The sequence below is a fragment of the uncultured Sphingomonas sp. genome, assembly GCF_964244265.1.
Lineage (GTDB): Bacteria > Pseudomonadota > Alphaproteobacteria > Sphingomonadales > Sphingomonadaceae > Sphingomonas.
The window spans coordinates 1-54,006 of the sequence record NZ_CAXTHV010000025.1 but is presented as its reverse complement, the minus strand read 5'-3'; the positions used below and the strand labels follow the sequence as shown (position 1 = coordinate 54,006).

General features: G+C 66.4%; 50 protein-coding genes and 1 pseudogene. 24 read left to right on the top strand and 27 right to left on the bottom strand.

All coding sequences use genetic code 11. The features are described from left to right. On the bottom strand, positions 1–1,850 hold a 1,850-nt coding region (carB, locus tag ACFE7K_RS11410; RefSeq protein WP_375398314.1), incomplete at its 3' end, for a carbamoyl-phosphate synthase large subunit. 57 nt (positions 1,851–1,907) lie between these two features. On the opposite strand from carB, the gene ACFE7K_RS11405 reads away from it, so the two are divergent. Next, complete coding sequence (locus ACFE7K_RS11405) at positions 1,908–2,171, top strand: plasmid stabilization protein (RefSeq protein ID WP_375398313.1); 264 nt, start codon at positions 1,908–1,910, stop codon at positions 2,169–2,171. Continuing rightward, a complete protein-coding gene (locus tag ACFE7K_RS11400) occupies positions 2,168–2,581 on the top strand; it encodes a PIN domain-containing protein (RefSeq protein WP_375398312.1) in 414 nt (137 codons plus the stop codon). Before ACFE7K_RS11405 ends, ACFE7K_RS11400 begins: the two co-directional genes overlap by 4 nt. Before the next feature lie 532 nt (positions 2,582–3,113). On the opposite strand, the gene carA is transcribed toward ACFE7K_RS11400, so the two are convergent. Further along, positions 3,114–4,289, bottom strand: a complete 1,176-nt coding sequence (gene carA / locus ACFE7K_RS11395; RefSeq protein WP_375398316.1) for a glutamine-hydrolyzing carbamoyl-phosphate synthase small subunit — start codon at positions 4,287–4,289, stop codon at positions 3,114–3,116. Between the two features lie 96 nt (positions 4,290–4,385). On the opposite strand from carA, the gene ACFE7K_RS11390 reads away from it, so the two are divergent. The 6 genes from ACFE7K_RS11390 to ACFE7K_RS11365 all read left to right on the top strand — a co-directional run bounded on the left by ACFE7K_RS11390 (position 4,386) and on the right by ACFE7K_RS11365 (position 11,892). Beyond that, positions 4,386–4,853: a GatB/YqeY domain-containing protein gene (locus ACFE7K_RS11390; protein ID WP_375398311.1), complete on the top strand. Its 468-nt coding sequence runs from the start codon at positions 4,386–4,388 to the stop codon at positions 4,851–4,853. 110 nt (positions 4,854–4,963) lie between these two features. Further along, positions 4,964–6,805, top strand: a complete 1,842-nt coding sequence (gene dnaG, locus ACFE7K_RS11385; RefSeq protein ID WP_375398310.1) for a DNA primase — start codon at positions 4,964–4,966, stop codon at positions 6,803–6,805. A 16-nt stretch (positions 6,806–6,821) separates the two neighbouring features. Continuing rightward, positions 6,822–8,864, top strand: a complete 2,043-nt coding sequence (gene rpoD, locus ACFE7K_RS11380) for an RNA polymerase sigma factor RpoD (protein WP_375398309.1) — start codon at positions 6,822–6,824, stop codon at positions 8,862–8,864. Positions 8,865–9,032: 168 nt separating this feature from the next. Beyond that, positions 9,033–9,695, top strand: coding sequence for a DUF6975 family protein (locus ACFE7K_RS11375; protein ID WP_375398308.1), 663 nt, complete (start codon positions 9,033–9,035; stop codon positions 9,693–9,695). Between the two features lie 82 nt (positions 9,696–9,777). After that, on the top strand, positions 9,778–10,632 hold the full coding sequence (locus ACFE7K_RS11370; RefSeq protein ID WP_375398315.1) for an AAA family ATPase: 855 nt from the start codon (positions 9,778–9,780) through the stop codon (positions 10,630–10,632). A gap of 81 nt (positions 10,633–10,713) precedes the next feature. After that, positions 10,714–11,892, top strand: coding sequence for a VWA domain-containing protein (locus ACFE7K_RS11365; protein WP_375398307.1), 1,179 nt, complete (start codon positions 10,714–10,716; stop codon positions 11,890–11,892). 11 nt (positions 11,893–11,903) lie between these two features. Here ACFE7K_RS11365 and ACFE7K_RS11360 read toward each other — a convergent pair whose 3' ends face one another. The 3 genes from ACFE7K_RS11360 to ACFE7K_RS11350 all read right to left on the bottom strand — a co-directional run bounded on the left by ACFE7K_RS11360 (position 11,904) and on the right by ACFE7K_RS11350 (position 14,060). Then, positions 11,904–12,035, bottom strand: a complete 132-nt coding sequence (locus ACFE7K_RS11360; RefSeq protein ID WP_375398306.1) for a hypothetical protein — start codon at positions 12,033–12,035, stop codon at positions 11,904–11,906. Between the two features lie 121 nt (positions 12,036–12,156). Then, on the bottom strand, positions 12,157–13,353 hold the full coding sequence (locus tag ACFE7K_RS11355; RefSeq protein WP_375398305.1) for an exo-beta-N-acetylmuramidase NamZ domain-containing protein: 1,197 nt from the start codon (positions 13,351–13,353) through the stop codon (positions 12,157–12,159). Then, a complete protein-coding gene (locus ACFE7K_RS11350) occupies positions 13,350–14,060 on the bottom strand; it encodes a DOMON-like domain-containing protein (protein WP_375398304.1) in 711 nt (236 codons plus the stop codon). The genes ACFE7K_RS11355 and ACFE7K_RS11350 overlap by 4 nt, the downstream gene beginning before the upstream one ends. Here ACFE7K_RS11350 and rimO point away from each other — a divergent pair. The 4 genes from rimO to ACFE7K_RS11330 all read left to right on the top strand — a co-directional run bounded on the left by rimO (position 14,053) and on the right by ACFE7K_RS11330 (position 18,596). Then, a complete protein-coding gene (gene rimO, locus ACFE7K_RS11345; protein ID WP_375398303.1) occupies positions 14,053–15,390 on the top strand; it encodes a 30S ribosomal protein S12 methylthiotransferase RimO in 1,338 nt (445 codons plus the stop codon). The two genes, ACFE7K_RS11350 and rimO, sit on opposite strands and share 8 nt — an antisense overlap. Further along, entirely contained in the window at positions 15,387–16,022 is a 636-nt protein-coding gene (locus tag ACFE7K_RS11340) for a YiiX/YebB-like N1pC/P60 family cysteine hydrolase (RefSeq protein ID WP_375398302.1), read from the top strand. The genes rimO and ACFE7K_RS11340 overlap by 4 nt, the downstream gene beginning before the upstream one ends. Before the next feature lie 224 nt (positions 16,023–16,246). Next, complete coding sequence (locus tag ACFE7K_RS11335) at positions 16,247–17,155, top strand: hypothetical protein (protein ID WP_375398301.1); 909 nt, start codon at positions 16,247–16,249, stop codon at positions 17,153–17,155. A 46-nt stretch (positions 17,156–17,201) separates the two neighbouring features. After that, positions 17,202–18,596: a M17 family metallopeptidase gene (locus ACFE7K_RS11330; protein WP_375398300.1), complete on the top strand. Its 1,395-nt coding sequence runs from the start codon at positions 17,202–17,204 to the stop codon at positions 18,594–18,596. A gap of 40 nt (positions 18,597–18,636) precedes the next feature. On the opposite strand, the gene tpiA is transcribed toward ACFE7K_RS11330, so the two are convergent. Next, positions 18,637–19,380 (bottom strand): triose-phosphate isomerase, encoded by a 744-nt coding sequence (gene tpiA, locus ACFE7K_RS11325; RefSeq protein ID WP_375398299.1) that lies wholly within the window; start codon positions 19,378–19,380, stop codon positions 18,637–18,639. A gap of 126 nt (positions 19,381–19,506) precedes the next feature. On the opposite strand from tpiA, the gene ACFE7K_RS11320 reads away from it, so the two are divergent. Together ACFE7K_RS11320 and ACFE7K_RS11315 are read left to right on the top strand one after the other, a co-directional pair. After that, a complete protein-coding gene (locus ACFE7K_RS11320) occupies positions 19,507–21,462 on the top strand; it encodes a peptidylprolyl isomerase (RefSeq protein ID WP_375398298.1) in 1,956 nt (651 codons plus the stop codon). Positions 21,463–21,470: 8 nt separating this feature from the next. Further along, positions 21,471–22,982 carry an anthranilate synthase component I family protein gene (locus ACFE7K_RS11315; RefSeq protein WP_375398297.1) on the top strand — a complete coding sequence of 504 codons (1,512 nt, stop codon included), beginning with the start codon at positions 21,471–21,473 and terminating at the stop codon, positions 22,980–22,982. A gap of 65 nt (positions 22,983–23,047) precedes the next feature. On the opposite strand, the gene ACFE7K_RS11310 is transcribed toward ACFE7K_RS11315, so the two are convergent. Then, positions 23,048–23,458 carry a hypothetical protein gene (locus ACFE7K_RS11310; protein WP_375398296.1) on the bottom strand — a complete coding sequence of 137 codons (411 nt, stop codon included), beginning with the start codon at positions 23,456–23,458 and terminating at the stop codon, positions 23,048–23,050. 150 nt (positions 23,459–23,608) lie between these two features. Between ACFE7K_RS11310 and ACFE7K_RS11305 the strand changes: the two genes are divergently transcribed. Genes ACFE7K_RS11305 through lexA form a run of 6 tightly spaced genes read left to right on the top strand, consistent with a single transcriptional unit; the run spans position 23,609 to position 28,371 of the window. After that, complete coding sequence (locus tag ACFE7K_RS11305) at positions 23,609–24,184, top strand: anthranilate synthase component II (RefSeq protein WP_375398295.1); 576 nt, start codon at positions 23,609–23,611, stop codon at positions 24,182–24,184. After that, positions 24,181–25,176 carry an anthranilate phosphoribosyltransferase gene (gene trpD, locus ACFE7K_RS11300; RefSeq protein WP_375398294.1) on the top strand — a complete coding sequence of 332 codons (996 nt, stop codon included), beginning with the start codon at positions 24,181–24,183 and terminating at the stop codon, positions 25,174–25,176. The genes ACFE7K_RS11305 and trpD overlap by 4 nt, the downstream gene beginning before the upstream one ends. Further along, the gene (gene trpC, locus ACFE7K_RS11295; RefSeq protein ID WP_375398293.1) at positions 25,173–25,952 is read left to right on the top strand and encodes an indole-3-glycerol phosphate synthase TrpC; all 780 of its coding nucleotides are present in this window, start codon (positions 25,173–25,175) and stop codon (positions 25,950–25,952) included. Before trpD ends, trpC begins: the two co-directional genes overlap by 4 nt. Further along, complete coding sequence (gene moaC, locus ACFE7K_RS11290) at positions 25,945–26,415, top strand: cyclic pyranopterin monophosphate synthase MoaC (protein ID WP_375398292.1); 471 nt, start codon at positions 25,945–25,947, stop codon at positions 26,413–26,415. Before trpC ends, moaC begins: the two co-directional genes overlap by 8 nt. A 51-nt stretch (positions 26,416–26,466) precedes the next feature. Continuing rightward, a complete protein-coding gene (locus ACFE7K_RS11285; RefSeq protein WP_375398291.1) occupies positions 26,467–27,651 on the top strand; it encodes a molybdopterin molybdotransferase MoeA in 1,185 nt (394 codons plus the stop codon). A 54-nt stretch (positions 27,652–27,705) separates the two neighbouring features. Beyond that, positions 27,706–28,371 carry a transcriptional repressor LexA gene (gene lexA / locus ACFE7K_RS11280; protein ID WP_375398290.1) on the top strand — a complete coding sequence of 222 codons (666 nt, stop codon included), beginning with the start codon at positions 27,706–27,708 and terminating at the stop codon, positions 28,369–28,371. Between the two features lie 13 nt (positions 28,372–28,384). On the opposite strand, the pseudogene ACFE7K_RS11275 reads toward lexA, so the two are convergent. Next, positions 28,385–30,535 (bottom strand): annotated as a pseudogene (locus ACFE7K_RS11275) (ComEC/Rec2 family competence protein); the annotation flags it as partial. Between the two features lie 28 nt (positions 30,536–30,563). Here ACFE7K_RS11275 and gltX point away from each other — a divergent pair. From gltX to ACFE7K_RS11260, 3 genes are read left to right on the top strand one after another with little or no spacing between them, the layout of a single operon-like run. Continuing rightward, positions 30,564–32,024: a glutamate--tRNA ligase gene (gene gltX, locus ACFE7K_RS11270; protein WP_375398289.1), complete on the top strand. Its 1,461-nt coding sequence runs from the start codon at positions 30,564–30,566 to the stop codon at positions 32,022–32,024. Continuing rightward, positions 32,024–33,301, top strand: coding sequence for a citrate synthase (gltA, locus tag ACFE7K_RS11265; protein ID WP_375398288.1), 1,278 nt, complete (start codon positions 32,024–32,026; stop codon positions 33,299–33,301). The genes gltX and gltA overlap by 1 nt, the downstream gene beginning before the upstream one ends. Next, positions 33,301–33,492, top strand: coding sequence for a hypothetical protein (locus tag ACFE7K_RS11260; protein WP_375398287.1), 192 nt, complete (start codon positions 33,301–33,303; stop codon positions 33,490–33,492). The genes gltA and ACFE7K_RS11260 overlap by 1 nt, the downstream gene beginning before the upstream one ends. 11 nt (positions 33,493–33,503) lie before the next feature. On the opposite strand, the gene ACFE7K_RS11255 is transcribed toward ACFE7K_RS11260, so the two are convergent. The 4 genes from ACFE7K_RS11255 to ACFE7K_RS11240 form a co-directional block, all read right to left on the bottom strand. Next, complete coding sequence (locus ACFE7K_RS11255; protein WP_375398286.1) at positions 33,504–34,868, bottom strand: sensor histidine kinase; 1,365 nt, start codon at positions 34,866–34,868, stop codon at positions 33,504–33,506. After that, the gene (locus ACFE7K_RS11250) at positions 34,865–35,968 is read right to left on the bottom strand and encodes a DUF2336 domain-containing protein (protein ID WP_375398285.1); all 1,104 of its coding nucleotides are present in this window, start codon (positions 35,966–35,968) and stop codon (positions 34,865–34,867) included. The genes ACFE7K_RS11255 and ACFE7K_RS11250 overlap by 4 nt, the downstream gene beginning before the upstream one ends. Before the next feature lie 58 nt (positions 35,969–36,026). Continuing rightward, the gene (locus ACFE7K_RS11245; RefSeq protein ID WP_375398284.1) at positions 36,027–37,208 is read right to left on the bottom strand and encodes a hypothetical protein; all 1,182 of its coding nucleotides are present in this window, start codon (positions 37,206–37,208) and stop codon (positions 36,027–36,029) included. Positions 37,209–37,275: 67 nt separating this feature from the next. Further along, positions 37,276–37,566, bottom strand: coding sequence for an Hpt domain-containing protein (locus tag ACFE7K_RS11240; RefSeq protein ID WP_375398283.1), 291 nt, complete (start codon positions 37,564–37,566; stop codon positions 37,276–37,278). Positions 37,567–37,647: 81 nt separating this feature from the next. Here ACFE7K_RS11240 and ACFE7K_RS11235 point away from each other — a divergent pair, with 81 nt between their 5' ends. Continuing rightward, positions 37,648–39,822: a hypothetical protein gene (locus ACFE7K_RS11235; RefSeq protein ID WP_375398282.1), complete on the top strand. Its 2,175-nt coding sequence runs from the start codon at positions 37,648–37,650 to the stop codon at positions 39,820–39,822. A gap of 9 nt (positions 39,823–39,831) precedes the next feature. On the opposite strand, the gene ACFE7K_RS11230 is transcribed toward ACFE7K_RS11235, so the two are convergent. From ACFE7K_RS11230 to ACFE7K_RS11160, 15 genes are all read right to left on the bottom strand, one after another. Next, positions 39,832–40,113 carry a DUF1467 family protein gene (locus ACFE7K_RS11230; RefSeq protein WP_375398281.1) on the bottom strand — a complete coding sequence of 94 codons (282 nt, stop codon included), beginning with the start codon at positions 40,111–40,113 and terminating at the stop codon, positions 39,832–39,834. 6 nt (positions 40,114–40,119) lie between these two features. Further along, positions 40,120–41,757 (bottom strand): ribonuclease J, encoded by a 1,638-nt coding sequence (locus ACFE7K_RS11225; protein ID WP_375398280.1) that lies wholly within the window; start codon positions 41,755–41,757, stop codon positions 40,120–40,122. Positions 41,758–41,839: 82 nt separating this feature from the next. Further along, complete coding sequence (locus tag ACFE7K_RS11220; protein WP_375398279.1) at positions 41,840–42,619, bottom strand: type III pantothenate kinase; 780 nt, start codon at positions 42,617–42,619, stop codon at positions 41,840–41,842. A gap of 39 nt (positions 42,620–42,658) precedes the next feature. Then, complete coding sequence (locus ACFE7K_RS11215) at positions 42,659–43,414, bottom strand: biotin--[acetyl-CoA-carboxylase] ligase (RefSeq protein ID WP_375398278.1); 756 nt, start codon at positions 43,412–43,414, stop codon at positions 42,659–42,661. Continuing rightward, a complete protein-coding gene (gene nuoN / locus ACFE7K_RS11210; protein WP_375398277.1) occupies positions 43,381–44,826 on the bottom strand; it encodes an NADH-quinone oxidoreductase subunit NuoN in 1,446 nt (481 codons plus the stop codon). The genes ACFE7K_RS11215 and nuoN overlap by 34 nt, the downstream gene beginning before the upstream one ends. Beyond that, positions 44,826–46,346, bottom strand: coding sequence for an NADH-quinone oxidoreductase subunit M (locus tag ACFE7K_RS11205; protein ID WP_375398276.1), 1,521 nt, complete (start codon positions 46,344–46,346; stop codon positions 44,826–44,828). Before ACFE7K_RS11205 ends, nuoN begins: the two co-directional genes overlap by 1 nt. 145 nt (positions 46,347–46,491) lie before the next feature. Then, positions 46,492–48,561, bottom strand: a complete 2,070-nt coding sequence (nuoL, locus tag ACFE7K_RS11200; RefSeq protein ID WP_375398275.1) for an NADH-quinone oxidoreductase subunit L — start codon at positions 48,559–48,561, stop codon at positions 46,492–46,494. Positions 48,562–48,661: 100 nt separating this feature from the next. Beyond that, the gene (gene nuoK / locus ACFE7K_RS11195) at positions 48,662–48,967 is read right to left on the bottom strand and encodes an NADH-quinone oxidoreductase subunit NuoK (protein ID WP_375398274.1); all 306 of its coding nucleotides are present in this window, start codon (positions 48,965–48,967) and stop codon (positions 48,662–48,664) included. Then, complete coding sequence (locus ACFE7K_RS11190) at positions 48,964–49,575, bottom strand: NADH-quinone oxidoreductase subunit J (protein ID WP_375398273.1); 612 nt, start codon at positions 49,573–49,575, stop codon at positions 48,964–48,966. Before ACFE7K_RS11190 ends, nuoK begins: the two co-directional genes overlap by 4 nt. Positions 49,576–49,734: 159 nt before the next feature. Continuing rightward, positions 49,735–50,220, bottom strand: coding sequence for an NADH-quinone oxidoreductase subunit NuoI (nuoI, locus tag ACFE7K_RS11185; RefSeq protein ID WP_375398272.1), 486 nt, complete (start codon positions 50,218–50,220; stop codon positions 49,735–49,737). Next, positions 50,217–51,269, bottom strand: coding sequence for an NADH-quinone oxidoreductase subunit NuoH (gene nuoH / locus ACFE7K_RS11180; protein ID WP_375398271.1), 1,053 nt, complete (start codon positions 51,267–51,269; stop codon positions 50,217–50,219). Before nuoH ends, nuoI begins: the two co-directional genes overlap by 4 nt. Next, complete coding sequence (locus ACFE7K_RS11175) at positions 51,266–51,502, bottom strand: hypothetical protein (protein ID WP_375398270.1); 237 nt, start codon at positions 51,500–51,502, stop codon at positions 51,266–51,268. The genes nuoH and ACFE7K_RS11175 overlap by 4 nt, the downstream gene beginning before the upstream one ends. Positions 51,503–51,504: 2 nt before the next feature. Then, on the bottom strand, positions 51,505–53,508 hold the full coding sequence (gene nuoG, locus ACFE7K_RS11170) for an NADH-quinone oxidoreductase subunit NuoG (protein WP_375398269.1): 2,004 nt from the start codon (positions 53,506–53,508) through the stop codon (positions 51,505–51,507). Between the two features lies 1 nt (position 53,509). Then, positions 53,510–53,740, bottom strand: a complete 231-nt coding sequence (locus ACFE7K_RS11165; protein ID WP_375398268.1) for a hypothetical protein — start codon at positions 53,738–53,740, stop codon at positions 53,510–53,512. Further along, positions 53,737–54,006, bottom strand: a 270-nt coding sequence (locus ACFE7K_RS11160; RefSeq protein ID WP_375398267.1) for an NADH-ubiquinone oxidoreductase-F iron-sulfur binding region domain-containing protein, incomplete at its 5' end; no start/stop codon positions are given. The genes ACFE7K_RS11160 and ACFE7K_RS11165, both read right to left, overlap by 4 nt.

Genomic DNA, 54,006 nt, shown 5'->3' with positions numbered 1-54,006 from the left:
AGCGCGAAACAGGCGTGGCAGCAGCAATAGTCGAACTCGATCCCCTGCCCGATCCGGTTTGGCCCCCCGCCCAGGATGACGATCTTGCGCCGGTCGCTCGGCATCGCCTCGTTTTCGGGTTCGCCGAACATCGGCGCCTCATAGGTCGAGTACATGTACGGCGTGCGCGCCTCGAACTCGGCGGCGCAGGTGTCGATGCGCTTGAACACCGGACGCACGCCGAGCCGGTGGCGCAACGCGCGGACCTCGTCCTCGTTGGTGCCGCCGACCATCGCCTTCGCCGCCTCGTGGATCAGCCCGGAACGCGCCAGATAACGATCGCGCAAGCCCGCCGAGGTCAGCGCCAGATAGGCCAGCCGCTTGTCCGAAAAGCCCATCGCCTTCAGCCGCCGCATCCCCGCGGCGTCCTGCGGCAGGCCGCCGGTCAGCACGTCCTGCTCGGCGGCGACGATCTCGGCGATGCGATCGAGGAACCAGGGGTCGTACCGGGTGATGGCATGGACCTCACCGACGCTCAAGCCTTCGCGCAGCGCCTGCGCCGCCACCAGCAGCCGGTCTGGGGTCGCCACCGCCAGCGCCGCGACGATGTCGTCGCGCGGGGCGTCGACCAAGCGGTCGACGACGTTGAAGCCCGACAGCCCGGTCTCCAGGCCCCGCAGCGCCTTTTGCAGGCTCTCGTGGATGTTGCGGCCGATCGCCATCACCTCGCCGACCGACTTCATCGCGGTCGACAGAATCGGCTCGGCCCCCTTGAACTTCTCGAACGCGAAACGCGGGATCTTGGTCACGACGTAATCGATCGTCGGCTCGAACGATGCCGGCGTCGCGCCGGTGATGTCGTTGACGATCTCGTCGAGCGTATAGCCCACCGCCAGCTTCGCCGCGACCTTGGCGATCGGGAAGCCGGTCGCCTTGGAGGCGAGTGCGGAGGATCGCGAAACGCGCGGGTTCATCTCGATGACGATCAGCCGCCCGTCCTTCGGGTTGACCGCGAACTGCACGTTCGACCCGCCGGTCTCCACGCCGATCTCGCGCAGCACCGCGATGCTCGCATTGCGCATGATCTGATATTCCTTGTCGGTCAGCGTCAGCGCCGGCGCGACGGTGATCGAATCGCCGGTATGCACTCCCATGGGGTCGATATTCTCGATCGAGCAGACGATGATGCAATTGTCCGCGCGGTCGCGGACCACTTCCATCTCATATTCCTTCCAGCCGATCAGCGACTCCTCGATCAGCACCTCGTTGGTCGGCGAGGCGTCCAGGCCCTTGCGGACGATCTCCAGAAATTCATCGCGGTTGTACGCGACGCCACCGCCTGAGCCGCCCATCGTGAAGCTCGGCCGGATGATCGCGGGCAGCCCCGTCACCTCGAGCCCCGCCAGCGCCTCCCCGACCGAATGCGCGATCGCCGAGCGCGCGCTTTCCAGTCCGATCCGGGTCATCGCGTCCTTGAACTTCAGCCGGTCCTCGGCCTTGTCGATCGCCGCGGCGTCCGCGCCGATCATCTGCACGCCGTATTTCGCCAGCGTGCCGTCGTTGAACAGAGCGAGCGCGGTGTTGAGCGCGGTCTGCCCGCCCATCGTGGGCAGGATCGCATCCGGCCGCTCCTGCGCGATGATCTTGCGCACGATCTCGGGCGTGATCGGCTCGACATAGGTTGCGTCGGCCAGCTCGGGATCGGTCATGATCGTCGCCGGATTGGAGTTGACCAGGACGATGCGATACCCCTCCTCGCGCAGCGCCTTGATCGCCTGCGTGCCCGAATAATCGAACTCGCACGCCTGGCCGATGACGATCGGCCCCGCGCCGATGACGAGGATTGAGGAGATGTCGGTACGTTTGGGCATTGTTTATCGCATACTCATTGCATACATTGATTGCATTGCAATCATAGGAGCGTCGTGATGGGCAGCGTTACGATCCGAAATATTGAAGATGCCGTCAAAAAGGGGGCCAAGCTGGTAGCGGCGGCGAATGGCCGGTCGCTGGAGGCCGAGTTGCGCGATCTTCTTCGTCGTACCTATGCCGGTGCGGGCAACGAGCGTGTCGCCCGATTGCGCGCAATGACAGGCAAGGAAGCGGTGGCGCATCTGATTGACCTGGCTGGGGGAGTCGGTCTCGACATTCCCGGGCGCAGGCATGAGGACATCGAGTTTCAGGAACTGTGATCCTGCTCGATACGAATGTCTGGAGCGTCTTGCGAAAGCCGCACGGTCAACAGCGTGTCGCGGATTGGATTGCCGACCGTATGGACGAAATCTGGCTGTCGGTAATCGCGATAGCCGAGATTCGGATGGGCGTTGAAAATCCCAACGCCGTCGCGAAGCGCAATGAGCTGGAGCAATGGCTCGACGACCTTGAAACGTTGTGCGCCGATCGCACGCTTGATTTCGATAGCCGGTCGGCGCACGTTTTTGGTGCGTTGGTCGCCGGTCGCAAATTGCAGAAGCAGGAAACGAAACTGCTCGACCTTCAAATCGCGGCGCAGGCGCTTGCCCACGACTGTCCAGTCGCCACCGGCAATGTTCGGGATTTCGAGTGGACTGGTGCCAAGGTGATCGACCCTTGGGCCGCATGATCGCCTGCGTCCCCGAGTAATCGAACTCGCACGCCTGGCCGATGACGATGGGGCCAGCGCCGATGACGAGGATCGAGGACATGTCGGTGTGTTTGGGCATTATGGAGCACTCTTGGAAAGATTTTTTATCAAACAAGACGGAGATGTAAATTCCATAGCAGCTCCCAGCTACATAGCGAATTTCTGGCTTTGGATAACCGTGTCTAACTTCGAGATTACTTTTATCTTTCCACAACAGAACTATTTTGTCTTCCCCATATGCTCTGAAAGCTTCGTAACTCGTGATCCGGTTGTCAGCTGGTAGCCAAGCAGGACGGACTAAAACAAACCTCATGAGGCTCCCGATCTCTCCGGTTTCTTTATAGGCGACACGCGCGACGAATACCCCATCTGGGGATCTCGCGACTCCGTAAACGTCGTCATTGGAACTGGACAAAATTGAACACGACCAAGGCCAAAAAGATCACTGCGGTCGAAACGATCCGTCTTGACCGAATGTGCCGCCCATGGTCGTCGAACTCATTTGCACTGCTCACTGCAACGATCCCACGAACCGCTCGAACAGATAGAAGCTATCCTGCGGACCCGGGCTCGCTTCGGGGTGGTATTGCACGCTGAAGGCGGGCTTGTCGGTCAGTTCCAGCCCGGCGTTCGAGCCGTCGAACAGCGATACGTGCGTCTCGCGGGCGTTGACGGGGAGGCTGTCGCGTTCCACCGCGAAGCCGTGGTTCATGCTGGTGATCTCGACCGCACCGTCCGCCAGCCGCTTGACCGGATGATTGGCGCCGCGATGGCCCTGAAACATCTTGGTCGTCTGCGCGCCCACGGCCAGGGCGAGCAATTGGTGCCCCAGGCAGATGCCGAACAACGGGATATTGGTCTCCAGCAACTGGCGGATCACCGGCACCGCATATGCGCCGGTCGCGGCGGGATCACCCGGGCCGTTCGACAGAAAGATACCGTCGGGCTGCAGCGCCATTACCTGATCGAAAGTAGCGGTCGCGGACACCACCGATACCTCAGCACCAGCCTTAACTAAATTACGAAAGATGTTGACTTTGCTTCCATAATCTATTGCCACCACATGGGGGCGCCGGCGTTGGCCCCCGTGAACTTCCGTGTCCTTTGGGTGTCCGGACCCGAGCCGCCACACGCCGCCTTCCCAGCGGTAACCGGCCTTGGTCGATACGGCGATGGCCAGGTCCATTCCCTCCAGACCCGGCCATGCCCGCGCCATCTCCAGCAGCAACGGCACGTCGAACCGTCCGTCCGCCGCGTGCGCGATCACGCCGTTTGGCGCCCCGCCGGTCCTGATCCGCCGGGTCAGCGCGCGTGTATCGATCCCCGCCAGGCCGATCCGCGCATGGCGCTTCATCCACTCGTCGAGCCGTTCGGTGCTGCGAAAGCTCGATGGCGCGGTCACGTCCTCGCGCACGATCATGCCCAGCGCATGCGGCCCGTCGGCTTCGACGTCGTCGGGGTTCGCGCCGACATTGCCGATATGGGGAAAGGTGAAGGTGATGATCTGGCCAGCGAACGACGGGTCGGTCATGATCTCCTGGTATCCGGTCATCGCGGTGTGGAAGCAGACTTCTCCCACCGCCTGCCCTTCCGCCCCGAAGCCGCGGCCCCATACGACCTCGCCGCTCGCCAGGACGAGGACGCCGGTCGCTCCATCAGGCGCAGGAAAAGGCTTGGCGTCGGCCATTGCGGGCGGGCACTCCATGAACAGTCTGCGATGTCGCTAAGGGGCGGCGGCTAGACCCCCTCCCCTCCCGCGTCAACACCGGCTAGACTTCCGCTTATGATTCGAGATGACATCAAAGCTGCCCAGATCGCCGCCATGAAGGCCGGCGACAAGGAATCCCGCAACGCGATCAGCCTGATCCAGTCGGCGATCAAGAACCGCGACATCGAGGCACGCGCGCCTCAGTCGAGGGAGGGCAAGGCGCCCGACGACGACGACGTGCTGGTCGTCGAGGTGCTCCAGAAGCTGGTGAAGCAGCGCCGCGAATCGATCGACATGTACGTGCGTGGCGGCCGCCAAGAGCTCGCCGATGCGGAAAGTCGCGAGGTCTCGGTGATCGAACGCTTTCTGCCGCAGCAGATGAGCGAAGTGGAGACGAAAACCGCGATCGAGGCGATCAAGGCCGAACTCGGCGCCACCGGCATGAAGGACATGGGGCGCGTAATGGCGGAGCTGAAGGCGCGGCATGCGAGCACGCTCGACATGAGCAAGGCGAGCGCGGCGGTGAAGGCGGCATTGGCTTAGGTGAGTGATGAGCCTCCCAACGGTCCGGGCGCCCACCCCCCGTCCCCCTCCCGCGAACGTGAGGGGGACAATAGTCAGCATATCGCAAGCGAGAGGGGGAGCAAAAGGCCATGACGCTCACCCCCGCCTTCCTCGACGAACTGCGCGCGCGTACGCTGCTGTCGGCGCTGGTCGGCAAGACCACCAAGCTCACCAAGGCGGGGCGCGAGTTCAAGGGGTGCTGCCCGTTCCACAACGAGAAGACGCCCAGCTTCTACGTCAATGACGACAAGGGCTTCTACCATTGCTTCGGCTGTTCGGCGCATGGCGATGCGATCCGCTGGATGACCGAGCAGCGCGGCTTGCCGTTCATCGACGCAGTCAGGGAATTGGCGCAGGCGGCGGGGCTGGAAATGCCGGCGCAGGACCGCCAGTCGGCCGAGCGCGCCGAACGGACCAGGGGCCTGCACGAGGCGATGGCCGATGCCGCGTCGTTCTTTACCGAGCAGCTGAACGGTATCGCCGGCGCCGAGGCGCGCGCGCTGCTCGATCGGCGCGGTGTGTCGGCGGCGACCGCGCGCGCCTTCGGGCTGGGATATGCCCCCGACACCCGCGGACGACTGCGCACGGCGCTGAAGGGGTATGGCGACCCGCTGCTGGTGGAGGCCGGGCTGCTGATCCAGGTCGAGGAAAAGGAACCGTACGACCGGTTCCGTGGCCGGCTGATGATCCCGATCCGCGATCCGCGCGGCCGCGTGATCGCCTTTGGCGGGCGGGTGATCGGAAACGCGGAACCAAAGTACCTCAACTCGCCCGACACCCCGCTGTTCGACAAGGGCCGCACGCTCTACAACCTCGATCGCGCGGCGCCGGCCAGCCGCAAGGCCGGCCGGATGATCGTCGTCGAAGGCTATATGGATGCGATCGCGCTCGCACAGGCGGGCTATGACGAAGTGGTCGCGCCGCTGGGCACCGCCTTGACCGAGGCGCAGCTCGAGCGGCTGTGGCGCCTCTCCGACGTGCCGGTCCTGTGCTTCGACGGCGATGCCGCCGGCCAGAAGGCGGCGGCGCGCGCCGCGCTTCGTGCGCTACCCGGGCTGGCGCCGGGCCGCAGCCTGTCCTTCGCGACCCTGCCCGAGGGGCTGGACCCGGACGATCTGGTCCGGACGCGCGGGCCGACCGCGTTCGAGGGAGTGCTGCACGGAACCCAGCCGCTGGTCGACCGCCTGTGGGCGCATGAATTGGCGGCCGAGCCGGTCGATACGCCCGAGCAGCGTGCCGGGCTCAAGCGCCGTTTGTCGGACCATGCGGCGACGATCGCCGATACCAATGTCCGCGATGAATATCTCGCCGAGTTCCGCCGCCGCTGCGACGACATGTTCGCGCCGCCGCCGCGCCGGCTTACCGAGCGTCGGACGCCGGGCACGAAATGGACCCCGCCCCTGCCGCCGGTCACCGCGGCGGCCAAGGCGGTACGCGTTGCGGGGATCGATCGCGTGCTCGCCAAGGCGGTGCTGGCGGGGCTTATCCGTCACCCGGCCGAAATCGCCCGCCATGTCGAGGTGCTGGGCGGCCTGAAGCTGGTCGACGGCGCGCTGGGGCGGCTGTTCGCGGCGGTGGTCGATCTCGCGCTGGAGGACCGGGCGCTTGATAGCGACCGATTGCGCACCATATTGGCGAGCTCCGGTTTCGACCAGGTTGCCGGGGACCTGCTGAGGGCGGATCGCATGCCGTACAGCTTCACCACGGAGACGACCGATCCGGCCCGAGCCAGTGCGGACCTGGACGAGGCGATCGCGATCCTGATCACGCGGCCCGAAATCGACGCCGCGCTGGCGGAGGCAACGTCGGACGAGGCGACCTTGTCGGAGAGCGCGTTCACCCGGCAGGTGGAACTGCTGCACGAACAGCGCGCGTTGGAAGCACGGCTTGCAAATCTGGTGCAGGCAAACGAAGACGCGAAAAGCGGCTGATACCCGAGGGCGATTGATGGCGAAGACGAACGGCAGCGGCGGCAATGGTGGCGACGAGACGCTGGAGGTGGGCGACGCGCCGCTGATCGACATGAACGATGCTTCGGTCAAGAAGGTGATCGCGCGCGCCAGGAAGCGCGGCTACATCACCTATGACCAGCTCAACGAGGCGCTGCCCCAGGGTGAAATGTCGTCCGACCAGATCGAGGACATTACCTCGGCGTTGAGCGAGATGGGCATCAACATCGTCGAGAATGACGAGCAGGGCGAGGAAGGCGAGGAGCCGGCCAAGGAAGAGGAGGACGTCGATCCGGTCGATCCGGCCGAGGACGCCGCCCCTGCGCTCGAGACCAAGAAGAAGGAGACGGTGGATCGTACCGACGATCCCGTCCGCATGTACCTGCGCGAGATGGGCGCGGTCGAACTGCTCAGCCGCGAGGGCGAGATTGCCATCGCCAAGCGGATCGAGGCCGGCCGCGACACGATGATCCTGGGCCTGTGCGAATCGCCGATCACCTTCAACGCGATCATCGACTGGTCGACCGCGCTCAACGAAGGCAGCATGCAGCTGCGCGAGATCCTCGACCTCGACGCGATGCTGTCCAAGGGGCCGTCCGCCGAACAGGTTGCGGGCGCAGAGGACGACGATTCGGGAGAAATCAGCGAGAAGACCGCCGGTGCCAGCTTCAAGGAGGAGGAAGAACCCGAGGAGGTCCAGGCCCCGGCAGACGACGAAGAGGACATGACCGAGCGCCGAGCGCCGCGCATTTCCGACGACGAGGAGGAGGACAATACCCTCAGCCTCGCCCAGATGGAGGAGCAGCTCAAGCCGCTTGCCTTGGAGCGGTTCGCCAACATCACGGCAATCTACAAGAAATTCTCCAGGATGCAGGGCAGCCGGCTGGACCAGATGGGCGCCGGTGGCGAGCTGTCGACGTCCGAAGAGCGCAAGTACCAGAAACTGCGCGAGGACCTGACGGCCGAGGTCGAGGCGGTGCAGTTCCACCAGGCCAAGATCGATTTCCTGGTCGACCAGCTCTACAGCTTCAACCGCCGGCTGACCGCGCTCGGCGGCCAGATGCTGCGGCTGGCCGAGCGTCACAAGGTAGCGCGCGCCGATTTCCTCAACCGCTATGTCGGGCACGAACTCGACGAGAGCTGGCTGGCAACGGTCGGCGGAATCGACAAGAAATGGGCGGCGTTCAGCACCAATGAGGCGGCGGCGGTCGACCGCATCCGAATCGAGATCAGCGAGATCAGCCAGCAGACCGGCATGGCGCTTGGCGAGTTCCGCCGCATCGTCAACATGGTGCAGAAAGGCGAGCGCGAGGCGCGCATCGCCAAGAAGGAGATGGTCGAGGCCAATCTCCGCCTGGTCATCTCGATCGCCAAGAAATACACCAACCGGGGCTTGCAGTTCCTCGACCTGATCCAGGAAGGCAATATCGGCCTGATGAAGGCGGTCGACAAGTTCGAATATCGCCGCGGCTACAAATTCTCGACCTACGCGACCTGGTGGATTCGTCAGGCGATCACGCGCAGCATTGCAGATCAGGCAAGAACGATCCGCATTCCGGTGCACATGATCGAGACGATCAACAAGCTGGTCCGCACCAGCCGACAGTTCCTCCACGAGCAGGGCCGCGAGCCCACGCCGGAGGAAATGGCCGAGCGCCTGAGCATGCCGCTCGAGAAGGTCCGCAAGGTGATGAAGATCGCCAAGGAACCGATCTCCCTGGAGACGCCGATCGGCGACGAGGAGGATAGCCACCTCGGTGATTTCATCGAGGACAAGAACGCGGTAATCCCGGTCGACGCCGCGATCCAGGCCAACCTCAAGGAAACCGTCACGCGGGTGCTGGCGAGCCTCACCCCGCGCGAGGAGCGTGTGCTGCGGATGCGCTTCGGCATCGGCATGAACACCGATCACACGCTGGAGGAGGTCGGCCAGCAGTTCAGCGTGACGCGCGAGCGGATTCGACAGATCGAGGCGAAGGCGCTCCGGAAGCTGAAGCATCCGAGCCGCTCGCGCAAAATGCGGTCGTTCCTGGATCAATGACGGAAAGCTGTCCGCGACCTGTGCGACCTGGCGGATCCGCCAGGCGGCGCTGCAATGCAACAAATGTCGTGGCCGCTAACCCCGTCTTTACGGGGCTGGTATATTCCCTTGCCGTACAAGTCGCCACCTGTCCGATCGGGTCATGGGGGGCGATCGCGGGGATTTGTCTTGGGCGAAAACGATTCAGCAAAGGACCGGGATGCGGGATGGAACGCCCTGGTCGCGCTGGTCGATGCGGATGGCGGCGAACGTCACGACTTCGTCGCCGCCATGCGCGCGCGGCAGGCAGCCACGAGCGACCTGGCCGACACCGTCCACCTGCTATGTGCGCTGCACGGTCGCCATCCGGGCCTGATCGATCATGCCGCCGCTCATTGTCGGGATGAACGGATAGCGTCGTGGCTGCGCGATGCCGCCGCGACCTTTGCCGGAGAACGGGCTTTCCTGGCGCGGTTGACCGCGGCGGCGGGGCCGATTCCCTCGACGCCGGGCCAGGCCGAGTGCGAGGCGGCGGTGGCCGTTCAGCGTCACGCGCTCGACATGCTGGCGCAGTCCGACCGTAACGGCACCGCGGTCGGCGCGGTATTCGCGCTACTGCTCGACTGGCGGGCGATCCGTGGCGTGCTCGACGCCGCCGCGACGCGCGCTGGGCTGATGCCGCCACCGATGCCGCTGCCCGACGTTGAGGAAATCGCGCGCGCGGCGACGCTGGCGCCGCCGCCTCCCTCGGTCGAGCGCGCCATGTGCTTCGGCGCCCAGCAGCTGCTCGCCCAGCATCGAGCCTTGTGGGACCTCGCCGAGGCGCGCCACTGCGCCCGCGATCGCGCCTGACCAAGGAGCTTCCAACGCTTGCACCCCGGCGCACAAGCACCGTATCGGTCCTCGCGATTCCAGGCAATCGGGGACGACGATGATTCGGTTCGAAGGTACGCAAGGCTATGTCGCGACCGATGACCTGAAGGTCGCGGTGAATGCCGCGGTCACGCTGCGCCGCCCGTTGCTGGTCAAGGGCGAGCCCGGCACCGGCAAGACCGTGCTGGCGCACGAAATCGCCGCCGCCGTCGGCGCGCCGCTGATCCAATGGAACGTCAAGTCCACGACCAAGGCGCAGCAGGGCCTGTATGAATATGACGCCGTCGCCCGGCTGCGCGATGGCCAGTTGGGCGACGCCCGGGTCCACGACATCGCCAACTATATCCGCCGCGGTAAATTGTGGGACGCGTTCACCGCCCCCGAGCTGCCGGTCCTGCTGATCGACGAGATCGACAAGGCCGACATCGAATTCCCCAACGACCTGCTGCAGGAGCTCGACCGAATGAGCTTCGACGTCTACGAGACGAAGGAGACGATCGCGGCCAGGGAGCGGCCGATCGTCGTCATCACCAGCAATAATGAAAAGGAGCTGCCCGACGCGTTTCTGCGCCGCTGCTTCTTTCACTATATAAAATTTCCCGACCGCGACACGATGCGGCGTATCGTCGACGTCCATTTCCCCGGCATCCAGAAGATCCTGGTGTCAAAGGCGATGGACATATTCTACGACGTCCGCGAGGTGCCGGGCCTCAAGAAGAAACCATCGACCAGCGAACTGCTCGACTGGCTCAAGCTCCTCCTTCACGAGGATTTGCCGCTCGACATACTCCAGAACCGCGACCCGACCAAGGCGATCCCGCCGCTCCACGGCGCGCTGCTCAAGAACGAACAGGACGTGATGCTGTTCGAGCGGCTGGCGTTCATGGCCAGGCGGCAGGCGACAAGGGCTGATTGACGCGGATTCTTGCCATTTTTCGGGCGTCTCGCTGCCGCGCCGGAGCCACGTTATGGAACTTTGCCGCGGCGGACATGACCGATGTTCCTGAACTTCCTCGACGAGCTTCGCAGCGCCGGCATTCCGGCCAGCCTGAAGGAGCACCTTCTCCTGCTCGAAGCGCTCGACCGCGAGGTAATCGAGCGCACGCCGGAGGATTTCTATTACCTCAGCCGGGCCATTTACGTAAAGGACGAGGGGCTGCTCGACCGTTTCGACCAGGTATTTGCCAAGGTATTTCGCGGGATCGCCACGTCCTATGGCACCGCGCCGGCCGAGGTCCCTGCCGATTGGCTGAAGGCGGTCGCCGAAAAATTCCTGACTCCCGAGGAGATGGACCGGATCAAGACTCTCGGCTCCTGGGACGAAATCATGGAAACGCTGAAGAAGCGCCTCGCCGAACAGGAAAAGCGCCACCAAGGTGGCAGCAAGTGGATCGGCACCGGCGGCACGTCGCCGTTCGGCAATTCGGGGTACAACCCTGAAGGCGTGCGGATCGGCGGAGAATCGAAGCACGGCCGGGCGATCAAGGTGTGGGAGCAGCGCGACTTCAGGAACCTCGACAGCACGCGCGCGCTCGGTACGCGCAACATCAAGATCGCGCTGCGGCGACTGCGCAAGTTCGCGCGGGATGGGGCCGCCGACGAGCTCGATATCGACGCGACGATCGACGGCACCGCGCGCCAGGGCTGGCTCGACGTCCGCATGCGCGCGGAGCGGCGCAACGCGGTCAAGCTCCTCCTCTTCCTCGACGTCGGCGGATCGATGGATCCGTTCGTCAAGCTGGTCGAGGAGCTGTTCTCGGCGGCGACAACCGAGTTCAAGAACCTCGAATTCTTCTACTTCCATAATTGCCCGTACGAGAGCGTGTGGAAGGACAATCGCCGCCGATCCGCCGAGCGCACGCCGACGTGGCACGTTCTCCACAAGTTCGGGCACGACTATAAGCTGGTGCTGGTTGGCGATGCGAGCATGAGCGCGTACGAGATCATGCAGGCTGGCGGATCGGTCGAGCATTTCAACGCGGAAGCCGGCGCGGTGTGGCTGCAACGGCTGGTCAATACCTATCCGGCGGCGGTCTGGCTAAACCCGATCGGCGAGGAGCAATGGCGCCATTCGCCCTCGGTGCGGATCATCCGCGACCTCATGGGCGACCGCATGTTCCCGCTGACGTTGGCGGGTCTCGACGCCGCCATGCGCGAACTGATGCGAAAGCGGTGACGCGCCCCGCTTTATCCGTTCAGCCGCGTCAGCCGCGCCTGAAATTGCGCGGCAAGCGCTAGCCGCCGATCGCGCGCCTCGACGGTGACGGCGTGGCGCGCGGCGACCAACTCCTGGCTGGCGCGGCGCCGATAATAGCCCATGTCCGATTCCATGCGAATCCCCCCGATCCAGATTGCGTCATTTATGCAACCACTTGCCCATTGCTTATGCACCCGTTTTGGGACGGGAGGATAGCCGGCCGGGACAAGCCGTTGATCCAGGTCAATATATCGCCGATTCATGCATCGACTCGCGCCATGCTGCCTCATCCTCGAAGACGGTATCTTCCAGATCGTGTGGGCCCGCCGCCGAATCGTCGACCCATGCACGCAGCCCGGGACCGCCGTTGATGACGTCTATGGCCAGCTTGCCGAATTCATATTCATAGGCGAAATCGCGCCATAGGTCGTAACCGGGATGCAGTGCGCGGATCGCCTTGAATGCCAGTGCCTGCACCCGCCATGGCCGGAATGCGTGATGGTCATAGCCGGGACCTTCGGCATGGACGAACACGCCGCTGCACAATCGCCCGGCATGCTTGTGGAAGGTCGGCTGAAACCAGATATCACGCAACGTGCAGCCGGCCAGCCAAGGAGGCGCGATCCGGTGCATCTCGGCGATAATGGTCCTGGCGTCGATGTCGGGCGCGCCGAACAGCTCCAGCGGGCGCGTGGTGCCACGTCCCTCGCTCAGCGTCGTGCCCTCGAGCATCACCGTGCCCGCATAGGCGCGCGCCATGTTGACATTGGCGGCATTGGGGCTCGGGTTGATCCACACGCGATCCGCCGGCCAGCCGAAGCCCGGCGCTGTCTCGGGCGCCCAGCCCTCCATCGCGATCACCCGATAATCCACATCAAGCCGGAAATGGTCAACGAACCAATGGCCGAGTTCGCCCAGCGTCAGGCCATGCCGCATCGGCATCGGACCGGCGCCCACGAAACTCTCCCAGCCGGGCGTGAGCTTCATCCCCTCGACGGGGCGCCCCGCCGGGTTGGGCCGGTCGAGAACCCAAACCGACTTGCCGTGCGCCGCGGCGGCCTCCAGCACATAGAGGAGCGTTGTAACGAAAGTATAGATTCGACAGCCAACATCCTGCAAATCCACCAGCATCACGTCGAACGTCCCCAGCGACTGGCCAGTCGGGCGACGCACTTCGCCATACAGGCTGAACACCGGCGTGCGATAAACGGGGTCGGTGAAGTCGGGCGACTCCATCATGTTGTCCTGCAGGTCGCCGCGCACACCGTGCTGCGGACCGAATATGGCGGAGACGTTGAGCCCGGCGGCCACTAGCGCGTCGAGGCTATGGGTAAGGTCGGCGGTGACCGAGGCGGGATGCGCGAGCAACGCGACGCGCTTGCCCTCCAGCGGCTTACGCAAATCGGGCTCGGCGAGGAGGCGATCGATCCCGAATTTCATGGCGCGTCAGGTGCCGGGAGGCGCGCGGTAAAGCAATCCGGATTGTGGAAATCGGGTGGCCCGGGCGGGTGGGCAAGCGCCCAATAGGACTTGGTGCCGTCCGTTCCCTCGATGACGGCGGTGAGGCCCACGTTGCCCAAACCGCTGGCGGCCAGGAGTTTCAGGTCAAGCCAAGCCGTGAGCGAGTATCGCGCATCATCACCCTGGACATAGTCACCCTCGACATCGATGCTGGGTACCGGCAAGAAGACTGGCTGCATACCTTCACGATACCCCTCAAAGTGATAGGCAGCGTAATGTCGCGACGGTGAAAAGTTGAATTCGAAATAACCGGCATCGATCGCGAAAAATGCCTCGAAGCATGTGTGCCGCCATAATTCGTCCTGGCGTCCTGGCGACGTTACGGACGGCAACAAAATACTCCCGACCGAGCCAACGATAACATATTGGATCTTGAGCACGTCTGCACCGACAAGCGTCATCTTGCTTCCAACGCGCAACGCATGCGCAGGCGAGTCGGGATGCGCAATCAACGCGTGTTTCTTCACTCGCGGCACCCAACCTCCGTTCGGGCTGAGCTTGTCGAGGCCCTGTCCTGCTTTAAGATAAATAGAAAGGCAGCCGTTCGACAAGCTCAGGGCGAACGGATGGGGAATGGGTAGAAAACTTCTCCCGCTTCCCGTATGCCCGCTTGCTCCCATGGCCACCAAACTTCCCTCCCCGCCGCGTGTCGGCATGGTGTCGCTCGGCTGTCCGAAGAACCTCGTCGACAGCGAACGTATTCTCACCAAGCTGCGCGCCGACGGCTACCGGATGTCCTCGGATTATGCCGGCGCCGACGTCGTGCTGGTCAACACCTGCGGCTTTCTGGATTCCGCCAAGGAGGAGAGCCTCGACGTGATCGGCGAAGCGATCGCCGAAAACGGCCGCGTCATCGTCACGGGCTGCATGGGCAAGGAGGCGCAGGTCATCCGTGATCGCTTCCCGCAAGTGCTGGCGGTCACCGGCGCGCATCAATATGAGGAGGTGGTCGGTGCGGTGCACGCGGCGGCGCCGATGCCGCCCAGCGCGTTCCTCGACCTCGTCCCCGACACCGGCCTGAAGCTCACCCCGCGCCACTACAGCTATCTGAAGATTTCGGAGGGCTGCAACCACCGCTGCGCCTTCTGCATCATTCCCAGCCTGCGCGGCGACCTGGTCAGCCGCCGCCCCGACGCGATCCTGCGCGAGGCGGAAAAGCTGGTGGCGGCGGGAACGAAGGAACTGCTGGTCATCAGCCAGGACACCTCCGCCTACGGCGTCGACATCCGCAATGAACCCCGACAATGGAAGGATCGCGAGGTGCGCCCGCACATGACCGATCTCGCCCGTGAGCTCGGGCGGATCGCGCCGTGGGTGCGGCTCCATTACGTCTACCCCTACCCGCATGTCGACCAGGTCATCCCGCTGATGGCCGAGGGGTTGATCCTCCCCTATCTCGACATCCCGTTCCAGCATGCCAGCCGCAACGTCCTCAAGCTGATGAAGCGCCCCGCCAACGAGGCCAGGGTGCTCGAACGCATCCATGCGTGGCGGAGGATCTGTCCCGACATCGCGATCCGCTCGACCTTCGTCGTCGGCTTCCCCGGCGAGACCGAGGCCGATTTCCGGTATCTGCTTGACTGGCTTGACGAGGCACAGCTCGACCGCGTCGGCGCGTTCCGCTTCGAACCCGTCGAGGGCGCCGCCGCCAATGCGCTGCCCGACCATGTGCCGGAGGCGCTGAAGGAAGAACGCTACGCCCGGATCATGGAGAAGACCGCGGCGATCAGCGCGGCCAAGCTCGCCGCCAAGGTCGGACGAACATTCAATGTGATCGTTGACGAGGTCGATGAAGAAGGCCGCGCCACGGGCCGCTCCTCCGCGGATGCGCCCGATATCGACGGATCGGTATTCCTGCGCGACGCCGGCGGCCTGCGCGTCGGCGACATCGTGCCAGTGGTGATCGAGGATGCCGACGATCACGATCTCTACGGCGCGCCCGACCTTGCCCGATGAGCGTCCCGGCCTCCGCCCTCACCGATTTGCCGTCACAGGACTATGCCGCGCTTCGCAACATGGTGCAGACCGGCGACATTGCCCTGGCATCCGGTTCGGCGTTGTTCTCGCGCGCGATCCGCATCGCCACCGCCAGCCCATGGAGCCATGTCGCGATCATCGTCAAAATCGCCGGCTTCGATTCGGCGATGGTGATGGAGGCGGTCGAGAAGGTCGGCGTGCGGATGGTACCGCTCAGCCGTTTCGTGCTGGAGGATTCGTCGCATCACCGACCGTTTCCGGGCGATATCGTGATCGCCCGTCATGACCGGTTCGCCGAACTGGCGACGCCCGAACGGATCGATGCAATGATCGAATTCGCCATCGACCGGCTCGGTTCGCCGTTCCAGGCGAGCGAAATGGCCAAGATCGGCCTGCGCGTCGCGGCCGGCTGGTTCGGGGTGATGATGCCGCGCGCTCTCGAATCGGATGACGAGTTCATCTGCTCGGAATATGTCGCGCGCTGCTACGACCATGTCGGGATCACCATCCCGTGGAACCATCACGGCTTCATCGCACCGGCCGACTTTGCCGGCGATCCGCATATCCAGGCCGTTGCGCGCGTCTCGCGAACCCCTTTTCCCGCCACCTGATCCTGCCGCCGGTCCTCGTCCCGTTACGGGACGAACGGCATCTTTGCCCCGCAGGCATGATGGCATACCGTTCGCTCATGCGCCCGTGCCACGACCTATCTTCCCGTCCGGGGTGGCGCCGCACCTGGCCTTGGCTGGCGGCTTTATCCGCGCTGCTCGCGGTCTCGCCGATCATGCCGTTTCGGGCGCATGCCCGAACCGACGTCCCGTCGCCGCCGGGCCGGATGATCGTGACCCCGGTCGATCCGCTGACGCTGGCCAGCGAGGACTTCGTCCGCCTGCGCATTCCCGGGCTGTGGGACGGGCTGACGGTCAGCCGCATCGAGTTTCGCGACGGCCGCGCCTTTTGGCGCGCCTATCGCATCGCCAATGCCCGACGGCCGGACGGCCCGTTGTGGTTCGTGCCGCATGACGACGAGAATGCCGCGTTCGAGGCGGCGGTCGGCGCGGTGCGGTCATGGGGCGGCGTCCTGATCGCGGTCGAGGAGGCGCGGTCGGTCAACGCGCCCGATACGCGCGAGAATGGCGACGTCGCCCTGGGCCTGCCGATCGACCCCAACCGTAATTTCCGCGACGATCAGCCGGATTATGCCGGCGCGATGCTGGCCGATCTCGGCGATCCGGCGCGGATGATCATCGCGCTGCATACCAATGCGCCGGGATTCGGCGCCGGCGCCAGTTCGCCACAATGTCCCCCCGACGATGCGGGCGGGCGGGGCGAGATCTCCATCCTGGTGTGCAACGATACCTATCGGCCGCGCCGTTCGGTGCGCCGGGACTGGCCGTTCGACGATACCGACAGCGTGGCGATCGTCCCTTATAGGCGCGGGGGCGCCCCGTATGACGCCTTCTGCGCGCGGCGGCTGGTCGCGGCCGACATGAACGTCCAGTTCGAACGCGTGGTTTCGTCCGACGGGTCGCTATCCAATTATGCCGTCACGCGCAGGCTGCCCTATCTCAACCTGGAGACGCGTGACCGGGGCAGCGACGCTTATGGCATGGCCGACGCCCGCAACCGGATGACGCGGATGATCGATCTGGTCATGATGCAATGCGCCAGCATCGCGGGGGTCGAGCTGCGCGCCCCGCCCCCCGCAATCCCCAGGAAACCGGCCAGGCGACGACGCCGGTAAGCCGTCAGGGTAGCGCACGCCGGCCCGGCCGCTATGGTAGCGCCCGATGAGCGACTTCACCGCCCTGCTCCAGCCCAATCGCGGCCAGCCCGCGCGGTCTATCGAGCTCGTCAGTCCCGACGCCTTTGCCAGCTGGCTGGCGGCGCAGTCGCCACGCATTCGCGCGTTGCTCGCCGCCGCGCGGGTGACGGGCAAGGCCGGCAATCGCGCGATCCTGCCCGGAGAGCCCGCAGAGGATTGGTCGACATTATTGGTTTGCGACGAGGATGAGGGCTCGCCATGGCGCATCGCTGCGCTGGCCGAGACCCTGCCCGAAGGATGCTATCGGCTCAAAGCGGGCGCGGTGGGCGCGGCCGGGCTGGGATGGCTGCTCGCCCAGCACCGTTTCGACCGCTATCGGAAGGATGACGCCGCCGCCAGCGGCCCGCGCGTGCTGGTGACCGGCGAACCCGCCACCATCGCGCCGACGCTGGCGCTGGCGCTGGCGACCGCGACGGTTCGCGACATGGTCAACACGCCGTCGGCCGACATGGGACCCGCCGAGCTGGAGGCGGCGGCCGAGGCGCTCGCCGCCCGGCATGGCGGCACGCTGACGGTGCTGCGCGGCGATGCGCTGGAACGGGGCTGTCCGATGATCCATGCGGTCGGCCGCGCCGCTGTCAGGCATCGCGCGCCGCGCCTGATCGAGCTGGTCTGGGGCAGGCCGGGCGACCGCCGCGTCGCGATCGTGGGCAAGGGCGTGTGCTTCGATTCGGGCGGTCTCGACATCAAGCCTTCGGCGGGCATGCGGCTGATGAAGAAGGACATGGGCGGCGCCGCGCATGCGCTGGCGCTGGCCGAGCTGGCAATGACCGCGCGGCTGCCGATCAGGCTCCACCTGCTGATCCCGGCGGTCGAGAATGCGATATCGGGCGACGCCTTCCGCCCCGGCGACGTGCTCGGCACGCGCCAGGGGCTGACCGTCGAGAACACCAATACCGATGCCGAAGGGCGGCTGGTGCTGGGCGATGCGCTGACCCGTGCCGGCGAGGAGCAACCGGAGCTGGTGATCGACTTCGCCACGCTGACCGGCGCGGCGCGGGTCGCGCTCGGCCCCGATCTGCCGGCGACCTTCGCCAACGACGATGCGCTGGCCGATGCGTTGCTGGCGGCCGGCCGCGACGTCCGCGATCCGTTGTGGCGGCTGCCTTTATGGGACGGCTATGACGACATGCTCAAGTCGGACATCGCCGACCTGGTCAATTCGGCCGAGGGCGGGTTTGCCGGGGCGATCACCGCGGCTTTGTTCCTGCGACGGTTCGTGCCCGCGGGGGCGCAATGGGCGCATCTCGACACCTTTGCCTGGCGCCCCACAGCCAGGCCAGGCCGGCCCAGGGGCGGCGAGGCGCTCGGTCTGCGCGCGGCGTGGGAGATGCTCAAAGGGCGATACGCGCCACGTTGAGCGAACCGGCGCCGCCTGGCTCAGCCAGGCTGAGCCGGAATTAGGCCGCCCCGGCCTCGATGATCGGCACGAACTTCGCCGCGGTCAGGCTGGCGCCGCCGACCAGCGCGCCGTCGACATCGTCTGCGCCCAGCAGTTCGCGCGCATTGTCCGGCGTGACCGACCCGCCATAGAGCAGTCGCATCCTGACCGCCTCATCACCGATCAGCACGGCTAGTTTGGCGCGGATCGCACCATGGATCGCTGCGACATCGGCCACCGTCGGCGTCCGCCCCGTACCGATCGCCCAGACCGGCTCATACGCGATCGACAGCCAGTCCGCGGCGGCGCCGTCGGGCAGCGAGCCGGCGATCTGCCCCGTCACGACCGACTCGGCGTCGCCCGCGTCGCGCTCGGCCAGCGTCTCGCCGACGCACAGGATCGCGCCGATCCCGGCACGGCGCGCAGCCGCCGCCTTGCCCTTGACGTCGGCGTCGCTTTCCTGCTGGTCGGCGCGTCGCTCGGAATGGCCGACGATGGTGAAGGTGGCGCCCGCCGCGGCAACCATTTCGGCCGAGATACAACCGGTGTGCGCGCCCGACGCGGCCATGTGGACGTCCTCCGCGCCGATCGCCAGCGCCGGCACGCGCTGGGCGGCGGGCGCGATCAGCGTCGCCGGCACCGCAATCGCGACATCGACCCCCGGCGCGTGCGCCGCCGCGGCGGCGATGCCGTCCAGCTCGGCCAATGCCGCCACGCTGCCGTTCATCTTCCAATTGCCGGCGATCAGCTTGCGTCGCGCCATCATGGTCCCCCGTGCGTCATGCCTCTCCGATAACGCCTGCCGCCCCTGGCGCAACCCGCGCGGCTTGATGCCGCCGGACACTCGACCTAAAGCGAGCCCCTCGCCTTCCACCAGAGATCGGCCCCGATGCTCAGCTTCTTCCGTCGCCTCATCAATTCGCGGTTGGGGATCATCGTGACCTTCGTGGTCCTTGCCGTGATCGCGCTGGCCTTTGCCGCGGGCGACGTATCGGGGCTGCGCAACGGCATGTTCGGCGAAGGGACCACGGAGGTGGCGACGGTCGGCAAGACCAATATCCCGGCCACCGAATTGCGCGACAACATCAATCGCGCGGTGCAATCCTTCCGCCAGCAGCAGCCCGACCTCAGCGTCGCCAGCTTCCTCGATCAGGGCGGACTGGACGGCGTGCTCAACCGGATGATCGACGGCGTCGCGCTCGAACAGTTCGCCAACAGTCAGGGCATGTGGATCGGCAAGCCGCTGGTCGACAGCCAGTTGCGCAGCTATCCCTCGCTCAAGGGGCTGAACGGCCAGTTCGACCTCGACGCCTATAAACGCATCCTCGCCGAACAGCGGCTGAGCGACCAGGAAGTGCGTACCAACATCGCGCGCGGGATGATCGTCGACCAGTTGACCCTGCCGACGCGCGGGTCCGCCCAGGTGCCGCTCGAATATGCCAAGCCGTTCGCCCGGCTGCTGCTCGAACGCCGCGCCGGAACGGTGGCGTTCATCCCGACCAAGGCAATGGGCGCCGGCGCATTGCCGACCGATGCGGAGATCACCACTTTCTACCGGCGCAACATCACCCGCTATACCATGCCCGAACGGCGCGCCGCCCGCTACCTGGTGATCGGCATGGACGACGTAAAGGCGAAGTCCGCTCCGACCGACGCCGAGATCGCCCAGGCCTATCAGCAGCAGCGATCGAAATTCGCCGCCAGCGAGAACCGTACGCTGCGCCAAGTCGTGCTGCTCGACCAGAAATCGGCCGACACGCTGGCGGCGAAGGTGCGCGGCGGCACCGCGATCGACGTCGCGGCCAAGGCGGCCGGGCTGACCGCCGGGCTGATCGACAAGGTCGACAGGGCCGGCTATACCACGCAGACCTCGCAGTCGCTGGCCGACCAGGTCTTTGCGGCGGCGTCGGGCGCGGTCGTCGGGCCGGCGCGCACGCCGCTCGGCTGGACGGTGGTGAAGGTGGAGGCGGTCACCACCGTGCCAGCCAAGTCGCTCGACCAGGCCAGGCCCGAGCTGGTCAAGGCGTTGACTGACCAGAAGACCATCGCCGCGATGACCGCGACGCGCCAGCGGATAGAGGACGGCATCGCCAACAATGCGACGCTGGACGAAATCGCCCGCGACCTGAAGATGACGGTCGCGACGACCCCGGCCGCCACCGTCCAGGGCATCGATCCCGACGCCAAGCCGCCGACCACGCCCGATGCCAAGCTGGCGCCGCTATATCAGGCGATTTTCGCCGCGCAGCAGGACGACGATGCCAGCCTGGTGCCGATCGGCACCGATGGCAGCTTTGCGGTCGCCAAGCTGGACAAGATCGTGCCCGCGACGCCCCGCCCGGCGGGGACGGTCAAGGCCGACGTGATGCGCGACTTCACGATCGATCGTGCGCGCCGGGCCGCCCAGGCGGTCGCATCGGGCCTGGTCGACCAGGTGAACAAGGGAACCCCGCTGACGACCGCGCTGGCCGGCGTGAAGGTCAAACTGCCCGCGACCGAGCCGCTATTGGCGACGCGCGCACAGATCATCGTCCGCGATCCCAAGACGGCGCCCCCCTCTCCCGCCTTGCTGATGCTGTTCCAGATGCAGCGCGGTACGGCCAAGCTGCTTGAGGCGCCAAATGCCGGCGGCTGGTACGTAATCGTCCTCGACAAGGCCGAACAGGGCGACCTGACCGGCAAGGACGGCGTGGTCGCGGCGATGCGCGCCAACCTGGCGCAGGCGCAGGGCTCCGAGCTGATCGCGCAGTTCGTGCGCGCGATCCGCAATCAGGCCGGCGTCAAGCGCAACGAGACGGCGATCACCAAGCTCAGGGGTGACCTGCTCGGCGGGGCGGCCGAGTAGGCGCGGCGATGATCGAGGGTGCCGAGGCAGCGCGCACCGCGCTGGCGGCCGGCCGTCCTGCTTTGGTCTGGCGCCGCCAGGTTGCCGATACCGAGACGCCGGTCGCCGCCGCGCTGAAGCTGATCGAGCCGGGGCGCGGTGACTTCCTGCTCGAATCGGTCGAGGGCGGCGCGATCCGTGGGCGCCACAGCCTGATCGGCCTTGCCCCCGATCTGGTGTTTCGTGCCGCCGGCAACCGCGCCGAGGTCAACGATTGCTGGCTGACCGACCGCGACGCCTTCATCCCCTGCCCCCAGCCGACGCTTGCCGCGCTCCGCGACCTGGTTGCCGGCTGCCGGATGGACGCGGTGCCCGACGAACTGCCCCGCGCTTTGGCCTGCCTGGTCGGCTATTTCGGTTATGAGACCGTCGGCCTGGTCGAGCGCCTGCCGCGCGCGGCAACCGACATGCTGGGCGTGCCGGACATGATGTTCGTCCGCCCGACGATGGTGCTGATCTTCGACCGGCTGGCCGACGCCCTGTTCCTGGTCGCGCCGTTATGGCCGGACCCGACAGCGGCGCCCGATGGCCTGGTGGCACTGGGCGCCGAACGTATCGACGCGGTCGCGGCGCGGCTCGCGGGTACGGCGTTGCCGCTACCGGTCCGCGCCGCCGGCCTGACCCGGCCGACGCTGACCCCGGTGCTGGCGCCGAACGCCTATCGGTCGATGGTGATCAGGGCGAAGGACTATATCGCTGCGGGCGACGTCTTCCAGGTGGTGCTGGCGCAGCGTTTCACCACGCCGTTCGCGCTGCCGCCGTTCGAGCTTTACCGCGCATTGCGGCGCATCAATCCGTCGCCGTTCCTCTATCATCTCGACCTGCCCGGCTTTTCGCTGACCGGATCGAGCCCCGAGATCCTCGTCCGCGTCCGCGACGGCGAGATAACGATCCGGCCGATCGCCGGCACCCGGCCGCGCGGCGGCACCGCGACCGAGGACGAGGCCAATCGCGCAGCGTTGCTCGCCGACCCCAAGGAGCGCGCCGAGCATCTCATGCTGCTGGACCTGGGCCGCAACGATGCCGGTCGTGTCGGCGCGCCGGGCAGCGTGCGGGTCACGGACAGCTACGCGGTGGAATTGTACAGCCATGTGATGCACATCGTCTCGAACGTGGCGGCGCGGCTGGCCGACGGCAAGGACGCGCTCGACGCACTGTTCGCGGGTTTCCCCGCAGGCACCGTATCGGGCGCCCCCAAGGTCCGTGCCTGCGAGATCATCGCCGAACTCGAGCCGGAGGCGCGCGGCGTCTATGCAGGCGGCGTCGGCTATTTCTCGCCCGACGGCTCGATGGATTCCTGCATCGTGCTCAGGACCGCGCTGGTCAAGGACAGCATGATGCATGTCCAGGCAGGTGCCGGGATCGTCGCCGACAGCGACCCGGCGAGCGAACAGCGCGAGTGCGAGGCGAAGGCCGGTGCGCTGCTCGCCGCCGCGCGCGAGGCGGTAGTACGCGCCACTGCCGTCGGCTTCGGTCAGTGAGCAAGCCGCGTAGCCCGCACTTGGTCTGTTGGGAAAGGCGCTGAGGGCGCGTTCCAAACAAGCTCTTACTGGTCGTCGCTCTGCCCGTTCGCCCGGGCTCGGCGGGCCGCCGCCCAGGCCGCGGCGTTACGCTGCGCACAGCCGCTCTGGCCGCCCGTGCCGACCGCCGAGCAAGTATTGGGCAGGCCGCCCGCCACCCGGCTCGATTGTTCGTCGGCGGCAACGCGGTTGACCCAGCTCTGCCGCCGGTCGGGAATGACGTTGCTTTCGCGCAATGCCTTGGGGATGCGATAGACGTCGTCGACCTTGCTACAGACGACGATGTCGGTGTCGGTCGACGGCGGGCATTTCTGATCGCCGGTCAGCGTGATCGACCGGATGCGCTGCGGCGGCTGGCCCGATTCCGCCTGCTTGTCCTGCCCAATTACCGGTCCGGGCAGCAGGATCAACGTGGCGGCGATGGCGGTACGAAGCATGGCGCGACTCCTTGTGACGCGATAACGCCCCCTGAACAGGATGGGTCCGCCCGCAATCCAGCAAGCGTCGGGCAAAACGCGGCCGAAACAAGGCATGCCGACAATTCTCGCGCATTGTCCCCGCCGCAGGGAGCGGGTAGCGGCGACGGCATGATCCTGGTCGTCGACAATTACGACAGCTTTACCTGGAACCTGGTCCATTATCTGATGGAATTGGGTCAGGAGGTGTCGGTGGTGCGCAACGATGCGCTGACGGCCCGCGACGCGATGGCCAGCAATGCCGAGGCATTCCTGATTTCTCCCGGACCCTGCACGCCGAACGAAGCGGGCGTCAGCCTGGATTTGGTCGCGGCCTGCGCCGAGGCCGGGCGTCCGTTGCTCGGCGTGTGTCTGGGTCATCAGGCGATCGGCCAGCATTTCGGCGGCCACGTCGTGCGCGGCGGGCTGATGCACGGCAAGGTTTCGCGGATCAGCCATGACGGCAGCGGCATGTTCGACGGCGTGCCCTCGCCCTTTTCGGCCACCCGTTATCACTCGCTGGTGGTCGATGACGTTCCGCCCGCGCTGACCGTCAACGCAATTGCGGAGGACGGCTTCGTCATGGGCTTTCGCCATGCGGCGTTGCCGATTCACGGCGTCCAGTTCCATCCGGAAAGCATCGCAACCGAACACGGGCACCAGCTGCTCGCCAATTTCCTGACGCTGGCGGGCGTGATCCTGCCATGACCGTCCTTGCCCTTCTCCCCGACCCCGCCAGCCCGCTGTCGCGCGAAAGCGCGCGGCAGGCGTTCGCCGACATCCTCGACGCGCGGACCGGCGAGGAGGAGGTCTCCACGTTCCTCATCGGGCTGACCGAGCGCGGCGAGACCTCGATCGAGATTGCCGAGGCGGCCCGCGCGATGCGCGACCGGCTGATCCCGATCGCGGCGCCGCCGGCGGCGATCGACGTGTGCGGCACCGGCGGCGACGGCCATCACACGCTGAACGTGTCGACCGCCGTCGCGCTGGTCGCCGCTGCCGCCGGCGTGCCGGTCGCCAAGCACGGCAACCGCGCGGCATCGAGCAAGGCGGGCGCCGCCGACACGCTGGAGGCGCTCGGCCTCGACCTGGCGCGGGCGGGGGCGCTGGCGCAACGGACGCTGGACGATCTCGGCATCTGCTTCCTGTTCGCCGCCAACCATCATCCGGCGATGGCGCGGATCACGCCGATCCGGCGGCGCATCGGCCGCCGGACGATCTTCAACCTGATGGGACCGCTGGCCAATCCGGCGCATGTCACGCGCCAGCTGATCGGCATTGCCCGCCCCGATTATGTCGGCACCTATGCCGAGGCGCTGGACCAGCTCGGCACCGAGGCGGCGCTGGTGGTGTCGGGCGAGGAGGGACTGGACGAGGTCTCGGGTGCCGGCCCCACGATCGCGCAGGCCGTCGGCAGCGTCCGTTTTCCGGTGCGCATCGTGCCCGAGGATGCCGGCCTGCCGCGCCATCCGACTGCGGCTATCCAGGGCGGCGATCCCGCGCATAATGCGGCGGCGCTGCGCCGGCTGCTGGCAGGCGAAGCGGGCGCCTATCGCGACGCGGTCCTGCTCAACGCCGCCGCCGCGCTGATCGTCGGTGGCCGTGCCGACACGATGGCGGACGGCGTAGCCCAGGCGGCCGAGACGATCGACGCCGGCGCTGCAGCCGCGCTGCTCGACGCGTGGATCGCATACCGATGACGATCTTGTCGCGGATCATGGAGACCAAGCGTGCCGAGGTCGCCGCGCGCCGCGCCACCATTTCGATGAGCGATCTGGCGGCGCGGATCGGGCGGCAGTCGCCGCCGCGCGGCTTTCGCGCCGCGCTTGATGCCCACCCCGCCCCCGCGCTGATCGCCGAGATCAAGAAGGCGAGCCCTTCCAAGGGAGTGATCCGCACCGATTTCGACCCGCCCGCCCATGCGCGCGCCTATCGCGCGGGCGGCGCGGCGTGCCTGTCGGTGCTGACCGACGAGCAATGGTTTCTGGGGAACGACGCCTATCTCGAGGCGGCGCGCGCGGCGGTCGACCTGCCGGTGCTCCGCAAGGATTTTACCGTCGATCCGTGGCAGGCGCACGAGGCGCGCGCGATCGGCGCCGATGCCATCCTGCTGATCGTCAGCGCACTCGAGGATCATCAACTGGCCGAGATCGAGGCGGCGGCGATCGACTGCGGGCTCGACGTGCTGGTCGAGGTGCATGACGCCGGCCAGCTCGACCGCGCGCTCCGGCTGAAATCGCGGCTGATCGGGGTCAACAATCGCGACCTGCGCGACTTTTCGGTCAGCTTCCAGCGCACCTATGACCTGGTCGGGCGCGCGCCCGCGGGATGCACCTTCGTCGCCGAAAGCGGCCTGTCGACCCGCGCCGAGCTGGACGCGATGGCGGCACGGGGCATCCGCTGCTTCCTGGTCGGCGAGGCGCTGATGCGCGCGCCAGACATCGAGGCGGCAACCCGCGAGCTGCTTGGTGGATGAGCTTACCCATCTCGATGCGCGTGGCGCGGCGAGGATGGTCGATGTCTCGGCCAAGCCCGATACGCCGCGCCGGGCCGTCGCCACCGGCCGCATCACCATGTCGCCCGCGGCGGCCGCGGCGATCCGCGAGGCCGGGGTGGCAAAGGGCGACGTCCTGGCCGTCGCGCGCGTCGCCGGGATCATGGCGGCCAAGCGCACCGGTGACCTCATCCCGCTCTGCCACCCGCTGCCGATCACCAGCGCCGCAGTCGAGCTGATCCCCGACGCAGGCGGCGTGACGGTCACCGCCACTGTCACCACCACCGGCAAGACCGGCGTCGAGATGGAGGCGATGATCGCCGTTTCGGTCGCGCTGCTCACGATCTACGACATGGCCAAGGCGATCGACCGGGCGATGACGATCGGTGACGTCAGGCTGGAGGCCAAGAGCGGCGGCAGGTCGGGCGACTGGACGCGCGGGTGAAAGGCAAGACATCTCGGTGACGTTCCGCGCTTTCCAGCACCTGCGCAAGCCATGACCGGCCTTCTTCCGGTCGACGAGGCGCAGTCGCGGCTGTTCGCGATGGCGCGGCGCGTCGATAGCGAACAGGTGGCGCTGGCGCACGCCGCGGGACGCTGGGCGGCCGGGCCGGTCGCGGCGCGACGTGACCAGCCCGGCACCGATCTGTCGGCGATGGACGGCTATGCGATCCGCTTCGACGACCTGCCCGGCCCGTGGCGGCTGGTCGGCGAAAGCGCGGCGGGTCGACCGATGGGGGGAATGGTCGCGACGGGCGAGGCGACGCGGATCTTCACCGGCGCGGCGATGCCGGCCGGCGCCGATACCGTGCTGGTCCAGGAGCAAGCCGCACGCGACGGCGAGACGCTGGCACTGGCCGGCGGCGGCCCCGCGCGCCAGGGTGCGAACGTGCGGCTGAAGGGCCTGGATTTCACCGCCGGCGCCGTCCTGATCGCCGCCGGCGAACGGCTTACCCCGGCGCGCGTCGCGCTGGCGGCGACCGCGGGTCACGGCACGCTCGCGGTCAATCGCCCGATCCGGGTCGCGATCCTCGCTACCGGAGACGAACTGGTTGCGCCCGGCGCTCCTGCCGATCCGCTGGCCCTGCCCGAGAGCAACAGCGCGATGCTGGCGGCAATGCTCGCCGACCTGCCCGTGGCGATAACCCAATTGGGCATCATCCCCGACCGCCTTGAGGCGCTGGTTGTGGCATTCACAGGCGCCCAGGCCGACATCGTCGTCACCACCGGCGGGGCGTCGGTCGGCGACCATGATCTGGTGCGGCCGGCGCTGATCGCTGCGGGGGGCGACATCGACTTCTGGCGGCTCGCGCTGCGCCCCGGCAAGCCGATGCTCGCCGGGCGGTTGGGCGATACGATAATGCTCGGGCTGCCGGGCAATCCGGTATCGGCGTTCGTCACCGCGACCCTGTTCCTGCGCCCCCTGATCGCGATGATGGCGGGGGCACGCGATCCGCTGCCACATACCATTCGGGCTGCGCTGCTCGCACCGCTGCCGGCCAACGACCATCGCCAGGATTATCTGCGCGCCACGCGCCACGATGGCGGGGTGGTCTGGGCGCCGATCCAGGACAGCTCGATGCTCGCGACGCTGGCCGCCAGCGATTGCCTGATCGCGCGCGCGCCGCATGCACCCGCCGCCGTGATCGGCGACATGATAGAGATCCTGCCGATCGCTTGACTTCTCCAACATCGTTCCATATTGGTTCCACGTCTGTTCTGAACGGAGGAACATATGCTCACCCGCAAGCAGCATGAACTGATTTGCTTCATCAACGATCGGCTGGCCGAAACCGGTGTCTCGCCATCGTTCGAGGAGATGAAGGAGGCGCTTGACCTGAAGTCGAAATCGGGCGTCCACCGCCTGATCAGCGCATTGGAGGAGCGGCAGTTTCTGCGCCGCCTGCCCAATCGCGCGCGCGCGCTTGAAGTCATCAAGATGCCCGAACGCGCGGAGCCGGCCCGCGCGGCGAAGGCGAAGGCGGCCAATGTCCGCGCGACGCCCGAACCCGCCAACGACGTGATCGAGATCCCGCTGCACGGCCGGATCGCCGCGGGTGTCCCGATCGAGGCTTTCGAGGGGCAGTCGATGCTGGCCGTTCCCGCGGCGTTGCTCGGCGGCGGCGAACATTATGCTCTGGAAGTGGCCGGCGATTCTATGGTCGAAGCGGGCATCCTCGACGGCGATTTCGCGCTGATCCGGCGCACCGACGTCGCGCGCGACGGGCAGATCGTCGTCGCGCTGGTCGAGGATAGCGAGGCGACGCTCAAATATTTCCGCCGCGAGGGCGCGATGATCCGGCTCGATCCGGCCAACCGCGCCTACGATCCTCAGCGTTACGCCCCCGCCCAGGTTCGCGTTCAGGGGCGGCTTGCCGGCTTGTTGCGGCGCTACGACTGACGACATCGGCGCGCCACGGATGGCGGTCGCCGGAGGTGCGTACAGTCGCGATCCGCCGGCTGTCCAGGGTGATCGCGATACCGCCGGTACGACGCAGGACCGGCGCATCGAGCCGCAGCCAGCGCGGGGTGCAGCCGCGCGGCAACCGGCGGTCGCTGACGACGATGTCGGCGCCGCGACACGCCGCGATCAGCGCGGCGGCCGGCAATTGGTACGCACTGCGCGTCGCGACGATGCGCCAGCGTCCTCCGCCGCGCCGGATGTCGGCCAGGCACAGGTCACGGCTGCATCGCGCGAACGGCTGGCTGTCGAGCGCCAGCGGCTCGCCGTCGACTCCGGCATTCTCCGCCAGCGTCGATCGCGTATAGTCGCCGGCGCGATCGCGCAGCAGGACCAGCCCGCCGTGCGCGGTGCGGATGGCGAGGTGTCGGCCGTCGCCGGTGACGATCAGATCGGGCGGCGGCGTCGCCAACGCCCATAACGCGCCGATCAGCAGCGGGATCAGCCCCGCCGTCCGCAGACGCGTGCGCCACAGGCCAAGCCACAAGGCGCCCGCGGCCATCAGGCCAAAAGCACCATTGGGCATCGCCGGCAGCATGGCCAGGGACCCCGCCGCGCCAGAGGCCATGTGCGCGATCCACAGCAGCAACGCCAGGGCAAGCCGCGTCACCCACCAGAACGGCGCGCCGATGCCGACCGCGTCCGCCGCCAGCGCCAACGCCTCGGCGGGCATGATGACGAAGGTGGTCAGCGGAATGGCGATGATATTGGCCAGCGCGCCATACAATCCCGCCTTGTGGAAATGATAGAGCGCGATCGGCGCCAGCGCCGCCTCGACCACCATGCCGGTCAGCAGCAACGATGCCACATGGCGCGCCATCCGCCGCGCCAGCGGCTCGTCGCGGGCGGCAAACCAGCTGCGCACCGCCGGCGCTTCGTGCAGCGCGACGATCGCGGTGACTGCGGCAAAGGACAGCTGGAAGCTGGGACCGGCCAGCGCGTCGGGCCAGACCAGCAGCACGACGAATGCCCCCGCCGCCACCAGCCGCAGCGTGATCGCCTCGCGCCCGATCGACAGCGCCGCCAGCACCAGCAACGCGGCGATGCACGACCGCATCGTCGGCACCTGCGATCCGGTGAGCAGCGTATAGCCGATCGCCGCCGCCGCGCCCGCCCCCGCCGCCGCCATCGGCACGCGCACGCGCAATGCGACCGCAGGAAACAAGGCGAGCAGACGCGTGACCAGCACGATCGTCGCGGTAACGACGGCGGTGATGTGCAGCCCGCTGACCGACAGCAGGTGGGCAAGGCCCGACCGCCGCATCGCATCGGCATCGTCCTCGGCGATCGCCCCTTCGTCGCCGGTCACCAAGGCCGAGGCGATGCCGCCCGCGCTGCCCGGGGCCATCGCCTGGATATGCCGCGACAGGGCCGCACGAACGTCGCCGCCGCCCGGGCCGGCGGCGATCACCCGCACCGGTGCCAGCCCGCGCCCGGTCGCGCCGATGCCGTCGAACCAGGCGACGCGTGCATAGTCATAGGCACCGGGCACCGCCGGCTCGGGCGGCGGCATCAACCGGACCCGCAAGCTGACGACCGCGCCGACGCCTAGGCCGGCGGGCGCATCCTCCTGGGCAAGGTTGATCCGGATCGCGGGCGGGACGATCGGCGCGGGTCGCGCGTCGCGCCCGGCTCCGGCGGGTCCGGTATTCACCGCCATCGGCGCCAGCCGCACGCGCACCAGTTCGCGCGCCGGCAGCGTTTCGACGGCGATGACCTTGGCGGTCATCGCGACGATGGCGGGGCGCGACAGGACCGGCGCGGCGACCCGCTCGGCGCGAACCCATGCCAGCGTCAGCCCCGCCGCGGCGACCACCGCACCCGCCGCCACCGCCCGGCCCGCCCGCCCCTGTTGCCCCAGCGCCGTCGCCGCCGAGGCGACCGCCGCGAGCAGCAGCAGCGCCGCCAGCCACTGGGTCGGTCCGGGGAGCTGGAACCAGGCGGTGGTCCCCGCGCCCAGCGCCACCGGCAGCCATAGCGGCAATTGATCGCGTTCGGCCTCAAGCCAGGTCTCGATCCACGCACGCGCCTTCCCCAGCCGTCGCGCGCCGGTTTGAAGCCGCGGCTGGTGCGTGCTAGGAGCATGGGCGGCTATCGTCGCCATCAGTCATCCAGCTTGGGAGCACGCGCGGTTGGGCGCAAGTTCTGATCCGGAGTCGGACAATGCCGACGCGCCCATCGCCACCGTCGTCACCCGGTTTGCCCCGTCGCCCACCGGCTTCCTGCATATTGGCGGGGCGCGCACGGCGTTGTTCAACTTGCTGTTCGCGCGGCATCATGGCGGTCGCTTCCTGCTCCGGATCGAGGATACCGACCGCGCGCGGTCGACCCAACCCGCGATTGACGCCATCCTCGACGGGATGCGCTGGCTGGCGCTGGACTGGGACGGGCCCGAAATCTACCAGTTCGCCCGTGCCGGCCGGCACGCCGCGGTCGCGGCCGAGATGGTCGAGCGGGGCGCCGCCTATCGCTGTTACCTGACCCATGACGAGCTCGCCCGGATGCGCGCCGAGGCCGAGGCGGCCAGGCGGCCGCTGCGCATCCGCTCGCCATGGCGCGAGCGTGACGACGGCGATCCGGCCGCGCCGCACGTCGTCCGGCTGAGGGCGCCGATGGCCGGCACGACGACGATCGACGATCTCGTCCAGGGTCCGGTCACGGTCCAGAATGGCGAGCTGGACGATCTCGTCCTGCTCCGCTCGGACGGCACGCCGACCTACATGCTGGCGGTGGTGGTCGACGATCACGACATGGGCGTGACGCACGTGATTCGCGGCGACGATCACCTCAACAACGCCTTTCGCCAGCTGCCGATCATCCGCGCGATGGGCTGGCCGGCGCCGACCTATGCGCATATCCCCCTGATCCACGGATCGGATGGCGCCAAGCTGTCCAAGCGTCACGGCGCGCTGGGGGTCGATGCCTATCGCGACGCTCTCGGTATCCTGCCCGAAGCGCTGGGCAATTACCTGCTCCGGCTCGGCTGGGGGCATGGCGACGTCGAAATCATCGACCGTGCGCAGGCAATTGCGTGGTTTGACCTCGCCGGCGTCGGAAAATCGCCCAGTCGGTTCGACCTGAAAAAACTCGAAAACCTTAACGGCCATTATCTACGCGCCGCCGACGACGCGCGGCTGGCCGATCTGGTCGCGCTGCGCCTGCCGCTGGAGCTCACCGCAGAACGGCTCGACCTGCTATGCCGGGCGATGCCGGTATTGAAGGTCCGCGCGGCGTCGCTGACCGACCTGACCATTGGCGCGGGCTTCCTGTTCGCGCACCGCCCGCTACCGGTCGACGCCGATGCCGTGCCATTGCTGGGCGGTGAAGCCGTCACGCTGCTCGACCGGCTCCACAGCGCGCTTGACGCCGCCGACGGCTGGGATACGGAGACGCTCGAGGCTGTGGTCAGGCGGGTGGCGGACGAAGCCGGGGTGAAGCTGGGCCAGGTCGCTCAACCGCTGCGCGCCGCCCTCACCGGCAAGAGGATGTCTCCGGGCATCTTCGATGTGCTCGTCCTGCTCGGCCGCGACGAAAGCCTGGGTCGCATCGCCGACCGGATGACGCTGAAAACCGCATACGAAAGGCAGGTTTGATGACCGAAACGCCCACCATTAATCTTGGCACCAACGACTACAAGATCCTGGCGGGATCGGTCGGTCCCGATGTCATCGATATCCGCAAGCTTTACGCGGATACCGGCATGTTCACCTATGATCCGGGGTTCACCTCGACTGCCAGTTGTGAGTCGGCGCTGACCTATATCGATGGCGACGAAGGCATCCTGCTCCATCGTGGCTATCCGATCGGCCAGCTCGCCGAACATTCCAGCTTCATGGAAGTATGTTACTTGCTGCTAAACGGCGAGCTGCCGTCGCAGGGAGATCTCGAGAAGTTCAGCTGGACGATCAGCCGCCATACGATGCTGCACGAGCAGCTAGCCTCGTTCTTCCGCGGATTCCGTCGCGACGCGCATCCGATGGCCATCATGTGCGGCGTGGTCGGCGCGCTGTCGGCCTTCTATCACGATTCGACCGACATCAACGATTCGCACCAGCGGATGATCGCCAGCCATAGGCTGATCGCCAAGATGCCGACGATCGCAGCGATGGCATACAAATATGCGATGGGTCAGCCGTTCCTATATCCCGACAATTCGTTGAGCTACACCGGCAATTTCCTGCGCATGACGTTCGGTGTGCCGGCTGAGCCCTATGAAGTGAATCCGGTAATAGAAAAGGCGATGGACAGGATCTTCATCCTCCACGCCGATCACGAGCAGAATGCGTCGACGTCAACCGTGCGCCTAGCCGGATCGTCGGGGGCCAATCCTTTTGCGTGCATCGCCGCGGGCATTGCCTGCCTATGGGGTCCGGCACATGGCGGCGCCAACGAGGCCGCGCTCAACATGCTGCGCGAGATCGGAACGGTCGACCGAATCCCCGAATATCTGGCACGCGCGAAGGACAAGAACGATCCGTTCCGTCTGATGGGCTTCGGTCACCGGGTATACAAGAATTATGATCCCCGCGCGACGGTGATGCAGCAGACGGTGCGCGAGGTGTTCGACACGCTGAAAGTCAGCGACCCAATATTCGACGTGGCGCTGGAACTGGAAAATCTGGCGCTCAACGATCCCTACTTCATCGATAAGAAGCTGTTTCCGAACGTCGACTTCTATTCGGGGGTGATCCTGTCGGCGATCGGTTTCCCGACGACGATGTTCACCGTGCTGTTCGCGCTGGCCCGTACCGTCGGCTGGGTCGCGCAATGGAACGAGATGATCAGCGACCCGGCGCAGAAGATCGGGCGTCCGCGTCAGCTTTATACCGGTCCCACGCAACGAGCTTATGTTCCGCTGGGCGAACGTTGATGCGCGTCCTTCTCACCATTGTTGGCCTGCTAGGCTTTGCAATGGGCACGTTGTGGTTCCTGCAAGGCGCCGGCATTGTCCGCTGGCCCGCGTCCAGCTTCATGCTCGATCAGCGCATCTGGATGCTATGGGGGGCGCTGCTGATGGCGGTCGGCGTGGGGCTGTTCCGATGGGGTAGGCGCCTGGGCTAGAAGCTACCCGCTTAAGTCCCTCGTACCGGCAGGCTCAGCAGGAACCGGGCCCCCTGTCCCGGCGCCGAATCGACTGTCACGTCTCCTCCCATCGCCCTCGCCAGGCGGCGGGCGATATATAGGCCCAACCCGCTGCCCCCCGGCTCAGCGGGATCGATCCGCTCGAACTTCTCGAAAATCCGCATCTGGTCGGCCTCGGCAATGCCGGGTCCCTGGTCGGCGACGATGACCACTGCGCGGTCTCCGGCACGCTGGGTAAGAACCCATACCATGCCGCCATCGGGCGAAAAGCGCACCGCATTGCCGATCAGGTTGATGAGGATCTGCAGAACGCGCCTGAACTCGCCGGTGGCGGGGAGTCGGTCGGCATCACCTGGCCGGTCAATGTGGATGCCTCGATCGCCGGCGCGGACGCTCAACAGGCCGGCCGCGCGCCGGCCGACATCGGCTAGGTCGATCTGCTCTAGCGCGGGTGCAAAATCCGGGCGTTCTATCGCCCGCAGGTCAACGAGATCGTCGACTAGTGCCATCAGGTGCCGGCCGGCGGTGGCGATGTCGGCGGCATAGTCGGCGTAATCCTGCCGCACCGGCCCGTCGACCTGCGCTGCGATGCTGTCGGCATTGGCGACGATTCGGGCAAGCGGAGCGCGCAGAGCGCGATCAAGCCGGCTGCTGAACCCATCGCGGACCGTATCGATAACGTCCGGCGTCATGACGAGTGACACAAGCCGGCACCCACCGGCGAACCCAGCAAAGCCGCCGGCGGGATCGAGCAGCGGCGTCGCAAAGAGTATGACGCGCGCGCCGGTCGCCCGTACGATGGCCTGCTGGTCGCGCACCCGGCGGTGAAAGGCCAGCGCCGACAGCAGCGGCAGGCCGCCTGCCGCATCCCGGTTAAGCGTGACCAAGTCGGTCAGCGGCTTGCCCAGCGCCTTGCCCGGCTCGATCCCATGAGCCGCCGCCTGCGGGCCGACCATCGTCAACCGTAGCGTCGTGTCGCTCTCCCAGGTCCAGTCGGCCTCGTGACGGATGAAATCCCGTTCGACGGTTACCGGATCTGCACGCGACCGCCACGGCGGACATTGCGACCAGCCGCTCACTTCGAGCCGTACGCCCTCCCTTTCCGGCAGCGCGCGGATCCACAATTCAACCTCGTCCTGCCCTTCCGCGACGCGAACCGTGCGTGACACGACGATGCCGAGCCGCTGGGCCAGTCGCGCGAGCACGGCAATCTGCGGCACCGCAAATGTCGTCCCGACCGTGCCGCCGTTCCGGATATTCAGGTCGGCCAGGCGCGGGTCGGCCTCGACCAGCCTTCCGTCCTGGTCGACCAGACCACGGACCGGCGCCGACACGGTATCATCGGCCGCGTTCACCGAGCCTTACCCAGAATGGCCAGCGCGGCACGAAAGTCGGCGGGCAGCCGCAACGGGGCCAGCACGGCCCGAGCCGCTTCTGGCGGAATCCCGATGATCGTGTCGAGCAGGTCGGCGAACCGATCGACGCCACGCCGCGGATCGGCCTCCGCGAGCGCCAGCCCGATCCGCGCGATGGTCATCCGATCGAGGTCAATCGCCCGCAGCGCGAGCCACAGCCGATCGCCATCCTCATCGATCACCAGATCGCGGATCGCCGTGGAATCGATTGCCAGCCCCTGCGCCAGCACAGCCACGAACAGGTGGATCTGACGCGCCGCCAGCGCCTCGGCGAGCAACGCCGGACGCTCATCGGCATGCGCGTCGATAGCCGTAGCGAGCCGGATCGCTGCCGCTTCCAGCCGGTCGCCGTCATCATGAACGGCGATCGCGCGCAACGCCGCCTCCCCGATCGCCCAGCTGATTGCTGCTGGATGGTCGTCGCCGGGTGGCGTAACTTGGCTGATCGCCGCCGCCACCCACCAGACCAGCCGGTAGTGCAATTGGGCGGGAAGTTCAGTCAGCGTCAGGCGGCCGGTCTCTCGGAAGCCACGTCGCCGAATGTCGGCGGCCATCAGCGCGACTGTCGCGCCGGCCACCGCATTGTCGGCTAGAATGCTCAACCGGGCCAGCAAGCTGGCGGTGGAGACGTCGTCCGGGGAGGTCAGGGGAAGGGTGTCGGCGAGCAGGTCGAGCCGGGTCCGCGCGAGCAGCTCGCGCATCAATTCGCCCTCGTGCAAGAGGTGCGCGCCCAGCAACCGGTCGAGTACGCCGTCGCCCGCTCGGATCGCCTCGGCAAGTTCGGGTTCGTTGCGCGCAACGAGCAGCCGCGCGGCGTGACGGCGCACGTCACCCTCAACCGCGGCGACCATCGCCGACAGGGTCGCATGCAGCGCGGCGCGGCTGCGATCGTCCAGCCGGAACTCCGTCGGCAGCAGGAAATCGTCGATTGCGTGGCCCAAGCCCTGTTCGGCACGACCCTGCCGGGCCGCCGCGCGCGCGAGCAGCAGACTGGCGTCGTCGCGAACGCCGTCATCCATGTCGCCAAGTCCGATCGACATGCCCGGGATCTTACGATTGCGTTGTTAATTTGACGTTAGCTGTTCTTGTCGCGCAGGACTAGCGGGCAGACGTCGGCGTCGGCCGCAGGCTCTCGATCGCAGCGGCCAAGGTTACGGTCGCATAGATGGCAACAAATGCAAGGCCCAGCGTCGTCTGCCCGGCGATCACCGGCACAAGGAGCACCAGCGGGTACGCGATCGGCTCTGCCCACCACCAGCGGCGCCGGGCGGGCTGCGCCGCGCGCTCGGCCAGCCCGCCATTGATTACCGCTGCTCCCGCCAACAGCATCGCCTCGTCCGTCATCATCAGCCGGCCGACGAGCAGGATCGTCATCGCAACCTCGATCAGGATCGCCCAGCCGATCGCCAGACCCAACGTGCGATCATCACGCAGCCACGCCAGCACGTCGGCCAGCGCTAGCGCGGCGGTCGCGGCGATCATCGTCAACAGACCCGCGACCGCCCAACCTGTCGCCAGCACGACCAGGGCTATCAGCGCCATCACCCCACCGGCGGTCGCCAGGCCCAGAGCCGGCACGCCGCGCTCGACCAGCGGCGGCAGGACAAGTCGTGCCAGGGGGGCCAGCAGGAACCGATCGACCCATCCGGTGCGGGTGCCTAAAGCCGCGACCAACGCCGCACGACCCTTGGACGCCAGCGCGCGCGAATCGCGCTCAATGCCATGACCCTCCCGGCGGGCGGCGGCGGGCAGCCTGATCTGCTCAGGGGCGCGTTGGGCTGTCACGCGCAACAACGTCGCGGGGAAATCATAGTCGCAGGGCATGCGGGCAACCTCGGCAATGCGTTGCGGATCGATCGTTGCCGCGCCTGCCCAACCGGTATCTGCGCCGATCCGTTCTATCCCCGGCAGGGCCACGTCGGCGGCGACCACCAGCAGGGCGTCGTGGTCGCGCATGGCGAGCGTCGCGACGATCGGGGCGGTCGTCACCAGTCCGTCGGCCAGCCATATGATCCGGGCGAGCGGATGCAGCCTGGCGATTGCCTCCGCCGGACTGCGGACTGAATCGACAGCGACACCCCGCCGACCGAGCCGGTTGATAGCGCCCAGCAGCTCAGGCGTCAGCCGCGCGACGACCACGATTATCTGCGACACACCGGCCGCGACCAACAACCGGGCCTGGTATTCGATCAGCGTCACGCCGCCAATCAGCAGGGTGGCACCCAACGTATCCGGGCGGTCGGTGGCGTCGGCGGTGGCGAATAGCAGCCCGGCAAGCATCCTTGTGCGCTTAAGCGGTCATGCCTGTCTTGGCAAAGGACGACTCGCCTGGCTCGTTATCCAATCCCTAAAGTCGTGCCACCGCTCGGCGCAGGCGAACGAGGACCGCCTTGTCGCCGGGGGTATCCGCCGCGTCGACGGCAAGGCTCATCAGGCGGACCGCGCCAAAACTGGCGGCCAGCCCCCGCAACCGGGCCACGCCCAGACGCCAGTCGTTCTCGTTGGCGGCATTGTCCAGCACGGCGATCGCTCGCTGGGCGCTATCGACGAACGCCTCGCGCAGTTCGGCGATCAGCATCGGCTCATCGCCAACCGCTGCCGCCAGTGTCGCATCGATCGCCCCAGGATCATAAGCCATATGGTAGCGCTAAGATCACAGATTTAAGGAAGGGTTGCATATTGGCTTTGTCGATCGTCGAAACGTGGTAAACTGCTATTTATGAACGGGGGTTCACGCATCGTCGATCTGCGGCCGGGCGCGAACAGCGAAAGGCTGACTCCTCCGTCGATCGACAGCGACGCCGAGGAATACGAGCAAGAGCCGGGGGACGGGCACCGCCTGCTAGCTACGATCGCCCTTGTCTTGGCGGCCGGCTGGGTGGTTGCGCTGGCGATCTACGTGGCGCCGGCGCTGCGGGGATTCCCAGCGCCGCTGGCGCTCGCCCAGCTCGCCGCCGCGTTCGCCGCGCCGCTGGCGCTGATCGGCATCGGCTGGCTGATAATAATGCGGTCGAGCCATGCCGAGGCGCGCCGCTTCGGCCGGACTGCCGGCGCGATGCGCGACGAGGCGGCCCGGCTCGAACGCGTCATCGGGGCGATGGCACAAACCATTGCGGTCAACCGCGAGGCACTTGCCGACCAGGTGACGAGCATGATGGCGGTGACCGGCTCGGCCGCCGATCAGCTCGGCGCTGCCTCCACCGCCATCGCCTCCCGGATTACCGAGGCCGAGGCACAATCTAAACGGATCGAGGCCGCGTCGGACGCCGCCGAATCCCGGCTGGATACGCTGATCGCAACCCTGCCCAAGGCGCATGCCGAGACCATCGCTCTCGCCGAACGGCTCGACGCCACCGGGATGGTGGCGGCCGAACGCGCCGCCGCGCTCGACGCGCAAGTCGTGGCGCTGGCCGAACGCGGCAAGGAAGCCGACGCGCTGACCAGCGGTGCCGCGCAACGGCTCGCCGCGCATATCCAGCGCATGGAGGCGACGAGCGAGACCGCCGGCGCCCGGCTGGAGGGTGTATCGGCGACGATGAGCAAGACGGTCGACAGCCTGCTCGGCCGGACTGCCGGCGCAATCGAGGAAGCGCATAAAGGAATCATCGTCCAGGGCGACGCGATTCTGGCGATGTTGTCGACGCACCAGGCCTCGCTGTCGCGGGCGGCGACCGATAGCGTCGCCGCGCTCACCGAGCGGATCGCCGCGATTGACGCCACGGTCGACCGTGTGGCATCGCGACTCGATTTGCTGAACGCGGCCGGCGCCGATCAGACGCGCGCGCTTGCCGGCGCCATCGACACGCTAGGTGCCTCCGCCGGGACCGCCAGCCGCGTGCTGGGGCAAGGCGACATGGCGGCACGCGCGATGATCGAGACCACCGACCGGCTGGTCGTGGCACTAGACGCAGCGGCGCGCGAGATCGACGAGACGCTCCCCGCCGCGATGCAGCGGCTAGACGCGCATGTCGCCGCCAGCGGCGAGATCGCCGCGCGGACCAGGCCGGACATCGAATCGCTGCTTGGCACCGGCACCGCCGCCCGCGACACCGTCCAGGCGGTTGCCCAGGTGATCGCCGACCAGCGCGCCGCGCTGGACCACCTGGCCGCCGCGCTGGCTGCCAAGCGCAGTGAGATCGAGGCGGTCGGACGCAGCATCGAAGACAGCGGCGGGTCGGCACGGCGATTCGTCGAAGAGGCAGCGCCGCGCCTGCTCGACGGGCTGCTGCGCGTCCGCGACACCGCCAGTGCCGCCGCCGAGCACGCGCGCCAGGCGCTGGACCGGGTCATCCCCGATGCCGCGACCGCGTTGGGCGCGGCGAGCGGCCGGGCAGTGACCGAGGCGATCGGCAGCGTGGTCGAGGATCATCTGGCGGCGATCGATACGGCGGCGCAAGCGGCGACGACATCGGCCGCGCGTGCCTCGGAGCGGATCAATGACCAGTTGCTCGCGATCGTCGAGTCGAGCTCGGCGATCGACAGCCGGATAGCCGAGGCACGCACCGAGCGCGAAGCGGCCGAACAGGACGGTTTCGCGCGCCGCGCGACCTTGCTGATCGAGGGGCTGAATTCGGCGGCGATCGACCTGACGCGGATCTATTCGACCGATGTTTCCGACGCGGCCTGGTCGGCCTATCTCAAGGGCGATCGCGGGGCGTTCACGCGGCGGGCGGTACGGCTGCTCGATCCTCCACAGGCGCGCCAGATCCTCGATGCCTACCGGCATGACGATGCCCAACGCGAGGTGATCAACCGCTATATCCACGATTTCGAGGCGATGCTGCGCGGCGTGCTGGCACAACGCGATGCTGGGCCGCTGAGCGTCACGTTGCTGTCGTCCGACATGGGCAAACTGTACGTCGCGCTGGCCCAGGCGATCGAACGCCTGCGCTGACGTGGCCCATCAGCCGACGACCTTGTTCATCGGGTCGAAAAAGTCGATCATGTCGGGTGTAATCCAGCCGAATTCGTAGTTGAGCAGGAACAGCCCCCAGAGCAATGTGGCGACGATCGTCACGCGCAGCGCGGTGCGTTTCATGCTGAACTCGTGCGGCGCGCTTTCCGCTTGGCCCGGTATCGGATCGCCGCCTGCCTCACGCGTTGTCCGAACGCCGAACGGCAGGATCAAAAACACCGAGAACGACCAGAACAGCAGGTAGATCGCCAGCGCAGAGGTCCAGCGCATCTGCCCTCAGCCCTCGATCAGCAGCACGTCGACCACCGGCTTCTTGCCGGTCCAGCGGGTCGCCACACGCCGCACCGCCAGCCGCACGTCCTCCCGCAGCCGCTCGATATCGTGCCGCCCGCTTTTGACAGCATCGACGGCGGCAGCGCCGGCTTCGTCGAGGAACGGCTGGCGATCCTGCTCGATCGGCACGCCCTCCAGCCGGATCACCGGACGCCCGATCAGCCGGCCGTCACGCCCCAGCGCGATCGCTACCGCCACTAGGCCATGGGCCGCCAGCCGCCGCCGCTCGTTCATCGTCGCGCCGTCTGCGGGCAGGATGACGTCGCCGTCGAGCATCAGCCGCCCGACCGGCGCGTTGCCGATCTTGACGGGGCCGTTGGGTGCGAGGCGGACGATGTCGCCGTCGGTCTGGACCAGCGCCGCCGGAATGCCCTCGGCAAGCCCGAGCCGCGCCTGCTCCATCATGTGGCGCATTTCGCCATGAACCGGGATCAGCATATCGGGCCTGATCCACCCGTACATCGATTTCAGCTCGGGGCGGCCGGGATGGCCGGAGACGTGAACGTGCGCCTGGCTTTCGGTCACCATCTTCACGCCCTTGGCGGCCAGCTGGTTCTGGATGCGGCCGATCGCCAGCTCGTTGCCGGGAATTTGCTTGGACGAGAAGATCACGGTGTCGCCGTCGACCAGCTTGATCGGGTGCGTCCCCTCCGCCATGCGGCCGAGCGCGGCGCGTGTTTCGCCCTGGCCGCCGGTGGCGATCACCAGCACGTCGCGACCGGCCATAGCCATCGCCGCGTCGGGCGCCACCGGATCGGGAAAGTCGCGCAGATAACCGGTCGCGCGCGCCACGCCGAGGATCCGGTCCAGCGAGCGCCCGGCGACGCAGACCCGCCGCCCGGTGGCCTTCGCCACTTCGCCGAGCGTCTGCAACCGCGCGGCATTGGAGGCAAAGGTGGTGACGGCCACCCGGCCCTTTGCCGCGGCAATTACATCGGTCAGCCCGGCCAGCACGCTAGCCTCGCTGCCCGAGGCATTGGCGTTAAACACGTTGGTCGAATCACACACCAGGGCCAGTACGCCATCGTCGCCGATCACGGCCAGCTGCTCTGGGGTCGACGGCTTTCCGAGCACCGGGTCGGCGTCGAGCTTCCAGTCGCCGGTGTGGAACACCTTGCCGTGCGGCGTATCGATCAGCAACGCATTGGCCTCGGGAATCGAATGCGCCAGGGGCACGAAGGTCAGCCCGAACGGCTTTAGCGCGACATGCTCACCGGGCGCGATCACCTTGAGCTTGACGCGGTCGGCAATGCCTTCTTCGTCCAGCTTGCCCCGGATCAGCCCCGCGGTGAACCTGGTTGCATAGAGCGGCACGCCAAGCTCGTCGGCCAGATAGGGCAACGCGCCGATATGATCCTCATGGCCATGGGTCAGCACGATGCCGACCAGATCGTCGCGCCGCTCCTCGATGAATTGCAGGTCGGGCAGGATCAGGTCGATGCCGGGATAGGCCGGGTCGGCGAAAGTCACGCCCATGTCGACCATCAGCCATTTGCCCTGGCAGCCATAGAGATTGACGTTCATCCCGATTTCGCCCGATCCGCCGAGCGCGAGGAAAAGCAGTTCGTTACCTGGAATCAATTCACATCCTTCATCATCATCACAGCAATGGCCCGATCATCCTATATGGCGCCGCGCGGCCCCGTTTCATCCCAGGCGACGGCTATCGCACCGTCACCCGTTCCCACATCATCGCCAATCCCTGAATCGTCAGATCGGGCTCGATCGTGTCGAACACAGCGGTATTCTTCTCGAACAACGTCGCCAGACCGCCGGTCGCGATCACCTTGACCGGGCGGCCTACCTCCGCGCGCATCCGCGCGACCAGCCCCTCGATCATCGCGATATAGCCCCAATAGATGCCGATGTTCATCTGGCTGACGGTATCGCGGCCGATCACCGTTGGGTCGGCCGGCGCCTCTATCGCGATGCGCGGCAGCTTGGCGGCGGCATTGACCAGTGCGTCGAGCGACAGGTTGATGCCCGGGGCGATGATCCCCCCCTTATATGCACCGCGATAATCGATCCAGTCGAACGTGCTGGCGGTACCGAAATCGATCACGATCAGGTCGCCGTCGTGCAACGCATGCGCGGCGACCGCGTTGACCGCACGGTCGGCGCCCAGGCTCTGCGGCTCCTGGACATCGATCGCCATGCCCCATTCGGCGGGCGGCTGGCCGGCGATCACCGCCTGGGTTTGAAAATATTTCTGCGCCAGGACCTGAAGGTTGTGCGTCGCGCGCGGCACCACGGTGGCGACGATCACGCCCGAGACCTGCGCGCGATCATAGCCCTCCAGCACCAGCAACTGGCTGAGCCATACCGCATATTCGTCCGCGGTGCGGCGCGGGTCGGTCGCGATCCGCCAACGCGCGACGATCGACTTGCCGTCGACCAGGGCGAAGACGACATTAGTGTTGCCGGCATCGATCGCGAGCAGCATCCTTTGGTTATTCCCCACCGTTCGTGCCTGCTGGTGCGATCATAACAGGAATATGTCACCGGCGTGAATGACGCGCCGCGTACCGTCGGCCAGGCGCAGGACGAGCGCGCCATTGCCGTCCAGGCCGTCGAACAGACCGTCGATGCGGGTGCCATCGGGCAGGCGAGCGGTCAGCGCGCTGCCTCGCGGATAGGCCCGATCCAGCCAGCGCTGGCGGACCGGGGCGATCCCCTCCCCCCGCCAGCAGGTAAGCCAGCGGGCGAACGCCGCGGCCAGGGTTTCGAGAAACGTCTCCGGGTCGAGCGCCAGGCCCAACGCGGCGAGGCTGGTCGCGGGCCGGTCGAGGTCGGCGGGACGATGCGCCAGGTTCGCGCCGACGCCGATCACCACCGCGTCGCCCGCGCGTTCAAGCAGGATGCCGGACAGCTTGGCGCCATCGACCAGCAGGTCGTTGGGCCACTTCAGCCGCAACGCCGGTAGGGCCGAGGGAATGGCGCCGGACAGATAGGCGGCGACCGTTTCCTCGATGGCGACGGCGGCGACCAGCGCCAAGCCGGCGGCGGCGGGATCGCTCGGCCGCAGGCGGACCAGCGTGCTGGCGTGGAGGTTGCCGGACGGCGACCGCCAGGCGCGACCCTGGCGACCGCGCCCGGCGGTTTGGCGTTCAGCACGCAGCCACACGCCCTCCTCCAGCCCGCTGGCGGCCAGCGCGATCAGGTCGGCATTGGTCGAGCCGGTCTCGGCAACCGTGCGGATGCTGGTCAGAACAGCGACCTCGCCGCCGCCCCGGTCCACGCCTCGATCCACGACAGCGCGGGCCAGCCGGCCGGCGAAATGAACAGCGCTATGACCGCGATCAGTCCCTGCTCGACGCGGCTGCCGGTGGGGGCAAAGGCCGGGGCGGCATCGTCGAAATACATCGTCTTGACGATCCGAAGGTAATAATAAGCGCCGACCACCGACGCCATCGCGCCCATCACCGCCAGCCACAGGAAACCGGCATCGCTCGCCGCGCCAAACACCGCCAGCTTGGCGAAGAAGCCGAGCAACGGTGGGATGCCGGCCAGGCTGAACATGAAGATCGCCAGCGCGGCGGCGAGACCCGGCCGCGTGCGCGACAGGCCCGCCAGGCTAGCGATGCCCTCGACCGGCTCACCGTCGGGCCCGCGCATCTGGAGCACGACCAGGAAGCTGCCCAGCGTCATCGCGATATAGATCGTCAAGTAGAACAGGACCGCCGCCACGCCCTCCTGCGTGCCGGCCGCCAGCCCGATCAGCGCGAAACCGACATTGTTGATGGACGAATACGCCAGCAGCCGCTTGATATTGCTCTGCCCGATCGCTGCGACCGCGCCGAAGATGATCGACGCCAGGCTGGCGAAGATCACGATCTGCCGCCAGTCATGCGCCGCCGGGCCCATCGCCTGGGTCGCCACGCGCACGCCCAGCGCCATCGCCGCGACCTTTGGGGCAGACGCGAAGAACGTCGTCACCGGGGTCGGGGCGCCCTCATAGACGTCGGGAGTCCACATGTGGAACGGCACCGCCGACATCTTGAACGCCAGGCCGGTGAACACGAATACCAGCCCAAACAGCAAGCCGAGTGAATGCCCGCCGGCATAAGCGATAGCGATGCCGGTGAACTGGGTGGTGCCCGAAAAGCCGTATATCAGGCTGACGCCATAAAGCAGGATGCCGCTCGCCAACGCCCCCAGCACGAAATATTTCAGTCCCGCTTCGGCCGATCTCTGGTCGCGCCGCATAAAGCTCGCCAGCACATAAGCGGCGAGACTCTGCAGTTCGAGCCCGACATACAGCGTCAGCAGGTCGCCCGCCGACACCATCATCCCCATGCCCGCCGAGGACAGCAGGATCAGCACCGGATATTCGGGGTGCAGGCTGTCGCCGTCGCCCTGCTCGAAGAAGCGCGGTGCGATCACGATGCACACCGCGGCGGCGGCGAAGATCAGCACCTTGGCGAATGCGGCGAAGGCGTCGGCACGGTACAGGCCGTGGAACACTTCACCGGCATAAGACGCCGGTCCGATGAGCGCGATCCCCGCCCCCGCCAGCACCACCACCGACGCCCAGCCCACCGCACGGGTCGACGCCTTACCGCCCCAGGCTGCGACCAGCATCAGCGCCAGCGATCCCAGCGACAGGACAAGCTCGGGCAGGGTCGCCATCAGCGAGCGGGAATAGTCCATCAGCGCGCCTGCCCTGTATTCGCCGCAAGCGCGCTGCCCCTGGTCGGCCGCGAATCGCTCACCGGGGCGGTCGGCGCGGCGCGCGCCACCAGCGTCGCGACATCCTTGCGCATCGGTGCCAGAAAGCTTTCGGGATAGACGCCCATCCAAAACACCACCACCGCGATCGGCGCCAGCAGGGCGAGTTCACGCGGCGACAGGTCGGCCATCGCCGCGACCTCGTCCGACTTGATCTCGCCAAACACGACGCGGCGATAGAGATAGAGCATATAGGCCGCGCCCAGGATGATGCCGGTGGTGCACAGCAACGTGATCGTCGTCGACACCTGGTAGGTGCCGGCCAGGCTGAGGAACTCGCCGACGAAATTGCTCGTGCCCGGCAGGCCGACGGACGCCATCGTAAACAGCATGAAGAACAGCGCATAACGCGGCATGTTGATCGCCAGCCCGCCGTACCGCGCGATCTCGCGGGTATGCAGGCGGTCATAGATGACGCCGACGCACAGGAACAACGCGCCCGACACCAGACCGTGGCCCAGCATCACCATCATCCCGCCTTCGATCCCCTGGCGGTTGAACGCGAACAGGCCGATCGTCACGATCGCCATGTGCGCGACCGAGGAATAGGCAATCAGCTTCTTCATGTCCGCCTGCACCAGGGCGACCAACGAGGTGTATACCACCGCCACCGCCGACAGTGCGAACACCAGCCAAGTCAGCTGGGCCGATGCCTGCGGAAACATCGGCAGCGAAAAGCGCAGGAAACCATAACCGCCGAGCTTCAACAAGACGCCCGCCAGGATCACCGACCCCGCGGTCGGCGCCTGGACATGCGCGTCGGGCAGCCAGGTGTGGACCGGCCACATCGGCATCTTGACCGCAAACGAGGCAAAGAATGCCAGCCACAGCCACGTCTGCGCCTGAACCGGAAAGTCATGCGCCATCAGCGCGGGGATGTTGGTGGTTCCGGCATCATGCGCCATCCACAGCATTCCGATCAGCATCAGCACCGATCCGAGCAGCGTGTAGAGGAAGAATTTATAGCTCGCGTAGATCCGGTTGGCGCCGCCCCAGATACCGATGATCAAGTACATCGGGATCAGCCCGCCTTCGAAGAAGACGTAGAACAGGAACAAATCCTGCGCCGCGAAGGTGCCGATCATCAACAATTCGGTCAGCAGGAACGCCGCCATATATTCAGGCACGCGAGTGGTGATGGCGTTCCAGCTGGCGCCAATGCAGATCGGCATCAGGAACACGCTGAGCTCGATCAGCAGCAGCGCAAAGCCGTCGATGCCGAGCGCCCAGCCGAACCGGCCGAAGATCGGCTGATATTCGACGAACTGCCATTGCGCACCGCCAATGTCGAAATTGGCCCAGAGCAGGACGCCGAGCGCGAGGTCGACCAGTGTCGCCGCAAGCGCCAGCCACCGCGCGTTACTCGCGCCCAGGAACAGGCACGCGATCGCTGCCGCCATCGGGATGGCGAGCATGATCGAGAGGATCGGGAAGCCGGTCATAAATCCTCGCCCTTCACGGGGAGGGGGACCACGCCAAACGTGGTGGAGGGGGGCCGGTAACAAGCGATGCACGAGAGGAGCCCCCCTTTCGTCAGCGCTGCGCACTGCCACCTCCCCGTCCCGGGGAGGATCTGCATCAGCGCGCTCATCGCGTCATCGCCCAGGTGACGGCAGCGGTTAGTCCGACCAGCATGACGAACGCATAGGTATAGAGATATCCGGTCTGGAAGCGCCCGGCGACGCGGCTTCCGAGCGAGACGACCCAAGCCGATCCGTTGGGCCCAAAGCGATCGATGATGCCCTCGTCCGCCGCCCGCCAGAACAGCCGGCCTATGGCAAAGGCGGGCTTCACGAACAGCAGGTCGTACAATTCATCGAAATACCATTTGTTGAGCAGGAAACGGTACAGGATGCGGAACATCTCGGTGAACTTGGCCGGGAAATCAGGATGGCGGATATAAGTCATCCACGCGGTAAAGAGCCCCAGCAGCATCACGATCGTCGCCGACAGCTTGACCCAGACCGGCACCTCATGCGCGGCGTGGTAGAGATGCTCGTTAAACGCGATCGCGCCGCGCCAGTAACGCTCGCCGGCATCGGGTTCGATGAAGAAGCCGTGAAACACGAAGCCCGCCGCGACCGCGCCCAGGCTGAGCAGCACCAGTGGCACCAGCATCGTCCATGGGCTCTCGTGCGGGTGATAGCCGCCGCTCCCGGCCGGCAGCTCGTGCTGACCTGGCGCATGCTCGTCGGGGGCATGGCCGGCGGCTTCGGCGTGGTGATCGTCATGGCCGTGGCCGTGCGCGTCGTGCAGCGCGTGCCGGATATGCTCGGACTGCGCCCAGCGCGGCTTGCCCCAGAAGGTCAGGAACATCAGCCGCCACGAATAGAAGCTAGTGAGCAAGGCGGCGAGAACGCCCACCCAGAACGCCCCCTGCCCACGCCCCGAGGCATAAGCCAGCTCCAGGATGCCATCCTTCGAGTGGAAGCCGGCAAAGCCGATCTGCGGCAGGCCCAAGATGCCGGGAATGCCCACGCCGGTAATCGCCAGCGTGCCGAGCAACATCACCCAGAAGGTGATCGGGATCGATTTGCGCAGGCCGCCATAATATCGCATGTCCTGCTCGTGGTGCATCGCGTGGATCACGCTGCCCGCGCCGAGAAACAGCAGTGCCTTGAAGAAGGCATGCGTGAACAGGTGGAACATCGCCGCGCCGTATGCGCCGGAGCCCGCCGCGAAGAACATGTAGCCGAGCTGCGAACAGGTAGAATATGCGATGACCCGCTTGATGTCGGTCTGGACGGTGCCGATCGTCGCGGCGAAGATACAGGTTGCAGCACCGATCCCGGTGACGAAGGTCAGCGCGGTCATGCTGGTCTCGAACATCGGCGACAAGCGGCAGACCATGAACACGCCCGCGGTGACCATCGTCGCGGCGTGGATCAGCGCCGACACCGGCGTCGGTCCTTCCATCGCATCGGGCAACCAGGTGTGGAGGCCGAGTTGCGCCGACTTACCCATCGCGCCCACGAACAGCAACAGGCACAATATCGTCATCGTATCCAGCCGCATGCCGAGAAAGCCGATTGTGCTGCCGGCCATGCCGGGCGCCGCGGCCAGGATCTCGGGGATCGACACGGTGCCGAACACTAGGAAAGTGCCGAAGATGCCGAGCATGAAGCCCAGGTCGCCGACACGGTTGACGACGAACGCCTTGATCGCAGCGGCGCTGGCCGACGGCTTGCGGAACCAGAAGCCGATCAGCAGGTAGCTGGCGAGGCCGACGCCCTCCCAGCCGAAGAACATCTGGACCAGATTATCGGCGGTCACCAGCATCAGCATCGCGAAGGTGAACAGCGACAGATAGGCGAAGAATCGCGGCTGGTCCGGATCCTCCTCCATATAGCCCCAGCTGTAGAGATGGACAAGCGCCGAGACCGAGGTGATGACGACCAGCATCACCGCGGTCAGCGCATCGACGCGCAGCGCCCATTGCACGTCAAGGCCGTCGGACTTCATCCACGTGAACAGCGGCGCGACCGTCGCGTCCGCGCCGCCCAGATAATGGATGAAGACCGGCCAGCTCATCGCGCACGACAAGAACAGCGCGCCCGTCGTCATCAGCTTGGCCGGCAAATTGCCAATGGCGCGATTGGCTAGCCCAGCAATCGCCGCCGCCAGGAGCGGCAGGAAGACGATGAACTGGATCGTCATCAGCTATCGCCCCGGCGCAGGCCGGGACCGGCGGCGGCAAGGGAACGACTTATCACGCCGCGACCGCGGCCCTCGCCGGGATGACAATACAGGATTACCATCACCCCTTCATCCGGTTGACGTCGTCGACCGCGATCGTGCCGCGCCCGCGGAAATAGATGACTAGGATGGCCAGCCCGATCGCCGCCTCGCCGGCGGCTACGGTCAGCACGAACATCGCGAATATCTGCCCCACCAGATCGTGGAGGAACGCCGAGAAGGCGACGAGGTTGAGGTTCACAGCGAGCAGGATAAGTTCGATCGCCATTAGCATGACGATTAGATTTTTGCGGTGGGCGATCAGGCCGAGCACGCCCATCCCGAACAAAATTGCGGCAACGACGAGGTAGTGCGTCAGCCCGATCACAGATCTACCCCCTGGCCGACCGGCGGCCGCGTGTTGCGTGTCGCGTCCTGGGGGCGGCGCGCGACCTGGCGACCGATATTCTGGGGCTTCACCCCGCCCCGGGCGCGGTGGGTCAGCACGATCGCGCCGATCATCGCCACCAGCAGCACCAGCCCGGCGCCCTCAAATACGTAGAGGTAGCGCGAATAGAGCAGCATCCCGATCGCCTGGATGTTGGGCATATCATCCGGCATCGGCGCTATACGGGCCGACAGGTTCAGCGTCCCCGCCGACCAGGCGCCGACCGCGATGAGGATTTCCACCGCCAGCCCGATCGCAAAGGCAAGGCCGATGAAAGCATAGCGCACGAACCCCGCGCGCAGCTCGGCAAAGTCGATGTCGAGCATCATCACGACGAACAGGAACAGCACCGCGACGGCGCCGACGTAAACGATCACCAGCAGCATCGCGATGAACTCGGCACCGACCAGCAGCATCAGTCCGGCGGCGTTGAAGAACGCCAGGATCAGCCACAATACGCTATGCACCGGATTGCGCGAGGTGATCGTCAGCGCGCCAGACAACACCACGATCGCGGCGAATATATAGAAGGCGATTGCCTGGATCATGCCAAATCCTCCCCGTTCATGGGGAGGTGGCGGCGCGTAGCGCCAACGGAGGGGGCGTGCGGCAGGCGGATCGCGCAGAGCAATCCCCCTCCACCGCCTTTCGTGCGGTCCCCCTCCCCGTCCCGGAGAGGATTGAGGTGGTAAATCATTTCGCGCCGCCTATCGATACGGCGCATCGGCGGCAAGGTTCGCGGCGACCACGCGCTCCCAGCGGTCGCCGTTATCCAGCAATTTCGCCTTGTCGTAGATCAGTTCCTCGCGCGTTTCGGTCGAGAATTCAAAATTCGGCCCCTCGACGATGGCATCGACCGGGCACGCTTCCTGGCACAGGCCGCAATAGATGCACTTGGTCATATCGATATCGTAGCGCGTCGTCCGCCGGCTGCCGTCATCCCGCGGCTCGGCCTCGATCGTGATCGCCAGCGCCGGACAGATCGCCTCGCACAATTTACACGCGATGCAACGCTCCTCGCCATTGGGATACCGCCGCAACGCATGCTCGCCGCGGAAGCGCGAAGAGATCGGGTTCTTTTCGAACGGATAATTGATCGTCGCCTTCGCCTTGAAGAAATAACGCAGCGTCAATGCGTGGGCCTTCAGGAATTCCCAAAGGGTGAAGGCCTTGACGATCCCACCGACGCTCATGACCCAACTCCAACGCGCATAAGCATCAGGAACCCCGACACCAGGAACACCCAGATCAGCGACAGCGGCAGAAACACCTTCCACCCTAGCCGCATCAGCTGGTCGTAGCGATAGCGCGGGACGGTCGCCTTTACCCAGCTGAACAGGAAGAAGAACGCCAGGATCTTGATGAACAGCCACAAGATGCCCGGCACCCAGTACAGAAACCCGATATCCAGCGGCGGGAGGTATCCGCCCCAGAATAGGATGCTGTTCAAGGCGCACATCAGGAGGACGTTGGCATATTCCCCCAGCCAGTAGAGCGCGAAACTCATCGACGAATATTCGGTCTGGTAGCCGGCGACGAGCTCGCTTTCAGCCTCGGCCAGGTCAAATGGCGCCCGCTGCGTCTCGGCCAGGCTGGAGATAAAGAACACCACGGCCATCGGGAAGAGCAGCGGGTTGAAGCAATTGCCGTTGAAAAGGCCGTAATAGCCCCTCTGTGCCTCGACGATAATCCCCAGGTTGAAGCTCTGCGCCCAAAGCACGACCGAGATCAGCACGAAGCCGATCGACACCTCGTAGCTGACCATCTGCGCCGCCGCGCGCAATGCCGAATAGAACGGGTATTTGGAGTTCGAAGCCCACCCCGCCATGATGATGCCGTAGACCCCCAGGCTCGACGCCGCGAGGACGTAGAGCAGGCCGACATTGATATCGGCAAGCACCACACCGGCCTGGAACGGCACCACCGCCCATACGATCAAGGCGACGGTAAAGGTAATTATCGGCGCGATCAGGAACATCGCCTTGTTCGACGCCGAGGGAATGATCGTTTCCTGGAGAAAGACCTTAAGGCCGTCGGCGAACGACTGGAGCAGGCCGAATGGCCCGACGACGTTGGGACCGCGCCGCAACGCCATCGCCGCCCAGATCTTGCGATCGACATAGATGATCATCGCGACCGCCAACATCAAAGGCAGCGCTATCAGCAGGATGTCGATAATCGTGGCGACGAACCATGCCCAGCCGAACGGCATGCCGAGGCGATAGGTAAAGAACGAGGTCATGGACGCGAGGTCCGGAAGCCCATCGCCATTGCGCCGGGAATATTCGGATAGTCTGGATCGGGAATCAGGTGCTGTCGGCGTGGATCGATCAGGACATCCATCGCCTCCATGGCGACGAGCCGGGGAATGCAGAGATCGTTCGCACCCGTATCGACCAGCGCCTTTGCGTCGACCTCCTCGAGTTCGGGCTTGGCGGCGTTCGACAATCTTATGTGCTGATAGATCAGGCCCATGACTACTCCGCCGCCTCTGCAAATTCTTCGCCATGGAGCAGTTCCGCCGAGCAGCGCTGCATCGTCGGCGAGGCGCGGCATATTGCGTTGGTCAGGTAGAAATCGGCGATCGGGTATCTTGTGAGCTGACCCTCCGCCACCGCATTGAGCGCCGGCGGGTTCCACGCGAAGGTCTTGAGACCGAGTTCGCCCAGCATCGGTGTGTCGAGCGCCATCGCTGCGCGCAACTCGTCCAAGCTGTCGAACGGCAGCGTCACACCCAGCCGCTCGCTCAGCGCTCGCAGGATCGTCCAGTCCTCACGCGCATCGCCCGGCGGGAACACCGCGCGCTCGCCACGCTGCACGCGCCCCTCCAGGTTAACGTACGTCCCAGATTTTTCGGCATAGCTCGCGCCGGGCAGGACTATGTCGGCCGCCGCCGCGCCGCGATCACCGTGATGACCGACATAGACCGTGAAGCTGTCGCCCAGCTGCGCGAAGTCGACCTCGTCCGCACCCATCAGGAACACCAGCTTCGGCCGGGCCGCGAACAAGTCGGCGATCCCCCCCGGCTGCGCGAAGCCGAGCATCAGTCCGCCGTTGCGCGCCGCCGAGAAGTGCAGAACATTATAGCCGTTCCAGCCGTCTCTGATCAGCCCCAGCGTCTCGACCAGCGCAATGCTCGCGCCGTGCGCGCCCTTCAGCGCGGCGCCGCCGACGATCATCATGGGCCGCTTTGCCGCGCCGAACGCCTCGGTCACCGCCTGCGGCAAGTTACCAAGAAGCGACAGGTCGCTGCCCAGCCACTCGACCTTGTACGTCAGGTCGGTTTCCGGCCCGATCGCAAAGACCTTTGCGCCCTTCTTCACGGCCTTCCTGATCCGCGTATTCACCAGCGGCGCTTCCCAGCGTACGTTGGCACCGACGATCAGGATTGCGTCGGCCAGTTCGGCGCCCGCGATCGTCGTGTTGAAATTGACCGCCGCCAGGCTCGACGTGTCGTACGCCATGCCGGTCTGGCGTCCTTCGAGCAGCGTGCCCCCCATTGCCTTGACCAATGCCTTGGCCGCGAACATCGTCTCGCAATCGACCAGGTCGCCATGGATCGCGGCGACGCTGTCCCCGGCCTCGATTGCCGCGATCGCCGCAAACGCCTCGTCCCATGTCGCCTCGGCCAGCCTGCCGCCCTTACGCACATACGGCCGGTCGAGCCGCCGGCGCACCAGTCCGTCGACTGCGTGGCGAGTCTTGTCGCTCGCCCATTCCTCGTTGACGTCGTCATTGACGCGCGGCAGCGCGCGCAACACCTGGCGCCCGCGGCTGTCGAGGCGTATGTTCGTCCCCACCGCATCCATCACGTCGATGCTGAGCGTCTTCCTGAGCTCCCACGGCCGCGCCTCGAACGCATACGGCTTCGACGTCAAGGCGCCGACCGGACAAAGATCGACGACATTGCCCGACAATTCGCTCGTCACCGCGCCTTCGAGATAGCTGGTGATCTGCATGTCCTCGCCGCGCCCGATCGCGCCGATCTCCTCGACCCCGGCGACTTCCTCGGCGAAACGGATGCAGCGCGTGCACTGGATGCAGCGCGTCATGACCGTCTTGACGATCGGCCCCATGTATTTCTCGGTCACCGCGCGCTTGTTCTCGGTATAGCGCGAGTGCCCACGACCATAAGCCAGGCTCTGGTCCTGCAGGTCGCACTCGCCGCCCTGGTCGCAGATCGGGCAATCGAGCGGGTGGTTGATGAGCAGGAACTCCATCACCCCCTCGCGCGCCTTCTTGACCATCGCGCTGTCGGTGCGGACCTCCATCTTGTCCGCGGCGGGCAGCGCGCACGACGCCTGCGGCTTGGGCGGCCCCGGCTTCACCTCGACCAGGCACATCCGGCAATTGCCCGCGATCGACAGCCGTTCGTGATAGCAGAAACGCGGAATTTCCTTCCCCGCGGCCTCGCACGCCTGGAGCACGGTCGCCCCGGCGGGGACTTCGATGTCGATGCCGTCTACCTTGAGCTTAGGCATATCAGTGTTCCGTATCCGTCAGTCCGAGCCGGCGGTCGATCCGATCGACGCGAACTTTCAGATCGGCTACATCGCCCTGGATGCCGAACATCGTCGTTACCAGACCTCGAACATGATCCTCGATCGCGTGGATACGAATACCCTGAGATGTGATCTCGCGTTTGATTGCGGTGACATCGGCCTGGATGGTCTTCAAGATCTCGAGCATGAGGTCGGCACGTTCGTCGGTCATTCCGCCGCCTCCTGCATCGGCGCCAGATCACCGCCCTGGCGGTCGGTGATGCGTCGCTCGATCTCCGGACGAAAGTGGCGGATCAGCCCCTGGATCGGCCACGCCGCGGCATCGCCCAAGGCGCAGATCGTGTGGCCCTCGACCTGTTTGGTGACGTTGTAGAGCGTGTCGATCTCCGACACGTCAGCATCGCCGGTGCGGAGACGTTCCATCACGCGCCACATCCAGCCGGTGCCCTCGCGGCACGGCGTGCACTGGCCGCAGCT

Excerpts from the sequence above, each read along its gene's own strand:
- ACFE7K_RS11405 (WP_375398313.1), top strand. The coding sequence starts at position 1,908 with ATGGGCAGCGTTACGATCCGAAATATTGAAGATGCCGTCAAAAAGGGG.
- carA (WP_375398316.1), bottom strand. The coding sequence starts at position 4,289 with ATGGCCGACGCCAAGCCTTTTCCTGCGCCTGATGGAGCGACCGGCGTC.
- ACFE7K_RS11390 (WP_375398311.1), top strand. The coding sequence starts at position 4,386 with ATGATTCGAGATGACATCAAAGCTGCCCAGATCGCCGCCATGAAGGCC.
- dnaG (WP_375398310.1), top strand. The coding sequence starts at position 4,964 with ATGACGCTCACCCCCGCCTTCCTCGACGAACTGCGCGCGCGTACGCTG.
- rpoD (WP_375398309.1), top strand. The coding sequence starts at position 6,822 with ATGGCGAAGACGAACGGCAGCGGCGGCAATGGTGGCGACGAGACGCTG.
- ACFE7K_RS11365 (WP_375398307.1), top strand. The coding sequence starts at position 10,714 with ATGTTCCTGAACTTCCTCGACGAGCTTCGCAGCGCCGGCATTCCGGCC.
- ACFE7K_RS11360 (WP_375398306.1), bottom strand. The coding sequence starts at position 12,035 with ATGGGCTATTATCGGCGCCGCGCCAGCCAGGAGTTGGTCGCCGCGCGC.
- ACFE7K_RS11355 (WP_375398305.1), bottom strand. The coding sequence starts at position 13,353 with ATGAAATTCGGGATCGATCGCCTCCTCGCCGAGCCCGATTTGCGTAAG.
- rimO (WP_375398303.1), top strand. The coding sequence starts at position 14,053 with ATGGCCACCAAACTTCCCTCCCCGCCGCGTGTCGGCATGGTGTCGCTC.
- ACFE7K_RS11340 (WP_375398302.1), top strand. The coding sequence starts at position 15,387 with ATGAGCGTCCCGGCCTCCGCCCTCACCGATTTGCCGTCACAGGACTAT.
- ACFE7K_RS11335 (WP_375398301.1), top strand. The coding sequence starts at position 16,247 with ATGATCGTGACCCCGGTCGATCCGCTGACGCTGGCCAGCGAGGACTTC.
- ACFE7K_RS11330 (WP_375398300.1), top strand. The coding sequence starts at position 17,202 with ATGAGCGACTTCACCGCCCTGCTCCAGCCCAATCGCGGCCAGCCCGCG.
- tpiA (WP_375398299.1), bottom strand. The coding sequence starts at position 19,380 with ATGGCGCGACGCAAGCTGATCGCCGGCAATTGGAAGATGAACGGCAGC.
- ACFE7K_RS11320 (WP_375398298.1), top strand. The coding sequence starts at position 19,507 with ATGCTCAGCTTCTTCCGTCGCCTCATCAATTCGCGGTTGGGGATCATC.
- ACFE7K_RS11315 (WP_375398297.1), top strand. The coding sequence starts at position 21,471 with ATGATCGAGGGTGCCGAGGCAGCGCGCACCGCGCTGGCGGCCGGCCGT.
- ACFE7K_RS11310 (WP_375398296.1), bottom strand. The coding sequence starts at position 23,458 with ATGCTTCGTACCGCCATCGCCGCCACGTTGATCCTGCTGCCCGGACCG.
- ACFE7K_RS11305 (WP_375398295.1), top strand. The coding sequence starts at position 23,609 with ATGATCCTGGTCGTCGACAATTACGACAGCTTTACCTGGAACCTGGTC.
- trpD (WP_375398294.1), top strand. The coding sequence starts at position 24,181 with ATGACCGTCCTTGCCCTTCTCCCCGACCCCGCCAGCCCGCTGTCGCGC.
- trpC (WP_375398293.1), top strand. The coding sequence starts at position 25,173 with ATGACGATCTTGTCGCGGATCATGGAGACCAAGCGTGCCGAGGTCGCC.
- ACFE7K_RS11285 (WP_375398291.1), top strand. The coding sequence starts at position 26,467 with ATGACCGGCCTTCTTCCGGTCGACGAGGCGCAGTCGCGGCTGTTCGCG.
- lexA (WP_375398290.1), top strand. The coding sequence starts at position 27,706 with ATGCTCACCCGCAAGCAGCATGAACTGATTTGCTTCATCAACGATCGG.
- gltA (WP_375398288.1), top strand. The coding sequence starts at position 32,024 with ATGACCGAAACGCCCACCATTAATCTTGGCACCAACGACTACAAGATC.
- ACFE7K_RS11260 (WP_375398287.1), top strand. The coding sequence starts at position 33,301 with ATGCGCGTCCTTCTCACCATTGTTGGCCTGCTAGGCTTTGCAATGGGC.
- ACFE7K_RS11250 (WP_375398285.1), bottom strand. The coding sequence starts at position 35,968 with ATGTCGATCGGACTTGGCGACATGGATGACGGCGTTCGCGACGACGCC.
- ACFE7K_RS11245 (WP_375398284.1), bottom strand. The coding sequence starts at position 37,208 with ATGCTTGCCGGGCTGCTATTCGCCACCGCCGACGCCACCGACCGCCCG.
- ACFE7K_RS11240 (WP_375398283.1), bottom strand. The coding sequence starts at position 37,566 with ATGGCTTATGATCCTGGGGCGATCGATGCGACACTGGCGGCAGCGGTT.
- ACFE7K_RS11235 (WP_375398282.1), top strand. The coding sequence starts at position 37,648 with ATGAACGGGGGTTCACGCATCGTCGATCTGCGGCCGGGCGCGAACAGC.
- ACFE7K_RS11230 (WP_375398281.1), bottom strand. The coding sequence starts at position 40,113 with ATGCGCTGGACCTCTGCGCTGGCGATCTACCTGCTGTTCTGGTCGTTC.
- ACFE7K_RS11220 (WP_375398279.1), bottom strand. The coding sequence starts at position 42,619 with ATGCTGCTCGCGATCGATGCCGGCAACACTAATGTCGTCTTCGCCCTG.
- nuoN (WP_375398277.1), bottom strand. The coding sequence starts at position 44,826 with ATGGACTATTCCCGCTCGCTGATGGCGACCCTGCCCGAGCTTGTCCTG.
- ACFE7K_RS11205 (WP_375398276.1), bottom strand. The coding sequence starts at position 46,346 with ATGACCGGCTTCCCGATCCTCTCGATCATGCTCGCCATCCCGATGGCG.
- nuoL (WP_375398275.1), bottom strand. The coding sequence starts at position 48,561 with ATGACGATCCAGTTCATCGTCTTCCTGCCGCTCCTGGCGGCGGCGATT.
- ACFE7K_RS11190 (WP_375398273.1), bottom strand. The coding sequence starts at position 49,575 with ATGATCCAGGCAATCGCCTTCTATATATTCGCCGCGATCGTGGTGTTG.
- nuoI (WP_375398272.1), bottom strand. The coding sequence starts at position 50,220 with ATGAGCGTCGGTGGGATCGTCAAGGCCTTCACCCTTTGGGAATTCCTG.
- nuoH (WP_375398271.1), bottom strand. The coding sequence starts at position 51,269 with ATGACCTCGTTCTTTACCTATCGCCTCGGCATGCCGTTCGGCTGGGCA.
- ACFE7K_RS11175 (WP_375398270.1), bottom strand. The coding sequence starts at position 51,502 with ATGGGCCTGATCTATCAGCACATAAGATTGTCGAACGCCGCCAAGCCC.
- nuoG (WP_375398269.1), bottom strand. The coding sequence starts at position 53,508 with ATGCCTAAGCTCAAGGTAGACGGCATCGACATCGAAGTCCCCGCCGGG.
- ACFE7K_RS11165 (WP_375398268.1), bottom strand. The coding sequence starts at position 53,740 with ATGACCGACGAACGTGCCGACCTCATGCTCGAGATCTTGAAGACCATC.